Here is a 57,671-nt window from a genome sequence, read left to right on the forward strand (position 1 = left end):
AGTACCCCGGCATAATTTTTATCGATATATTGACGATTTACCCCATGATGCACACGATGATGGGATGGCGTATTAAAGACCCATTCCAAAGGCCCGAGAGAACGAATCGATTGAGTATGAACAAAGAACTGCAGCCCAAGGTTGAGTAACACCACAAACACAACCCATTTAGGATCAAAACCAATAACGACCAAAGGTAGCCAGAATAACCACATTCCAGCCAATGGGTACATCAAGCTTTGACGGAATGCAGTACTGAAGTTCATGCGCTCTGAACTATGGTGCACCACATGAGCAGCCCACATCCAACGAATGCGATGACTTGCGCGGTGGAACCAGTAATAGAAAAAGTCCTGTAAAACCATCAGCAACAAGAAAGTAGAGACGGTCATCTCAATGTCAAACAGACGCCAGCCAAACCACCATAAATACAGCTTAGCGATCAGCAGTCCTGTTAAAATATCTGTAGCTTGATGAAGCCCCGCTAGAACGAAATTACACACCACCTCGGGTAAATAATATCGCGCATTCTCTGGTAATCTCCCGCCGCGCTGTCCAAACCAATATTCCGCCGCAATACAGAGAAAGAATATTGGCGCGAGCAGCATCAGCAATAAATCAGGATGTTCTGTAATCTGTGACCATTCCATAGTCCGTTCCTACCATTTCGCGTAGTGATCTTCGGTGAGTCCCATCACCTCATCGAGTTCGTGCTTAATGCCATTGCCATCAATCAAATAGCCAGAGAAGTAACCGACAAATTGACGAAAATTGCTTTTCAAAAACCAGAAGTTCTTCTTCTCCGAACGTTGATTTTTAGGCGTAAACACCAGGTTAATGCGATTGTCTTGCGAAGTGATCCGCCATGATGCTTCTTGATGCATGCGGGAAAAATCAAACTGTACGGGTGGCATCAGATGACGTTCACCATCAATCCAAATGACGTTTTCACAATACCCCGTTTCGTTCACCCCAGCCGCTAGGTTAAGCCCAATACGTTTATCTTCATCTTGATGATTGATACTCGCCCATCGCCAACTGGTTTCTCTTCGCATATACCCAGCCGAGAAATCATACCCAGCAACCGCATTCACCAAGTCTTGTTGCTGCCCTTTCACACTCATTTCACCTTGTACGGTGAGTGCATTATGTTTTTGGGTATAGGTCCATCCTGAGTATGCTGTGGGTGTGCAAAGCATCAAGGGTAAGCTTTCTTGCTCAGTTTGAGACTTTGAATCAGGTAAGAGCATCAAATCCGCTTGAACAAGATTCGTGGCAAGCTTTATATGCCACTGCCCATTTTCAATATTGAACTGGATTGCATCATTAGCGAGATATGCTTGGCTATTCCAGCTAGAAGGTTGCGTTTGATAACCCATATTAAGCGGCTTTAACCACTGCTGTTCAACTAGCTCATGGTTTTCTGTATCAAACACATAGCAAAAACCAGACGCCAAATAGCGAATATCTGCAATTGCGACACCAATGATGTATTTCGACGTGACAATCGAAACAAACTGGAATTGCTTGTAATCGAACCGCTTACGCCAACTCGACGCGGGCAGATCCATTTCATTGAGATACACGAAAGTATCTAACTGAAGCGATTCCGGTATTGATGCTAAGTGACCAAATTGAGGTATTCCATTAGCTTGAATAAAGGGATTCAAAGGCGTTTGCACATCCATGCTCGTTATTAATCAATGACACACCATTCGATATTAACATTAATTTAACAACAAACTATTTGCGCCACTGCACAACATTGGTTCAGGCTCCGACTTTTAATGACTCAAAGTGTGAAACAAGTCACTCACATTCAAGCCATTAGACGGTTAATTAGAGCTTTAACTTGGGGTTAGATAGCAAGCTGATTACGATTGAATACCAGCCTTATCACCTATAACGTCACTCTCCCTTAATCCACTAACTCTGTAACAACATCCGTCTTCACTGAGTTGGCAATAAAGCAGTTTTCGTGTGCCATGTGGTGCATTTTCGCTAACTGTTCACGTGTCGGTTGCTTATCTCCAGAAAAGACAATGTTTGGTCTAAGCACTACTTTCGAAACCCACTCTTTGCCATTTTCTCCTACTGAAAGTTCTCCAAACGCCTCATCAATATAGCTGTCGATCACGTAGCGACGTTTCGCTGCAATGGAGAGAAACACCAACATATGACAGCTTGAAAGCGCGGCAACAAACGCTTCTTCTGGATCAACGTTTTCTTCGACTGAAAGTGGCAATGGTACAACATGAGGCGATGGTGAAGCGGGTACGGTCACGCCACCATCAAACTGCCATACATGCGCACGACTATATAAATTATCACTGAAAATTTCCTGAGGCTGACGTTGCCAATGAACGGTAGCGGTGTGTCGAGACATATCACTTCCTTGTCAAAGTGGTTAAGAACTTCACCATACTGATAAATTGCTTGAATGTTAAAGGCCATTTACTCATTCCGTGTCTCAAACCATCAACTACATCACTACTGGCTAAGAGTCAGCCACCTAGAAAACTTACTTATCGATACGACAAACAAGACAAATTGGCGGAAGTGGTGAAAACATATACTATCCGCCCCCATTTTTCATTCTGATAAGTTATTGAGTTTAAAGAATTAGTGAAAATTCAAAGCCTTTTATTGATTGCATTATCATCTATTACATTTGCTATTTCTGCCGCTGATCTTTTAAGCAAAGAACAGCAGACTTATCTAAAAAACAACCCATCACTAAAAGTCGGTGTGCTAGAAGGAAACTGGTTACCTTACTGGGGCGATATTCGCTCAAAAGAAGGTATCAATATTGAGTACGCTGAAACAATGACGGAAGAGTTGGGCATAACACCGGAGTATGTCCCATTTTCCAATATACAAGCGCTTTTTACCGCGTTAAAAGCGAACGAGATCGATTTGACAGTTGGCTTTGTTGCGACACAAGCTCGAAGCGCCGACTTTCTTTTCTCACAGCCTATCTTCAATACTCTACGCTTAATTTGGCTTAGAGACAGCTCTCTAAAGTCCAAACCTTTAGACGAACTAGTGTGGGCATGTGTGAGAAATTCGAGCGCATGCGACCTCGCAAAAACGCAGGATTACAATAAGCTTCATATCGTCAATAACAACGAAATGCTGTTTCAGTCTTTAAACACTGGGATTGCCGATGCCGCAATTGTGGGCCTCTCAACCCTTAATAGCTATGGTTTTCAGAACGTTAACGGTGAACTCGTTGGTGAAGTGATATATGACAAGTCGCTATCAAAAGGCGAAGTCTCTATTGCGACTAATAATAGTAACCCTGAGTTGATGTCAATCATCAACAAGTATATTGAGCACACAAAAAACACTCAGAATACTCATGTCGGAATAGAAGCAAATATCAATATATTGCATAACGACATGATGCTAAAAGTACTTGAAAAACAAGAAGGCCGAACAGCAATTCGATACACGATAGAAGATGATTTGTATCCTCTCTCTTATATTGATCCGCAAACAGGAAGACTGCGAGGATACGTTCACGACCTATTGAAACTGCTAGCCCAACGTAGCTTATTGTCATTCGAATATATCGATCCTCAAGGTCATGATGTCGAACAGATGTTAAAGGACGGTGTCGTTGACCTCTTGCCTGCTCGCAATACGAATAATATCGATCGCCGCGATTTTATCGCGACACAACCGTATTCTGAGCTCAAGTTTAGCTACATAAGAGCAACTCAAATCAAAGGAAAGCAAACCACTGCCATCTTGGATCGCAGTGGTAACTTTTACACCCACTTTCATCAAAATGAAAAGTTCAAACAATATCCGGTGTACCGAGATTTCGAGGCGCTGATGAATGCCTTTGCTTCGGGCAAAGCTTCTCATGCCTTCGTCAATAAGAGCATTGTTGATAACCACTACTACAAAGGTTTCGAGAAGCTTTTTGTACCTGTAACTGCGCCAACAGCTTACGACCTAACGTCTCCAATCGGCATGGAGTTACGTAGTGAATCTGCGTTCTTACACAAGATACTAAACACTGTGCTCACCGTTACGTCCAAAGAGGAGATCGAGCAATTAATTGAACGTCATAACAAGGTGATGATCACTTATGGTATCGATAAGAAGTTAGTCGTTATTTGGGCGCTGGTAGGAACTTGTGTTTTCCTAATTGCTCTGATGATTTACTTCATGCACACGGATAGATTGTCTAGAACACTGCGAAGAAGAGAGCTTGAGTCAAAAATCAAACGCACTGAAAACCAATGGCTTTCATCAATCTTAGATAATGTGCCCAACTTGATCGTCATAACGGACAAGAGCAGTCAACAAGTATTAGCTAATCAGCGGTATTTGTCAGTAATGGAGCGCTGCACTAAATATGGCACTGCGTCGGTTGATGAGAAGCAGCTCTTTCTGAAAACGGTAAAATTTGACAAGGCATCCTCATTAGAACATGAGTCTAAACACCTAAAACTTGATGATCACATGTACCGTGTCCACCAGCAGACAATAAAACACCCGTCTGATGGTAACGAATACCAAATGACGGTCTTCGACGATATTTCAGTGCTCAAGAGAAAAGAAGCCGAACTAGAGCAAGCAATTGCGTCACGGAACCACTTCTTAGCTGTAGTGAGCCATGAGCTGAGAACTCCTATCGCCGCCATGTTGGGCTTGATGGAGCTGTTGGAAGAGGATCTTACGAAGCCAGAGAGCAAAGAACTATTAAGAAATGCGATGCTTTCAGCCGATCGTTTGAAGCTGCACGTAAACGATATATTGGATTTCTCAAAGATTGAAGCAAACCAACTTCAGTTAGACGTCTGTAACGGAAATCTGTATAGCGAATTGGGGCCAATTCTTCGCAGCTTTGAAAAGAATGCTGAGCAAAAAGGGCTTAGATTTATTGTCGATTGGCCACCAAACGCATTTGCGGACGTTGACCTTGACTGGCTGCGCATCAATCAAATTTTAAATAATTTGTTGAGTAATGCCGTCAAATTTACCCATGAAGGCAATATTGAAGTTTCTATCGCTTCATCAGAGTCTCAGTTGGTCATGGGTATATCCGATACCGGATGTGGAATGACTCCAGAGCAAGTATCATCCCTTTACTTACCGTTTATCCAAGGGGATGAAACCATTACACGACGCTTTGGCGGCACTGGGCTTGGCATGTCTATTGTAAAAAGTTTGGTGGACTTAATGGCAGGCAGTATTAGTGTGAGTAGCCAACCCAATATTGGTACTTCTGTCATCATCAGCATTCCAATGGTTGGTAGACAGATTCAACTTTTAAATACTGGACCAGTTGCTTGCAACAATAGCCAAACCGAAGCTTGGTTGAATTGCTGGGAAGTACCTGTTGATGAGTTCGGTTTGTATACATCGGCATTAGAGCCAGAATCTGGGAGTTCAAACTTCTACCCAGACACGCTTTATCATGCCCTGCTAAACCGAACATCCAAACAAGATCAAGATAAGCCGCAGCAATCACTATCTGTGTCAGGTCATGTGATGGTAGTTGATGATGATCCGATCAACCGCTTGCTGTTCAAAAAGCAACTCGACAGCATTGGTGTGTCAGCAACGGTTATGTCGAGTGGAGAGTCTGCTTTCAAAACACTGGTCGAATCTATTGAGAAAGAAGAGCTCGCGTACGATTTAATCATCACTGATTGCCATATGCCACACATGGATGGGTATCAATTAACCCAAAAAATAAAGAATCATCCGATGTTGAATGCACTGCCTATTGTCGGCTGTACCGCAGACAACGCTAAGTATGTGTTGGAAAAAGCATCAGCAGCTGGAATGAACGAAGTCATTTTCAAGCCATACTCTATCGAAACACTCAGAGGCATTTTTGAAAGGTACTTACCGCCGAGCTCAGTAAACCAAAACAGATGTTGGCTTGATAGTTACCACGTGGATGAGCAAGTTGAAATTGCAGAGGTGGTACTCATGGCTTTTGCCTCAGACAAAGCACTACTAAACAGTGCTGAAGAACCTCTTAAATCTGTCGCCCATAGAATTAAGGGCTCAGCAGCGGCACTCTCTATTGGTGAACTAGAGCAAGCTGCAAAAACATGTGAACAATGGATAGGCTCAGACAAAGAGCAAGTTAGTAAGGACGCACTGATAAAAATACTTGAAGAGATTTTGTCTAGCACGAAAGCGTGGCTAGATAACAGAGCGTAGTTAAATGAATATATTGATTGTTGAAGACGATATTCTACAAGCGACAAACCTGAAGATTTTACTGAGCCGTTACACTAGCGCCAACATTCAGCTGCTGCATTCCGGCAAAGAGGTCGCTCCATTGTGTGCCAAGCAACAAATCGACCTGATGTTCTGTGATTTAAACTTACCGGGTTTAAATGGCATTGACTTACTATCGTCACTATCTGAAGCTCAGCGCCCTACCGGCGTGGTGATTCTTAGCGCGGCAAACAAAGATGTCGTCGATATTACTTATAGTATGTGCGTGTCCGCTGGCTATTGCTTTGTTCGCTCCCTAGTTAAGCCCATCGCTTTAGGTACCTTAGAAGACATATTGTCTGACTTTAAGGCTATCGCTTCGCCATCAGATTCGGGTAAGCAAATGGTCTCGCTCTCCGTTGAGGATATTAATCAAGGCTTTGACCAAGGCTGGTTTCGTAATTACTACCAGCCCCAATACCAAGTATCTAACAACAAGATCATTGGTGTTGAAGCGCTGATTCGTTGTGAACATCCTACACATGGTGTGTTGGGGCCAAATGCGTTTCTTAGCGCAATGACCAAACACAACATGTTGGACAAATTGTTTTGGGTCTCATTAGAAACCGCACTAAACGATCTATCTCGTTTCGATAACCAATTGCTGCTTTCAATAAACATGAATCAAAAGACGCTGCAAACACCAATGAGCGAACAACTCCTAGAGTTCTGTGAGCGTTCTCAATTTGCGGTGGAACGGCTAACTCTCGAATTAACCGAAGATGAGGTATATAACTCATGCGTTATTTCATTGGCCAATTTAGCCAATTTACGACTGAGAGGAGTTGGGTTAGCGATTGACGATTTCGGGACGGGCTATTCATCTTTGAGCCAATTGGCGACGTTACCATTCACTGAACTAAAAATTGATCAGAAGTTTATTGGTAATGCGGTTCAAAATTACAAAAGCCGCCAGCTAATTGCGGCCTGTGTGCAACTTGCTACGTCACTCGGATTACGCTCCGTTGCAGAGGGCGTTGAAGACCATGCGACTTTGACTTACTTAAACGAAATTGGGGTAGACCTTTTTCAAGGTTACATTGCATCAAAGCCCCTACCTATTTCTCAACTGATTGAATTGCTCTAACGCGCAAGCTTGGAGCGTTTCTATCCACTGCTGTTGTTTTGTTGATATTAAATTTCATGAGTAACAAATCATTTTCTGAACTCAATGTTTTAATCGTAGATGATGCCCCTGTCGTTGTGCTGACTTTACGAAACATGCTGACTAAACTCGGATTTTCAGACAAACGCATTCTTAGTGCTAGGCTTGCCAAAGGGGCGATAACCATCGCTCAACGTGAAACACTAGACGTTGTTATCTGCGACTATAACTTTGGTAAAGGCATGAATGGCAAACAACTGTTCGAAGAGTTGAAGCACCTTAAGCTGATTCGACCAGAAACCTTGTTCATTCTTGTCACAGGGGAAAACTCAGCATCCATCGTGCGCGCTATCATTGAGTTAAAGCCGGATGAATATCTACTGAAACCATTTAACTCCGTGACTTTAAAAGAGCGGATATCTTCCGCGATTCGCCGTAAGGAAGCCCTTAAAGATATCTATAAAGCGGAGCTAGAAAATAACTGGAATGCAGGCTTACTTGCCTGCGATGAATTGTCTCCTTTCCATCCCGAATATTACTTTATCGTGGAGAAGTTTCGCGCAGACTTCTTAACAAAGCTTAAATTGCATGAAGAAGCAAAAGTGGTTTATCAGAAAGTCATCGATCGAAAAGAGGTTAACTGGGCAAAAGTAGGCTTAGCTAACTCTCTAATGATGCTGGGGGAAACAGATGAAGCACAACACATTGTGCAAGAGCTACTTAAAAGCTCACCGAATAACGTTCAGATACGCGAATGCGCGGCAGCTTATGGGATTGTTAAGCGAGAGATTCCAGAGGCCATTAAACACTTAGCACTCGCAAACAAATTAGTGGAAGGTAACTCGGAACGAGAACTGGTTATCGTGAACTTGTGTCTTTCAGAAGGATTATACAAGTTGGCGCTTGATCATTATTACAACTATTTAGAAATCAACAAAGATACCTATCGTAATAATGCTTACAGTAAGATGAATCTCATCCGAATTTTACTGTATTGCCACAGAAAACTCAGCGGCCGTGATGATTTGTTACGCCAGGCAAAAGCACATTTTAAAGCTCTAGTAACCAGTGCTGAAGGGTTCCAATTTCAGGATGAGCTCGACCTCATTGCTGCGCATATTGCCGCTGAAGATGGCAACTATATGAAGGCCTTCAAAGTACTGAGCGATCTCTATCGTCGAAACCCATTTCGTCATTTCTACGCCCAATACCATCTCGCTTGGTTGTTACATGAAATGAACTTTGAGACTGAGTTTGCGACCGCAATTACTTGGTGCTTTGATAACCTGCAGACTGACTCGAGCGATACCATACTATCGAGCAAAATTACCCTAGGACAAACGCTAGAAGCTGAGAACCGTGCACGTCAGGCTTGGATGCAGGAGCAATACACAAAAATAAGGGCGCATGAGGAAGATTATCCAGCACTATTGGATGCATTAATCGAGCTTCAACTTCGATGCCCAATGCTGCGTACCGTTTGCATAAACATTATCAAAATCCTAACTCGGGCATGGCCCTCAGACAAAACGGCTTTGGAAGTTCAAGCTCTTATTCAACGCTGCGATACCATTATCCAACAGTTGGTAAGTGCCGAAGAGCTAGAAAAAACCAACTATCTTAAGTTTTACAATAGAGCACTAGAAATCAGCATTCAGGCTGAATTGAATGAAAAAAAGAAGCAGTATTGATCATAGCGGAGCCAACGGAACTGGCTCCATAGAAGAAACTTACCTTCCTATCAAACGATCAATCCACGTAATATGACCGTATTGAATCAGGTCAAACACGGTAAAGAAAATCGCACAAATTACGGCAAGCTTTAAAAGCCTTTGAACTACAAGCATCACATTTCCTAAAAATTCCCGATGACGAACTCATCATATTCAAATCATCTCGACTATCAACCAACAGTTTCAGTTAACCCCTTGTCGCTGTAGGGGTTTTAAAACACTCCTTTGAATTGTACCTTAAATAGCAAACGATCAATTACTTACAAATGTATCAAAGTGAAATTTTAGGGAGCCTCAAGGAGTAGAGTATCTATGTAATCCAAGGTTTTTACTTCTACAAACCGATGCCAAAGCAAGACATCTTGGATCAGTTTTCATCACTTTAACCCCCTCTAAAAAGCCGAAGCGCTACTAGCAAAAACTAGTGGCGCTTTTTTTGTACATATTCATTTACAGCTTATTACTAACAATTTCCGAGGATTAGCCCTGCAATAACTATACTTTAGTTATTGCACAAGGAGGGCTCTATGAGACATTTATATGCTTGGCTTGCCCTATTTTTTACACTCGTCACAAGTAACGTTAATGCCGCGAGTGAAATCTGGGTAGTTCCGGTCAAAGGCGCTATTGGCCCCGCAATCAGTGATTACCTAGTTCGTGAAATCGAGCTTTCAAACGCAGAAGGTGCTGATCTAGTCATCTTGAAAATGGACACCCCAGGGGGCCTAGATAGCTCAATGAGAGATATCATCAGAGCAATCACTACCTCCACCGTTCCCGTGGCGACTTGGGTTGGGCCTTCTGGTTCTCGCGCAGCTAGTGCTGGTACCTATATTCTTCTGGCAAGTCATATTGCCGCCATGGCTGAAGCGACCAATTTAGGAGCTGCTACGCCTGTCGCCCTTGGCGGTGCACCTCAACAACCTTCTTCAGAAAAAGAAAGCGATGAAAACAAGGAAGAGGCTGCTCCTGAGCAATCGTCCGATAAAGTCACCACAAAAACCACAATGGAAAAGAAAGTCGTCAATGACGCAAAAGCATATATAAAGGGGCTCGCTAAGCTTCACGGTAGGAACGCAGAATGGGCCGAAAAAGCGGTTAGTGAGGCAGCAAGCCTCGATGCACAAGAGGCTCTAGAGCTCGGGGTCATTGATTACATAGCAGCCTCTCCGCAAGAGTTGGTAAAGATAGCTTCGGGCAAAAGCATCAAGTTAAACAGCATGGACGTGACGTTGTCACTAGAAAATCCCGTATTCATTGAACGCGTCCCTGACTGGCGCGCAGAAATGTTGGCCGTTATCACTAACCCAAATGTGGCTTACATATTGATGCTCATTGGTATTTATGGGCTATTACTTGAGTTCTACAATCCTGGTATCGGTTTACCCGGCGTATTGGGAGGCATTTGCTTACTACTAGCAATGTACGCCCTACAAATGATGCCAGTAAACTATGCGGGCTTGGGGCTTATTTTACTCGGTATCACGCTGATGATCGCGGAAGCTTTCAGCCCAAGTTTTGGCGTACTCGGGCTGGGAGGCGTTGTTGCATTTGTGCTGGGTTCCGTTTTCTTGATGGACAGCGAGCTACCTGGTTTTCAAATCGCCCTTCCTCTCATATTCGGAATAGCGATTTTCTCCGGCGCACTGATCATCATTACCGTAGGTTTATTACTGAGAATACGAAACAGGAAAGCCACAACAGGTTTAGAAGCCTACCCAGGAAAACTAGCCATTGTAAGTGATGACTTTATCGATGGCACAGGTCGAGTGCAGTTAGAAGGCGCACTCTGGAAAGCCAAAGCAAGGGAACAACTCAAACAAGGTGACCAAGTCACCATAATAAACGTGGAAGGGCTGACCTTAACTGTGAAGCCTAATGACCGCCCTAAAGGATAGGAGGCGATTATGATGCTCTACACTGTTGCCGTTATACTGGTTTTACTGTTTGCACTGGCAACGCAAATGTTCAAAGTGCTGCGCGAATATGAGCGTGGCGTCGTCTTCTTCTTAGGACGCTTTCAAGAGGTGAAAGGTCCAGGGTTGATAATCCTTATTCCATTTATTCAACAAATGGTTCGTGTTGACCTACGAACCATTGTATTGGATGTTCCGACCCAAGACTTAATTACCCGTGATAACGTCTCTGTGCGTGTCAATGCAGTGGTTTATTTTCGAGTCGTCGATCCGCAAATGGCCATCAATAACATCGAAAGCTACAGCGATGCCACCAGCCAACTTGCACAGACGACGTTGCGCTCAGTGTTAGGTCAGCATGAGTTGGATGAGTTGCTTTCTGAACGAGAGCGCCTCAACAAAGACCTGCAATCCATTCTCGACCAACAAACAGATGACTGGGGAATTAAAATCGCAACGGTAGAGGTGAAACATGTCGACCTTAACGACAGCATGGTGCGTGCCCTTGCCCGCCAAGCCGAAGCCGAGCGTAACCGCCGTGCGAAGATCATCCACGCAACTGGTGAATTGGAAGCATCCAATAAGCTAAAAGAGGCGGCAGAAATGCTCAACGAAGCACCTAACGCGTTGCAGCTTCGATACATGCAGACGCTCACTGAAATCACCACAGACAAGACATCGACCATCATCTTCCCGATGCCGATTAATCTCGTCGAAGCGGTCTCCGATATCGCCAAAGCAGTGAAGAAAAATCAGGGAGAGTCGGAAGAAGGGAAAGAGTAAGCCTAGTAGCCGCTATAGAGGCAAGTAGAAAAAGAAAAAAGGGAGTAGCTGTATTCTACTCTCTTTACCAATTCAACATTGATTGCACTTAAGCGTCGGTGCACTCTTTCTTCATAATTGCCAACCCAGTTTCAAAGCAGTGACGCCACGCGTACTCTACCCTTTCATCAAAGTCAGCATCACATTGGGCGACGGTTTCTAACAGGCTTTCAAACCAGACATCAATGTCTTCAGGGGCGACGCCAATATTGTTGTGTCCATGCTTATTGCCGTATTTCCGCATCATATCTCGAGCATCTACAGAGGTGTCTGCCATCATCACAAACACAATAGATCCTTTAAGCATCCGGATTTGCTTTTTCATGTCCACGCCATCGAACTTTTGTCTGAAGTTCTCACCTTTCGACCAAAAGTTCTCATAGAACAAATCAAAGAAGTCCTCATGGATTACGCAGCGTTCGTAGCTGTCGTTAAATACCTCGATTACGTTCATACCCTAGCCTCCAACCAACTTATCTATTTTCATTATGAATGTAATTTGATAATCCTACCAAGCTCGTTGGTGGTTTCTGCGGTTTCTGAACGTCGGCGTACGGAGAATGCCAACCTGCCTTTTAGGCGTTCAAATTCGATTTTCAATAAAAAATAGAAAGTGATTTAAACGAAACACGTATTATCAATTCGATAAAAGTCGATATTATGGACTCACTTTCGAGGTACGCATGGTTGTCGATGCTAAGCGCATCCTCATTTGTTGAATAATTTTAAGAGGATATCAACGTGTCTCATCAAATCATTACAGACCTAAACAACCGTTACACAGCTAAAAAATACGACGAAGAGAAACGCATCTCTCAAGAAGATATGGCAATCATCAAAGAAGCAATCCGCCTATCTGCGTCTTCTATCAACTCTCAGCCTTGGAAATTCATCGTAATTGAGAGCGACGAAGCGAAACAGCGTTTCCACGATACGTTTGCTAACATGCACCAGTTTAACCAACCGCATGCTAAAGCCGCGTCTCACACTATTCTGCTGGCGTACGATCCAAAATTCACTAAAGAGAAATTCGCGAAGCGCGTTGATGCCGAAGTAACTTCTGGTCACTTACCAGCAGAGATGTACGACATGTTCATGGGTGCTTACGCTTTCGCTGAAGCAAACACAGACGAGAATGGCTACAACGGCGGTTGGACTAAAGCGCAAGTTTACATCGCGCTTGGTAACCTACTGCACACACTAGCGCGTCTAGGTATTGACTCTACTCCAATGGAAGGTGTTGACCCAACATTGATCGGCGAAGAATTCAAAACAGAACTCGACGGTCACGTATGTGAAGTTGCACTTGCAATCGGTTACCACAAAGATGGCGAAGACTACAACCACGGCCTGCCTAAAGCACGCCTTCACATCGATGACGTGGTTACTACTCTGTAAGTCATAAGTCGAGTTGGTTTTCTTAAGGAGAGTCGTTTATACGGCTCTCCTCTCGTTTTACGAATCCACTATTAATCGAAAACTCACCAAATTAAGCTTAATTTTATATAAACCTCAAACTTTGAACACTTGGCAGTCAAGCAAATTGTCTTGAGTGTTTCTCCTCTATATACTGCGCGCTCACTTTAAAGCCTCCCAATCTAAAGCATTGTTTGGCAAATAAAAACTTCGATATAACTCCCACAAAATAAGCAGGATTATAATGATCAGCAGTAAAGCGTCAGTACTTGGCCTAATTTCCCTTTCTATTTTACTTGGTGGTTGTGCTACCACTAAAGAAGAGCAAAACAACCAACAAACTAACGTTGAGCAAACATCTGAAAACAAAGTTAAGGTTGGAGCGACAGCTAAGATCAATAAGTCTGGCCTTGCAACGCCTGCTTTTAAAAACAAGCAGCTTGTTGGTTATAACTTCCAAAAAGGCTTCGCGGTTCCTGCAGAAATTGGCAACTTCTTTGGCTTTAGCTACACGGCAACTCAGTCAGTTTCGATGACACCAGATGCAACCGAAGGAAAAGTTTATAAGAGCCTACCGGTTATCGTTGAAGTGACTCACCCTGAGATCAATGGCTCAACTCAAAGCAGCTGGAACGATACGCTTTACTTTGGTCGTGATAACTTTGCAATGTGGCAGTTTGAATCAGAAGCAGAACTTGCAAACGGTAAATGGACAGTGGCAGTTAAGCTGAATGATGAAATCATCGCAGAGAAAAACTTCTTCGTTCAAGTGCCACCAAAAATGCCAGCGAAAGTGACGCAAGTTTGTGATGCGCAAGTAGAACTTTTCCCTAAACCACTACAAGAAGCTCATACTGCATGTTGTGAAAACAACGACGCACAAGCTTGTTACAACTTTGCATGGCGTGGTCTAGAGCGCATTCGTGATAAAGTAGGCGCGCAACTTTACTACGCAAAAAGCTGTGATTTAGGTGATGTTTCTGGCTGTCGCACGGCAGCAAAACTTGCTGACACTAAAGAACAGAAAATGGAATTCTTCAAAAAAGGTTGTGATTTGGACGACTTCGAAAGCTGTGTTGACGCAAAACTAGAGCTTTAGCAACAACAGACGTTGAATTGAAAAGAGCCGCACTTGATCAGTGCGGCTCTTTTTTATTTTAAGAAGGTAACAAACGTTTGGGATAAGAAATAGCTACGCCACTTGCTTGGACTTAAAGTTACCAAGCAGCGCATCGTACAACTCGTTATCACTCAATACGCCCACTAACTTGTTCTCTTCCACCAGCAAGATAGGTTGATTGCTGCGCTGCTTCAGTTCAATCGCCTCACGCATGCTGATGTCTGGGTTAGCTTGAACGACCGTACTTTCACCGATGTCGTCGAGTGTGGTTAAATCGCTTTCCCAATTCACCAATGACTTATCGGAATCCACCAGCGTTACACCTTTCGGCTCTTGCTCGACCCAAATCTGCTTATCTGCACACACCAATACGCGGTCATTTTGCTGCTTAAGCTCGGTGCAGGCTTGCATCAGTGAACGACCTTTCAACACGTTAAGCGGATTAGTGTGGGCTACAAAATCTGCCACATATTCGTTTTCTGGCGCAAGGATGATTTGCTCAGGCTTGCCGTGTTGGATCAGTTTGCCCGACTCCATAATGGCAATGTTGTTACCGATTTTCAGTGCTTCGTCTAAGTCATGGCTCACAAACAAAATCGTCTTGTTGAGCTTCTCTTGCAGTTGAATTAATTCATCTTGAAGCTGAGCGCGAATCAGAGGATCGAGCGCAGAGAACGGTTCATCCATTAACAAGATGTCAGTATCCATAGCAAAGGCGCGAGCTAAACCAACGCGTTGCTGCATGCCGCCAGAAAGCTCATGCGGGAACTTACTCTCCCACTCTCTTAGCCCAACCATATCTAGTTGTTCGCGCGCTTTTTTACGACGCTCAGCTTTGCCCATGCCTTGCATCTCAAGACCAAACGCCACGTTATCCAATACGGTCAACCACGGCATAAGCGCAAACTTTTGGAACACCATCGATACACGGTGAGTACGCAAGTTACGTAAAGTCTGTTCGTCACAACTGGCAAGCTCCACCATGTCTTCGCCATCTTTGATTTTGAGGGAGCCGCGAGAGATCTCATTCAAACCATTAACGGCACGAAGCAAGCTGGATTTCCCCGAACCTGAAAGCCCCATCAATACGCAGATCTCACCTTGTTTGACGCTCATTGAGACCTTATCAACACCAACCACTTGTCCAGTTTCATCAATGATCTCTTGGCGAGACTTACCTTGGTCTAAAAGCGCCAATGCGCGCTCTTGCTGCTGCCCAAACACAACGTCGAGGTTTTCAATCGTAATTGCATCCATGTTATGCCTCCTTTTGGTTTGGTGCTTTGCATAGGCGATCGAGAATAATCGCGACCAAAACAATCGCTAAACCCGCTTCAAAGCCTTGAGAAATGTTCACGGTGTTCAGTGCTCGTACGACTGGTTTACCCAGACCATCCGCACCGACTAGCGCAGCAATCACCACCATAGAAAGCGACAACATAATGCACTGGGTCACACCCGCCATAATGCTTGGCAGAGCCGCCGGGAGTTCGACTTTGAATAGCAATTTCATGCGGCTTGCACCAAAGGCTTTACCCGCTTCAATCAACTCTTCTGGCACTTTGGTGATACCAAGGTAAGTCAGACGAATTGGCGCGGCGATGGCAAAGATAATGGTGGAAATCAGCCCCGGAACAATGCCCAAACCAAATAGAACCAATGTTGGGATCAGATACACAAACGTTGGTACGGTCTGCATTAAATCGAGTATCGGGCGCAATAAGGTATACAACCACGGGCGATGCGCCGCCATGATGCCTAGCGGCACGCCAATTAATACGGAAATCGTTGTCGCAGCGAAGACGAGAACAAAGGTTTCCAGCATTTCTTGCCAGTAGCCGAGGTTAAGGATAGTCAGCAGCGCCAGCACGATAAACACAACTAGAGGAATGCTGCGGTGTAGGAACCACGCAATCGCTGCGGTCATGATGATTGGTGCTGCCGGTGGCATCCATTTGAAAATATCCACCACGAATAGAATGATGGTTTCGAGAAAAATAGAGATAGCATCAAAGAAACCCGACGCGTTCATGGTTAACCAATCCACGCCTGTTTCCATCCATTCGCCCAACGGAAGTTTGTTGTCCGTAATAAAATTCACAATAAAACCTTTGTGTTAATAGGCGGGCATCGCTGCCCACCTTTTCCTAAAGAGAGGAATGATTAAGCGTTTGTTTTTAGGTAAGAAGTAATCGCTTGTTTTGCATCTTTGCCGTCTAGCGTCTTAACGCCTTCTAGCCACGCTTCAAATTGTTGTGGGTTAGCATTCAACCATTCTTGCGCTGCTTTCGCTGGCTTCTGTTTTTGGTTTAGAATCGCTTCCATCAACTGGTTTTCCATCTCTAAGCTGAACTCTAGATTCTTAAGCAGTTGACCCACGTTTTGACACTCAGATAGGTAGTCTTGGCGCACATTGGTGTAGACATTTGCACCACCGTAGTTAGGACCAAAGAAGTCGTCACCGCCAGATAGGTATTCCATCTCAACATTGCTGTTCATTGGGTGTGGTGCCCAACCTAGGTAAACGATCCATTGGTTACGACGCACAGCACGAGACACCTGAGACACCATGCCTGCTTCGCTTGATTCCACTAGGCTGAAGTCTTTCAAGCCGAATGCATCGCTGTCGATCATATCTTGGATCAAACGGTTGCCATCGTTGCCCGGCTCTATGCCGTAGATGCGGTCTTTAAATTTGTCGGCATGTTTTACCAAGTCAGCAAAGCTTTTCACGCCTGCGTCATACACATACTTTGGCACAGCTAGTGTGTATTTCGCGCCTTCAAGGTTTGCACGAACGGTTTCCACTGTGCCAGCTTCACGGTACTTGGCGATATCGCCTTCCATGGTCGGCATCCAGTTACCTAGGAATACGTCAATGTCGCCGTTTGCCATTGAAGAGTACGTCACAGGTACAGACAGAAGATCGGTCTTGGTTTTGTAGCCCAAGCCTTTTAGTAGCTCAGAGGTAACTGCAGTGGTTGCAGTGATGTCCGTCCAGCCTACATCGGCAAATCGAACGGTTTCACATTGGTTAGCGTAGGCACCTGTCGCTACTGCACTCAGCGCGATAGATGAAAAGATTTTTGTCATCGTAGACATGTTTAAATTCCTTGTAATGATCAGGGTCTGTTGACCTTGCGCGGTTAATTTTTGTTCGAGATAAAATCGTTTTAGGCGAGGCAGGAGTGTGTCGCCTAGTCACTCTAAGCAAATACGCCTTAACAAAGCATAAAACGATTTTAACCGAACCCTTTGGGCAGCGTTTGTTGGTCATTTCTACTGCGTTATCGACTTCTCATGTAGGCTAGCTACATAGCAAAGTCTCTGCCTTGCATAAATACCCAACAATTCGCTGCAAAAATCAGCTCGAAAGGTAAATAGACCCTACTGACTTTATGAGATTGAGCTTAAGTCTCTTTTCGGCGGACGCATTCTTTGCGTCTCTTGCCAGTTCGGAGCAATCCAAACTGGTGTGTTATTCGATTGTTCGAGTACGTTCCCCAAGATCATGTCCGCGGCACGCTCTGCAACCATAATGGTTGGTGCGTTTAAGTTGCCATTCGGAATGGTTGGGAAGATGGATGAATCCACCACACGCAAGCCTTCAATGCCGCGCACTTGGCAGGCTTCATTCAGAACTGCCATTGGATCACTGTCTGCGCCCATTTTGCAGCTACACGATGGGTGGTAAGCACTTTCCACGTTTTGCTTCACCCATTCATCAATCGCTTCGTCGCTGGTGATGTTAAGACCCGGTTGGATCTCTTCACCACGGAACGCATCCATTGCAGGTTGATTCAGGATTTCACGCGTTAGACGAATACAGTCTCGCCAATCCTGCTTATCTTGTTCCGTCGAGATGTAATTGAACTCGATTTTTGGTTTGTCATTTGGGTTAGCAGAAACCACTTCTACGCTACCGCGACTCTCTGGCTTGTTTGGACCAACATGCACTTGGAAGCCGTGACCATCAAATGCCGCGCGTCCGTCATAACGCATTGCTGCTGGTAGGAAGTGATATTGAATATTTGGCGATTTCAATCCTTCACGAGAACGGATGAAAGCGCACGATTCAAAGTGGTTGGTTGCGCCCAGACCTTTGCGCGTCAAAATCCACTCCGTACCAATCAAACCTTTGCTGATCAAACCTAACTTGCTGTTTAGCGTGATCGGCTGTTTGCAGTGATACTGGAAATACACTTCAAGGTGGTCTTGCAAGTTCTTACCCACTCCTTCGAGAGCGTGTTTCACTTCAATACCCGCTTTTTCAAGTACAGTCTTAGGACCAATACCCGAAAGTTGCAGCAGTTGTACCGAGCCGATGGAACCCGCACTCGACACAACCTCTTTGTTAGCAAAGCACTGTTTGATTTTGCCAGATTGCTCAAACTCAATGCCGACCGCTTTCTTGCCTTCAAGCAAAATACGGTGAGCAGTTACGCCTTTCATCAAGGTGAAGTTGCTGCGCTTTTTTGTACGGCTTAAGTAAGCGTTAGAGGTGGAAGCACGCACGCCTTTGTCTACCGTCATGTGCATTGGACCGAAGCCCTCTTGCTGATAGCCGTTGTAATCTTGCGTTTCTGGGTAGCCTGCGTCTTTACCTGCTTCAATAAACGCTTGGTAAAGTGGATTCAGCTTCATGTCGTTGCCGTTGCACGTACCTACCGGACCGCTGTCGCCACGGTATTCGTCTGCGCCACCTGTCCACGTTTCCGCTTTACGGAAGTACGGCAGGCACGCTTGGTAGTTCCAGCCTTTCGCGCCTTCTACTTCCCATTCGTCAAAGTCACAGGCATGACCACGAACATAAACCATGCCGTTGATCGAAGAGCTACCGCCCAGAACTTTGCCGCGTGGACAATGCAGTTGGCGTCCGTCTAATCCCTCTTCCACAACAGTTTCGAACTGCCATGCGTACTTTTCAGTGTTCATTGGGTAAGACAGCGCCGTTGGCATTTGAATGAAGATGCTCTTGTCTGAGCCACCCGCTTCCAACAGCAAGACTTGGTACTGACCGCTTTCACTCAGGCGATCCGCCAAAACACAGCCTGCCGAGCCAGCACCGACGATGATGTAATCGTAGTGTTGTTGCATTACAAATCCTCCAGACTGATTACGCGTAAGGGCTGTCGAAATCACCCAAATGCACTAACACGCTCTTGGTTTGGGTGTAATGCTTAAGGGTCTCGACGCCGTTTTCACGTCCAATGCCAGACAGTTTGTAACCGCCAACGGGCATTTCAGCTGGAGAGTCACCCCAGGTGTTAATCCAACAGATTCCTGCTTGGATTTGGTGAATGACGCGGTGTGCACGAGATAAGTTTTGTGTAAACACACCAGCCGCAAGCCCGTAATCAGTGTTGTTAGCACGAGCAATCACTTCGTCTTCGTCACTGAACTTAAGCACTGACATTACGGGACCAAAGATCTCTTGCTGCACATGCGGCATGTCGTCTTCGCAATCAATGAAAACCGTTGGCACAACAAAATTACCACTCGCCAAGCCGTTTTCTGTGACTTTGTAGCCACCAGTCAGCAACGTTGCTTTGGTTGCTTTCGCTTGTTCAATTGCGGAAAGAACTTTTGATTCGTGTTCTTTGGAAATTAGCGCGCCAATTTGAGTTTGTTCATCGAGTGGATCGCCAACCACCAGCAGCTCAGTACGCTTCTTAAGCTGAGCGACAAATTCATCATAAATACCTTCATGAACGAACACGCGAGTACCGTGTGTACAGACCTCACCTTGGGTGTAGAAGTTTGCGACCATTGCAGCAGAAACCGCATCGTCTAGCTTGGCATCATCAAAAATGAGCATTGGAGACTTACCGCCAAGCTCCATTGTGACTTGCTTCAGCGTCGCGGCGCTATCACCCATCACGACTTTGCCCGTACCCGATTCACCCGTGAAAGAGACTTTAGCGATGTCTGGATGTGCGGTGAGCATCTGCCCTACTCGGTAATCACCTTGAATGACGTTGAACACGCCATCTGGCAATCCCGCTTCACTGTAGATTTCTGCTAGTTTGAGTGCAGTTAACGGGGTTTCTTCTGATGGTTTAAAGATCATCGCATTACCCGCAGCAAGTGCAGGGGCAGATTTCCACATTGCGATTTGAATTGGGTAGTTCCATGCGCCAATACCCGCGCAAATACCCAGAGGCTCGCGGCGAGTGTAGAAAAACTGTGATTCATTCAGCGGTTGTTGTTCGCCATGCATGCTAGGCGCAAGACCTGCGTAGTATTCAATGACATCCGCGCCCGTTGCAATGTCTACGCAATTCGCTTCCTGAATTGGCTTGCCCGTATCCGCGACTTCTAGTGCCGCCAGTTCATCGTTTCTTTCACGAAGTAGCGCCACCGCTTTAAGCAAAATGCGGCTTCGTTCTGTCGCCGTCATTGCAGACCAAATCGCAAAACCACGTTTGGCAGATTCAATTGCTGCTTGCATGTCTTGCTGGTTAGCCTGCTTCACATTTGCAAGCGGTTCACCATTGGCTGGATTGTATGTGGTGAAGTGTTCTTCTGAGCATCCTAGGTGCATGGCACCATCGATGTAGTGTGCTTTCATATCCATTTGAAGGTTTGACTCTTTATTTTAGTTTTGAATAGAACGTGAGTTGTTTGTCGAGATAGTCGTTAATGATGACGCGAGCTTTCTCGGCATCGATGCCTTGCGGGTTGAGCGTTCCGCGCAGCCAAATGCCATCAATCAGTGACGCAATACCATGCGCTACTAGCTCTGCTTGGTCATTATCCAGCAAAGCTTTTAATTCTTTTTTTAGGTGAGAAAGGAGGCGTCGTTCATTCACTCGTTGCAGACGTTTGAGCTGGGCGTCATGCATAGAGTACGACCAGAATGCCAACCAAGTTTTTGCCACTTGGTTCTCGGCTTGGAAACCCACAAAGTTGCCGTCGATGATGGCATTAATACGTTGATGATGCGCATCAGCCGGCAGCTGGCTTAGGTTCTCTTTGATGGTGGCAGAAAGCTGGCGCAGGATTTCACGCATGGTCTCTTCTAACAAGCCGTGCTTTCCACCGAAATAGTGATTAATGATCCCTGTTGATACCCCTGCTTCTTTGCTGATCAACGAGATACTCGCGGCGTGCAAACCTACTCTGTCGATGACCGACATCGTCGCTTTGACTAGCTGCGGTTTTCTGATTTCAGGCATCCCAACCTTGGGCATTTTGCATCCTTGTTATTTTTAATTGAGCGGTTAGTTAAATATAAAATGCCTTAAATTTAGTTCGAACTCAAACTAATTATCTAGAAAAAATGACAGATACAGCCGAATCATTTCGACTACAATCATTACTAAAACTTGAGAAAAGATAGAACTTACGAAGATTTAATACGTAAAAACAGAAAAATAAAAACCTTTAAAATCAATAAATAGAATTTTTATAACGCAAATTATAGATACAAAGACTCATGAAAGCCCCGTTCTTATCAAAAGTACAAACAAAGACAAATACAATGAGCTCAAATATTTTCTACACATTTTATTTTTAAGTTTGTTAATTGACCAAGGAATGGCATACCACTTCATCACATCAAGTTCATTGCACTAGGATGTAAACACCTTGTGGCAGTCAAGATCGTTCAGTTTGATGACATTCTTTGTTTTTGTTGTCCGGTTTGGACAATAAAATGTCCGCTATCAACATGTGAAGTTCACTTTGCTAAAGACATACTGAATTCCATAAACGCAGATACTAATGAGGAGTCAGATATGTCAGCTCAACCACTTTACGACATTGACCAACCAGAAGCGGCGCTTCGTCCAACGTTAGAAACATTGAAAAGTGCTTTCTTAACCATTCCAAATCCAAGCGCTGGCATGCGTATTGAACGTCTTCAAAGACTGCACTCGGCTTTGTTAGCCTATCAAGACCGTCTCATAGACGCGGTAGATCAAGATTTCAATGGGCGCTCAAGTGCTGAAACCTTAATGATCGAGCTTCTGCCCATTCTTGAAGGAATTCATTACAACAAGAAAAACCTGCGTAAGTGGATGAAACCATCTCGTCGCAAAACACCTTTGATGTTATTCGGCGCGAAAACTAAAGTGCATTACCAACCACTCGGTGTTGTTGGGATTGTTGTGCCTTGGAACTTCCCTATTTTCTTAGGTTTATCACCTTTGGCTGGCGCGCTGGCGGCGGGTAATTTGGCTATGATCAAAACTTCTGAATTTGCTCCAAAGACGGGTGAAGTGATGAAGCAAATGATCTCCGAATATTTCACCTCTGACGAGGTTGTCGTGGTCAATGGTGGCGTTGAAGTCGCGACTGAATTCACCAAATTGCCGTTTGATCATATTGTTTTCACTGGCTCAACTCAGGTTGGTAGCATTGTAATGCAGGCGGCAGCACAGAACCTGACTCCTGTGACTCTCGAATTGGGCGGCAAATCTCCTGCCATCATCCACGAAGACTTCCCTATTGAAGAAGCGGCTAAACGCATCGCTTTTGGTAAAGGTATCAACGCTGGGCAAGCTTGCGTTTCACCCGACTACATTTTAGTGCCAAATGGCAAGGTGGATGAGTTTGCAGAAGCATTCAAAAACGCCATCTCCAAGCATTATCCAACCATGCGTGACAACCCAGATTACACCTCCATTATTACAGAGAGGCAGCGCGATAGACTGGCTGAAAACATTGCTGACGCGAATCAAAAAGGCGCAGAAGTGATGGTGATAAACCCAGCAAACGAAGACTTCTCTGGGACTCGTAAACTGCCTATGCATGTGGTTAAGAATGTCACTCACGACATGCGAGTGATGCGTGAAGAGATCTTTGGCCCAATTCTGCCGCTAGTACCTTACGAAACGCTTGATGACGCCATTCAATACGTCCAAAGCAAAGATAGACCGCTTGCCCTGTACTACTTCGACTGGGATCAGGGCCGCATTGAGAAAGTGGTAAACAACACACATTCAGGCGGCGTGTGTATCAATGAAGTGATGACCCATACCATGGTCGATGATATGCCATTCGGCGGTGTAGGACCTTCGGGCATGGGACACTACCACGGTAAAGAAGGCTTCTTGAACTTCTCGAAAGCAAAATCGATTGTGATCAAAGGTCGCTTTGATGCGAGCCAGTACATCTCTGCACCTTGGGGAAATAAGATGTTCAACTTCTTCACCAACTTCCAGTTGAATCGTCTGAAGAAATTCTAGAACCAAACAGCCCTAATGACGCTCAAAGTCATTAGGGCTATTTGTTATCAACACGTTTTCTTAATACTGCCAGGTGAGAAACCGAACTGCTTTACAAAGGCTCGAATAAAGCTCGCTGGCTCGGCATACCCTACTCGCCATGCGACGGTTTCTACGTTCAAACAAGAAGCTTCAAGTAACTGTCGAGCAATGGTCAAACGCGTGTTGGCATACAGTTCTCGATAAGTTGTCCCTTCATCACTCAAACGCCTTCTTAAGGTTCGCTCTGTCATTGAGAGCTTGTCCGCGACCGCACTGAGCGTCTTCTCTTCTGCGATATCTTCGAGAACCACTTCTTTCACGCGCTCGGTCCACTGTTTCTCTTCACCTTCTCCCTGAGCCACAATGGCATCACACTGCTCCAGACAAAACTTCAAGGTAACCGGATCGCTTTTTGGCAGTGGCTGATTGAGCATAGAATGAGGAATCACCAACGCGTGGTGTGATTGCCCGCCTTTAACATGAATACCAAGAACCTGACTAAGTTTGTCGATGTGTTCCGGGTTATCTAGCGTGGTTTTCAGATAAAGGTCTTCCAATGCGGACAAAGGTAATGCTTCACGCATAAAGTTAAGCGTAACGGCGGTATGCCTCTCTAAGATGAAAGGCGTTACTCGCTCAGACAAACCAGACATGCCAAAGCTCAGCTCACCACCTTCTTGCGTCTCTTTGAAAGTCAGTTTGGCAATCACCAAAGAGAGCGCGACATAGTCGATTGCTGTGTTGAACGCCGCACGCATCGTCGGACTGGTTAGTATCGCAAACCCCCAAATGCCGAACACATTCACATGCATTTGCTGACCTATTTCAGCACCGAGCCCCACTTCACTTGGCGCCAGTTTGACGTAGTTTTCTATCACCGCAACTTCTTGCGGCATGGTGAGTTTAAGATCGTCTTTGACAAGATCTTGCTCTGTCAGCCCTGTGCCCGCTAAGCATTCCTCTAAAGGAATACCTCGCTTCTGTGCGGTATCACAAATCAATCGTACGCTGGTTATCGATCTCATAAGTGTCTCTGTAGGTGAACAAGGCTTACGAGTTTGAATTTTAATGCAATCATGCACTTATGCATAAACCATAACTTCCTGATTCAGGTATTTCCTTTTAAGCGAGAGTACTGATAGAAGTATAGAGCGTCAATGCTGAGAAGATAGTCAAAGCACATTGCATTGATGTGAGCCTCAGTTCAGCCGTGAATTCTACTCGTTGTACCAACTCACCACAGGACAATGAAATATAATTTGCTTGTGTATTTATTCTTGCCGCTAAATGGCAATTTTTGAAAGTCATTCCCCTTTATCTTACTTATCAACTTGTTTGAATTAGGAAAGAGAAATGAAAGCACGTAATGCCCTTTTGATTTTACTTACAAGCACTATTGGTTTTAACGCTAATGCGATTACCGACGCCAGCAAGGTTGGCGCAAATGCAGGAGCGATGAGTTACTGCTACGATCGCGTCGCCTCTGGCAAAGACAAATCGAAATACCGTTTATTGAAGCTCAAAACACTGGAAGAGTATCAAGACCTAGACAGCGGTGATCGAGCGAGAGCCCTAGTGATGAAGAAAGCCGCTGAAGATGGAGAATATCTTGGCGATCCACTGGATAAATCACGATGCAATAGCTTAAGAAAGATGTTGTTTGTAAAATACTAATCGAACCAAAATCCTTAAAGCCATCACTGTTTAGTGGTGGCTTTTTTGTAGAGATTTGCCCTCAAGCGTTTCAAGTAACCATTTCTATCACAACAGTGCATGCACTAAACCGAAGCCTTACTAAATAAGGTACCCAGACTCCCTTACACGAGTTTCGAGCCTACTCTCTACCTCAAGTGAGCTTAGGTCTGTCAGCTACAAAAACGGACTTTCACATGCCCAGGAATGAAAGGGTTAACTTACTTCCATACATGAATCGTTAAAACAAAAACCGCACTTAACAAAGTGCGGTTTTTAAAAGGCAGGGTTCTAAAATAGAAACTACATCAGTGCAAGTTCTGCCTTATAGGCTTGAATGATCTTTTCTGCTGATTGATCAATATCTTGTTCTGAGGTGTGATAGTTGAGCACCGAGAACAACATGGTTTTTAGACCTTTATAACCTGATGTTGATGGGTATAAGAATCCCTCTTGCTGCAACCGATGTACGACACGATCAGTAAGTTCATTGCGATATTCATCATCACCAATGCCAAACTGCGCAGAGAATCGGTTAGACACCACATCATTAAGGATGGTAACCCCCTGTACTTGCGCCAACTTATCTGCCATACGCTTTGCTAACGTGACACAATTGTCTAGATGAGCAACAATACCCTCTTTACCCAATGACTTGAATGCAGCATAAACAGGTAAACCTCGTGCACGTCGTGATGCCGCGATGCCAAAGTTGATCGCATTTCGGTCCGGTTTCTCCATGGCATCATTCAAGTAATCCCCCATATTACTACCACCCATCGCACTCGTAATTTTGCTAGGGTCTTTAACAATTACCATGCCGCAATCGTAAGGCATGTTAAACCATTTATGACCATCAGTATCAATAGAGTCCGCTCGCTCAATGCCTTTCAATAGATGTTTCTGGCTGTCGCTCGCTGCAGCCCAAAGGCCAATCGCACCATCAACATGCAACCACGCGTTTTCATGCGCTGCGACCGCATCTGCGATTTCATCAAATGGGTCAAAGGCACCGGAATCGATACAACCAGCCTGAGCACAAACTAGCGCAGGTCCACTGCAATCAGACAGAACTCGGTTCAGCTCTGATGGAATCAATCGAAGATTGCTGTCTGTCGGTGCTTTTTTAATACATTCGACTCCAAGGCCAATCATGGAAAGCGCTCGCTTGATAGTTGAATGGATCTGGTCACTCACCACTACGTTGATGCGTGGTGCACCATACAAACCTTTTGTCGCGACGTCCCAATCAGCTTTTGCGAGTAACGAATTACGTGCAGTGATCAGAGATGTGTAAATTGCCTCTTGCGCTCCTGAGGTAAAGCCAACTGCCGAGCCTTGTGTAAGACCCAGCAAGTCAATCATCCACTCAGCTGCGGTTTCTTCAGCGACTGCCATCGCAGGGCTAGAAACATAGTAAGGGACATTCTGGTCCCAAGCACTGACTAACCAATCAGCCGCTAAAGACGCTGGAAATGTACCGCCAATTGCGTAGCCAAAGAAACGGGGGCCACCTGACGCTACTAGGCCGGCATCCAGTGCATTCACCATATTATCAATGACTTTTTCTGGCTCACTCCCACCACTAGGTAAATCACCTCCAATCAACTCTCTTAGCTGCTGAGATGTGGTTTCTTTATCAACAGGACGCTCACCTAGTGACTCTAGGTAATCGGTCGCATGCTCTAGTGAACGTTCTAGTAAAGGGCGGTAGTCTTTGAAATGATGAGACATAATGTTTCTCTCTGTTGTCGGAAATTATCTTCAATATACCGCCTGCAGCCGAGATTAATTGCCACATCACGACAAGCACAAATTAAGCTTGCCGGCTTTTTACACATAAAAAATTATCCACCGGCATAGCCGGTGGTTTTTCATATGCGCCTATAGGGCTCTCCTACTGGCAGCGCCCTAGCAGGCGCATAGTGATCTGACATTTGCATATGACTATTTCCTGCGGCCCGTAAACGGGCTACCTGAATACGGGATCGACAATTGCTCCCCCATTTTATCCTGCTCTAGTTGGTGCTTTATGTATCTTTGTATCTTGCCTGTGTTTTTTCCTACCGTATCTACATAATACCCTCGACACCAAAATTCTCGATTCCTGTACTTGAACTTCAAATCTCCAAATCGCTCATAGAGCATCAGGCTACTTTTTCCTTTCAAATGCCCCATAAACGAGGAAACACTCATCTTCAGTGGTATCTCTAAAAGCATATGAATATGATCTGCGCAGCATTCCGCTTCAATAATATTCACGTCCTTCCATTCACATAGTTTTCTAAGTATCTCTCCTACTGCCCTTCGTCTCTCACCATAGAACACCTGTCTTCGGTACTTAGGTGCAAAAACCACATGATATTTACAGTTCCAACGCGTATGCTCTAAGCTATTTTCTTCCCCCATTGGGACCCCTTTCAATTCTTAATTAACTCTTGCAGTTGCCAGATCACAAGACGTTTTTATCAAATTGAAAGGGGTTATATAACTGACTCATAGCTGTAAGCTTTACGGAACCCCCAGCCTAGCTGGGGGTTTTCTCTATACAATAAGCGAAGCTAGGGGGGTGGATGTCAGTTCCGTAGCTACGCTCAAGCAACATCTTGCTTAACTCGATTAAAATCGAGCAATTTTTTGCCTCCACTTTCCTCGTGTTATAGTCGTTTTTTTAGGAGGCGACATGGATAAAACCAATAAAAACCTTTCAATAATCATATTCTTATTTATTACGATATCACTATCTGCAGCAAGCGGTTATCAGTACGTTGGTGACTTTATTGAGAAAGGGCTTAACGCTATCAGTTTCTTTATCGGGTATTTTGTGCTGGTGGCTATGTTTGGCATCTTTAAGGGCGTCACTCTATTTACTCGAAAGCAGCTTTTATTTCTTGCCTACTCTTCTATCGTGTTCGTATTTGCTGTTTACCTATATCCATGCTTCAAGTATTCAGACCAGAACCAAAGCGCCCTAATGTCTACTTTCGTTTTCGACCTAATTCTTAACACCTTTATTTTCACAGTTCTATATAAGGAAGCCAGCAATGAACGCAGCAAAAGTAATCGCTGAAATTAGAAGATTAGCGCCGCTTGTTAGTATCTTAAGGCGTGTTTGATGATTGGGTTGCTAGCATGAAGCATGAGAGCTACCTCTTATTGTCTTTGATTACGGATTCAGCACCTTTAATCAAAGTGGGTAACTCTCTTCTTTTCAAATTGAAGTGTCAGATCTAGTCGGAACTAATACAACTTATTTATAAAGTGTTTTTGTATACAACACCGTCTTTCATGATTAGCTTCTGTGTCTCTGTATTTGCGACACACTCGACGCCGTCAAGGGGGTTACCATCAATGATCAATAAGTCTGCATAAGCACCCTCAACGATTTGTCCCAGTTTTCCTTCTTGGTACGGGTGTTGGTATGTCGACATTTCAAATAGGCGTCCACAGTTTGACGTTGCCATGCGAAGCGCTGTAATGGTATCGAACGTTTTTTCAATCGCACCAAGCTCATTTAATTGCGTTGCATGGACGTTGGTTTCACCTACACAGTCGGTACCAAACGCAAGGTTTTGAATATCGTACTTTTTGATAAGCTCTGCAGATTTAAACATTGCTTTGCCTACTCGTTCAGTTTTGCGATAAGTCTCTTCGTTTGGTAGCGGAATCTTACGCTCGGCAATCAAAGATGAAGTAAAGTAAGATGGAATAACCCAAATGCCTTTCTCTTTAATCGTTTGAGCAATATCATCATCCATGATAGTTGCATGCTCGAAAGACATCACACCCGCCTCTGCCGCTCTTCGCATTGCATCTGCGGTATGAATATGAGCAGCGACATACGTACCGTAATCACTAGCAGCTTCAACAGCGGCTTTCATTTCATCCAGTGTGTATTGCAGCGTGTCTAGTGGATCAAACGTTGAAGATGCACCGCCGCCAGCCATGATTTTGATCTGAGATGCACCCACGAATAACTGTTCACGAACCGCTTTGAGCACCTCCGCTCGGCCATCAGCTACTTTCATCGCCCCTAACTTCATCATTGGCGAATCTTCATGCCCGTTTGCTAAACGTTCTTGAGCTTGATTTTGACGGTAATCTGAATGACCACTAGTTTGAGAAATTGCCGCCATTGATGGCAAAATGCGAGGACCTTTTGCATAGCCATTATCGATGCTTTTCTTCAAACCAAGGGTGTTACCAGCAACATCTCGAATCGTAGTAAAACCACGCATTAACATTTCTTCAGAGATTTTCGCTGAGCGAATCGCCACTTCTTCACGTGTCATGCCATCCAGTTCATTAAAGCCAGCTGAAAGCGTGATGTGTACATGCGCATCAATCAGACCTGGCATCACCGTCTTGCCTTCGGCATCAATGATTTTCTCAGCCTTCGAGTCATCCACTTTCCCGATTTGTGTGATTAGATTATTTTCAATTAGAATGTCTACGTTCTTTTGAAGTTGCTCATCCACACCGTTAAACACGTTTGCATTTTTAATTACGATACTCATGGTTTCTATCTCCAAGTCAGTTGTCTCAATACAGGTGCATCATATCGAGCTGCTCGAAGATATAATTGCCATTTCACGACAGAGTATTACATCGCTAACTAGAGTAAAGTTTGATGATTGAGCGGTTATGATTAACGATAGAAAAAGAGCCGCATAATGCGGCTCTTTATCAGTTATGAATCTGGGTCGTCATCAATAATGACATCGCCAGTTTGCGAGTTATAAAAGATGGATAACTCCGGCAGAGTATTATAGTTGTAACGGCATTGACCAGGGTTAATATAGTTCGCTTGATATTCGGACCGATTTACATCGCTGGATGTCGAAATTGTTGGTGGTTCAACAAAGAGAACATTCCATACTGAAATACAGTCAGCACTATTATTTAACGTTGGAAACTCCTCATAAGGAGGGTATTGCTGAGCAGGAAATCCCCACTGGTTGATATCTAGTTGATCTTCAGGCCCATCACCGTAGATTTGAAGATTATCCGCCGGACCACCACCATTCATAGCCATCGCTTTAGAGTGTGCAAGGCTAATCGCCGTTTTAAAAGATGCACCGCTTCTTTGGACAGATGCGACATGTGCGTCTGTAGTAACACCTAAAAACCTAGGTGCCGCGACCACCGCAAGTATGCCAAGTACTACGATGACGACAACAAGCTCAATTAACGTGAAACCTTTCACTTTCATCGTGTGTTTACCCATTATTGTTTTTTGTTATTCCATTCTTGCATTTTTTAACATGATAGAAATCACATCGCACTAAAAATCAAACCTTGCTCACGACAATTGATAAAAAATACAATAACGAAAATTAACATTTCACTTATAACAAGCACCTTTAAATTTCGACGCCATCAAATAGATTTGATAGTGTAGGTAGCATCTAATTAGATTAGTAATAAATTTAAAGTAAGGTGAAGAATGCACTATCTAAAAAACTATTGGTTAAGTATCACCTTTGTTCTAATTAGTGGCTTATGTGTTCTACTCTACCGTGCTGCTCCGTCATATATAGATGAGAACGGTTTTCTAGTTGAGGCTTTTGGTTTCATACCTCTTTCTTGGTTTTTCCTGTTGCTATCGGCTATCGCCTTTCTCGTAACTTACTGGCGAAATAAAAGATAGTTTAAACCCATAACGAACAAGCGCGTGGCCGCATATGGAGATGGATATTTGAAAAATAACGGATTAGATCATCAAGGCTACATCATCAACCCGTGCTCACAAGATCGTATTCAACCTGAGTTTACTCACCTCATTGAAACAACCCTGCAATCATTGCAATCAAGCCTCAGTGGCACGCTTCATAGCGTTTACTTGTATGGCAGTATCGCAAAAGGCAGTGCTATACCTTTTCTATCAGACTTAGATCTGTCTTTGGTCTTTAATGAACCAATCAACGACGCAGATACCAAGTACCTTGCCCAGCTATCTCTCGATCTTCAGCTGCAATTTCCTATCGTCAGTAAGATTGACTTTGACTCAGGCCATGTTGAAGAAGTTCTTAACCCAAGAGAGAAGTATCGATGGCAGTTTTGGTTGAAGCATTCTTGCTGTTGCATTTGGGGAGAAGATTTGTCCGTAGGCTTTTGCAAACATAAGCCAAATATCAAAATTGCACACGAACTCAATCATGATCTGGCAGCTTTCATCATCGCTATTAAAGATAACCAAAGTTTGACGGAAGCGATCAAAAGTAAATCGATGGCAAAGAAGATATTACGAACCGCTTATTATCTCATCGCACATGAAGACGACAGCTGGTACACGGATCTCGATAAGTGCTCAGAAAGTCTCTTAAAATTCTATCCTGACGATAAACAAGCGATTCATGACGCACTTCATTTAGCTATTGATGAAACCACCGATTCCACCTTAGCCATTAAGGTATATCAAACATTTGGTACTAAGCTCGCACAAAAGCTAAATGGCGTTTCGTTATATTCGAGCCAGTAGCTAAGCAAACATGAAACAAGGAGGTTTCGTGCAACTCTCTCTTTTATTGATCGCGATGGCGTTGTCATCGGATGCCCTTGCAGAAGCGTCTTTCTCTGAGCTCCTTACTGAAGCTGCGAAAGAAAGGACAACCTTTGATGTTCAATATGATGGCTCATACTACGGTATAAACTATCCAAACGGAGACGTTCCTGAAGGGATTGGAGTCTGCACGGACGTGATTATTCGCAGTTATCGCAAACTCGGCATCGATCTTCAAGTTTTAGTACACGAAGATATGCGCGATAACTTTAATAAATACCCCTCAAAACGTATCTGGGGGCTTAGTACCACTGATAGAAACATTGACCATAGAAGAGTCCCCAACCTTCAAACTTTTTTCTCTCGCCACGGCACCTCTCTGCCAGTATCTTCAAATCCATCTTCTTACCAAGCTGGGGATATAGTTACGTGGATGCTACCAGGAAACCTTCCACATATTGGCATTGTGATTGACAAGTACTCAGATGGAGAAAAGCGCCCACTAATTGTGCACAATATAGGCGCAGGAACCGTCATTGAAGATATGCTGTTTGACTATAAAATAACTGGGCATTATCGATTTCAGCCATAGTGTCAGTATGAATGCGTACAGTATTGTGTTTGGTGGCCCTAGGTCAGAAGCTAAGCCAAGTTGGTAAGATAGAGCACCCTATTTCCACTCTGTGCGTAAACACCATAAAATATCATGTGTCGCCAAACATTCTTATGCGATTGCTATACACCTGATTGTACCTTCTTGATTTTTAGCCAAAACGCCTCTTGGCACTTATTCGTAAAGTTCTTTTTATTCGGTTTAATATTTATAGTGTTAGGTTGTTCTATCACCTCATATGAAATCCAGCACTCCTCACAAACGACCTCCGAGAAGTGAGCTGATGATTCGAGTTCAGTTAACTTTCTTATCGTAACACCGTTGATAAACTTTGCGGTTAACTCACTGCTTTCGGTAATAATGCCGTCTTCTTCCAATGTTTGGGCTCTATTTGTCTCCTCTGTGAACGTCAAACAGTCGGAGCCTTCATTCATCGCCAATATATAGGTAAACAAGTTGTTCATTATCGTTCCCAGATTTATATCAAGCATACATAGCGCCTTGTTAAACAGCCAAAGTGGTACCAATTTACACTATTACGCTGATTCATCGTCGTGTCCATCACCTACCTCTGAGCACCATGCGATTCCTGCTAACACTTCTGAACGAAAATATATCTGACTTCATATGCTTTTTGTCCGTGCTTAGCATGACTGACACTGTCGATGACTTGACCACCTTCAAGTTTCGTAAACTGCCGGAAACTATTCGTTAGATCCGGTTCGGTGAAAAAATGTATGTACTTTCCAGCTTTCACCTCAAAAGTAGCTGCTTCTACTTCTGTCCCACACCCAAAGTAATCATCATTTTCTGAAAGCGCGGTAAAGAACATAAAGCCATTCGGTCTTACAAAGCGACTGCATTTATCGATGAATCTGCTGCGTTCTTTCTCTAGAAACAAATGAAGTACATCAAAGCAAAAAATGGCGTCATATTTTTCTTCTGGTAGCTCTACATCAAAAATCGAACCATGAAATAAATTTATTCGTGGGTCATAATTACGGGCTAAGTTACAAGCCGTTGATGATATCTCTACGCCGGTTACATCGAATCCATTAGAAGTAAACAGCTTACTATTTCTACCATACCCCACACCGGGAATTAAGATGCTATGCACTTGGTTTTCTTTGAAATGAGATAAAGCTATATCAGCGGTAATACTTGGTCTATTTCCCCAAATACAAGCACTTTCTTTAAACTGTTCATCCCAGTATGCTTCTTGATTCAAACTCCCTCCTTGTACCGAAACAAACTCACGCATCAATATTTGGATATTGAGAATAAAATGCCGAGCGTTGTGAATCACTCTCAAGTTTATTGCTGTACTAACATTTCATCGTAGGCTTCAATTACTTTAGAAGCTGCACTCATGTCATTTTTGCCATTAAACTCATGCTTAATCACGACAACTTCACAACCGCTTGATTTACCGGCCAAAACCCCAGCAGTCGAGTCTTCAAAAATCAACGTGCTCTCTGGAGAGGCATTTAGCTGTGACAAAGCTAAATTATAAGCTTCAGGATCGGGTTTATGCTTGGTCACATGCTCTTGAGTAATGACAATTTCGAAAGCTTCTGTAAGATTTAACGTCTCGAGGATGTTGTCCACCATCCATGTTGCCGCTGAGCTAACAACACCACATGTTTTCCCTGTCTTGTTTAATTGTTCAATATACTCTTTTGCGCCTGTATTTAACTCTAAGTTATCTGATAAAAGACGCTCGTAGTGAGTGCGAAAATGGGAATTAAACTCTTCTAACATCGGATAAATCGATGCCGCTTCAAAGAAATGTCCTGTCACTACTGACCAGCTTTCACCCATCACATCCTTATAAATGTTAAAATCAACCTCTGAGCCATAATCTGCGCACGCTAACGCCAGCGCCTTCCCTTTTAGCGGCTCCGAATTCACTAACGTCCCATCCATATCAAATAGATACACTTGATAATCTTTCAAAATACTCTCCACGAAAAAATCTATAGTTTTATATACACAGGATACCTAGAGCTGTTTATCGACTACCTGACTATAACGATTGTGTTTGCCAACTTGTCGCCTAGCCTTTGTCTTCTTTTACCAAGAATGAATACTGCATCAAACATGCCGATAAGTGGCGTAAGCACATTGCGGAAAAATGACTGTGGGAAGCTGCAACTTTTCCCTGTAACCGAATCAATGACTGATATACCTAATAGCTTCTTACCGAAACTTTGTCCTTGTGCTAAGCCATCAGAAAGCAGGAAGTATATCGCTGCTCCGAAAAAGGCAATTAAACTTGCGATTTCTTGGGATAAGCCAATTAAATTGGCAGCCCAAAGCGAAAAAATGAACATTGAAATGCTAATTACGCCGTCGATGAGTTGTCCTAAGTAACGTAGACCTGGACTAGCAAGCCTGTGCGACTCAATAATTGAACCTCTATCAATTTCCATTTTGATTCTCTCTTAGTGTTTTAGATGTTGAATATATTGCCTTATTCCTCGTCAAGGGAGGGCGTACGCCACCGTCTAATTTCGAACTAAAGATATCACGCAAACTAAATATCAATTAAACGCTTTTTAACTATTATCTATAACTCGTCAATTTACCCAAAAACATTAAAGCCTGTAACTAAAATATCAACAAAAATCACCACTACAAGCTAAACTTAGCGACGTAAAATTAAGTTGCAATATTGTATTAAAAGACATGGAGAGTGAGTTCTAAGTTTTTACACGTGCTTCTAGAGTTTTGAGAGGAGACTTATCCATAGCTTAACTGAACTTTACTTCTCTCAGTACATACTTATGTGTACTTAATTGAAACTCAACGTCACTAAGCAAGGTGATCTGAATAAATTTTATACAACAAACCATTGCATGCAGGTCAAGAAAATCTGAAATGGGCTACTGGTATTCTACTTCCATTTTTCATACTTAAATTCAATTAAATACATTTCAGTCAGTATCTTAGAATAAAATTGAGATATCAAACATGAATAAGCCTTTCCAAATTGCTAGTGTCGACTTCCTTTCCAATAATATCTAAAGGTTGAATATGAAGTATTTTTTCTTGGCTTTAACACTCTTTTTTTCGCAAACTGCTTTTTCTGGAAGTGGTAAAACAATTATCCCAACTTGGGAAAGTAATCACGCAGCTTTCTTCTATGTCACAAACATCACTAATAACCCCATCAGTGTTAATTTAAAATTGTACGATCGAGATGGAAATGTTATCAACCTCTTAGATTGGGGATACAAAGAAAGTTTTATTGTCGATCCAAAAGCCACAAACAAATTTTCAATTAAGGCTCCAAGATCAAATCGAGCTGAATGGGGATTTGGAACAGTCTCTTGGGAAAACCAATCGGGTGACGATGAAGTAGCGCTAATTATGTATACAAGTAATATTGTTTATGATAATAAGGTCGCTGTAAACGGTGGAAAGCCATTTTAAAAAAGCGGCTAAAGCCGCTTTTATTTTCCTTTCCCTAAAAACCAAAGCCATCTATACCATCTAACTATGTTATGCACTGATTTCACTAGCAATGCTAGTTAAATTATCAGCTACTACAATTTTGACTGATATATTCCAAATAGAACTTGCTCATATCTTGAACTTTATTTTGTTCATCATTGGTAAGCGTTTTAACAAATTTTTCTAGCATTCTGTTATTGTCATGATAGCCATTAGCCCGCGATACAAACATCCATACGTACGCTTGAAGATTATCTTTAGCAACCCACGTCCAAGAAAATACAGTAAACCAACGTTGTATTGGGATTCCAAAATACCTTTTGGGGCTGCTTGCTCATATAAATGAATAGCTTTTCTGTCATTTTTATCCACAGCTTTCCCTGTATGGTACATATTTCCTAGATTATTTTGAGCTTTTGCATGCTCCTGTTTTGCGGATTGTTGATAACAGTACATAGGCTGTTCATCGTCTATCTCCACATCTAAACCTTCATCGTATATCCAACCAAGGTAAAACTGTCCGTCAATATGTCCTTGCTTGGCTGATTTTTCATACCAATAAACGGCTTTGTTGTCGTCTTGACCTATACCATACATCAATCCCATATGAACCTGAGCAACTTCACTTCCCTCCTCTGCTGCACCTTACATTAAAGAAAAAGGCTCCTCTTTCCAGCCCAAGGAACAAACTGACATTGAAGGTGCTGCCATTGTCATAATCATTAATGTTATTTCTATAGACATAAAAATCTCTCACATGAAGAAATCCATTCATTTAATTAAGTTACGCATGTTAAAAACATAAATTTATTATCAACATTCCTGTCAATTAAAAAATTTATATGCATAACCGAACGTGTGTCCAATGAGTTATAAAAAATTTAAAGGGAATCTTTTTAATTACACACCATTAAAATTAAATTTCGCAGATAAGGATTCATTTATCAATATAATCCTTATTATTTGCGATAAAAAAAATAAAGTAATTTCTTATATATTAGATGTAAGCCTTTCATTACTATTGCTTTCAATTAACGTGTAAAAAATTGCTAACGGGCTTTGATGTATCGGGGCTTCCTAAAAACTACTCTGTATCTAAGCATGTTATCCAGTTTCAAACTAATAACTATGCAACAAGCTGTTTACGGAGTGCTACACGCCCTTCTGCTACATACTGAAGAACAAGCTAAGTATAGAGTCACCTTTCAGAAGCAATCATTCATAACCCAATCACTAACCTGTAGTTTGTCGCCACTTTGTCGCCACTTGGCAAATTTTAGACAAAAAAAGAGCCGCTATCAGCGGCTCTCTATAATTCGTATTTTCCGAATAATCTTGAGATTACTCTTTACCGAAAACGTTGTTCTCTTGCTCTTGTACGCGGATGAACGTAGTACGCTTGGTTAGCTCTTTAAGCTTTGCTGCGCCTACGTATGTACATGTTGAGCGAACACCGCCAAGGATGTCTTGGATAGTGCCGTGAACACTGCCGCGGTAAGGTAGAAGTACGGTTTTACCTTCAGCTGCGCGGTAGCCAGCTACGCCGCCAGAGTGCTTGTCCATCGCGCTCTTAGAAGACATGCCGTAGAACTTCATAAACTTCTCACCGTCTTTCTCAATCACTTCGCCGCCTGACTCTTCATGACCAGCGAGCATGCCGCCAAGCATTACGAAATCAGCGCCGCCGCCGAATGCCTTCGCTACATCACCTGCGCATGAACAGCCACCGTCGCCAACGATCATACCGCCAAGGCCGTGAGCTGCATCGCCACACTCGATGATTGCAGAAAGTTGCGGGTAACCAACGCCAGTTTTAACGCGTGTGGTACATACAGAACCAGGGCCGATACCCACTTTAACGATGTCTGCACCTGCTAGAATCAGCTCTTCACACATATCACCAGTTACGACGTTACCAGCAGAGATCACTTTGTCTGGGAACTCTGCACGAACGCGCTCTACATAGTCAACCAGATGTTCTGAGTAACCATTCGCGATATCGATGCAGATGAAAATGAATTCATCTGACAGAGCCATAATGTCTTTGGTTTTTTGGAAGTCTGCGTCCGATGTACCCGTAGACACCATTACATTGTTTAGCGTTGTTTTGTCTGCTGATTTTGCAAACTCTGCCCAGTCTTCCACTGTGTAGTGCTTGTGAACAGCGGTCATTACACCATGCTCTGCTAGTGCCTTAGCCATTGCAAAACTACCAACCGAATCCATGTTAGCTGCAATTACAGGCACACCTGACCATTGACGGCCACTATGCTTGAATGTAAAATCGCGGGTTAAATTTACTTGAGAACGGCTTTTCAGGGTAGAACGTTTCGGGCGAAACAGTACATCTTTAAAACCTAACTTAAGTTCTTGTTCGATACGCATTGTGTAATTCCTTGATTCATATGTATATGTGTCACCTCAGAGTGCGTAGTGAAGTCGTTGGCAGACGAGTTCACTGTTCTTCGGACACAAAAAAACCGGAGCGTTGGCAGACGCTCCGGTTTTCAGCATTATAGGCCGTGATTTATTTCCTACAAGTCTGATATTTGAATTTTTTTTGTGATACCATCTTGGAAATTGCATATCAAAAACACCCACCAAAACCTCCAAATCACAACTTAATCAGCAATATCAAGTAGTTAAAACCAATCTTTAGGTAATCCTTTGCGCAAACCTTTGCTTACTTTCTATTTTTTGATTTTCTAATCGTACAACTTTCGCTCTACCTATCTCACAAAATCGAGCGTTCGGTAACTAAATTCCACCAATGCGCCCTGATTTTTTCTTCAAAAGTTAGATATTTTTCGCTATCAGATTTTCTCATGTGGCAAAACTCGAAAATAAATAGTACAACGTACCATAATTATATATAATCAAACGCAACCCACTCACATCAAAACATTGGCAAAGCGTATGAAAAACAAATCTCTTCTCCTTACTACCGTCATCATTACTTCCCTTTCCAGTGGAAACGCTTTGGCAAAAAGCGGCCATGAAGTATATGGGCATACAGGTATTTCAACTTTCTCTAAAGATGGAAGCAGTGAAAGCGGTCTATATACCCAAGCTGGCTATAATTACTTTTTCACACCATTTGTCGCACTCGATATCAACTACACCCGAGCAAGCTCCTTTAACACTGATGTATCTCAAAATAATACAGACTTTACTTCTGATGCAGATGGCTTTGGCGCAGGTGTTAAATTGATCCACTACTTCGGAAGGCTAAATGTACAAGCGAAAGGTGGTGTGAGTTCTTTAAAAGTGACGCAAGATTATTGGGATAATAACCAACTAAAGTTTGTAGAAACCTCTGATAGGACAACTAGCCCATATTTTGAAGTTGGTGTTGGTATGCTATCTCCTTGGAGCAAAAGATTATCTGTTAATCTGAATTACAATTATCAAATAGCTAATGATGATATCGACATCTCTTCATTTTCACTTAGTGGCAACTACACATTTTGATAATGGCTTTAAAGCTGAGATCGACGTCAAGAGAATAAAGACGCAAATAGAGAGAGTCTCAAAGCCTTGATCACTCCCTTTTGATTTGAACGATTCAAAGGTGGCTGTTAATTGTACCTCTAACGTCAGTAACTATATCTGAGGCAAGCAAACCAACTCGACCAAACTTCCGCACATTTTCATCAGCAGCACAGCTATGAATGACGACGCCGAGCCTTGCCGCGATAGAGATAGATAAGCCTCTGGCCAATAGACCACCAATTATACCGGAAAGAACATCACCAACACCGCCGCAGGCCATACCCTCGTTGCCTGCAAGACAAACGTACATTCTGCTTCCATCGTATATTAAAGTACCTGCGCCTTTTAAAACGATAACGCCACCATATTGCTCATGCAACGCCCTCACGGCTTGAAATCGGTTACTCTCAATCTGTTCTATGTTTGAATTCAACAACCTTGCAGCTTCTCCCGGATGGGGAGTAATGATCCTCAAATCATCACGGTTACTTGGAGTTACCTCACCTACATTACATTTTGCAAGTAAATTCAGGCCGTCGGCATCCAATAACTTTCTTTTTTCTACATCGGAGAGCAGTTGATAAACTCCGTCTGACCAAGAATCCATCCCTAAGCCAGGCCCCAAAACCAAAGCGTCAGCCCAGTCCGCTCGCTTCACTAGTTCGTTATCGGTATCTTTGAGCTGCTCTAGAGTAATACTCTGGCTCATGACTTCTGGTGAGGCAACCTGTAAAGGTATTAAAGAATTCGGATGGGTTATGGCGGCCGTTAAGCCTGCTCCTGTGCGAGTGGCCGCTGATGCACATAATCGGATGGCTCCAGACATACCTTGGTTACCACCCACGCACAGTAACTTACCGTTGTCACCTTTATGGGCCGTTGGATTCGCTTCTGGCCACAACCGACTAATTATTTTTTGATCAATGCCTAGAGCGCTTTCATCAGTGATAGACTGGAACTCTCGCTCAACACCCAATCCAGCAAAATGAAGCTCCCCGACGTTCGAGCGCGCTTGCCCAGTACAGAGTCCTTGTTTAACACCGATAAATGTCACGGTATGGTCGGCTTTAACGGCATGGCCTAATACATTACCTGTATTGGCACAAAGACCTGATGGAATATCAATCGAAATGACGGGGCATCGTATACGGTTGATCTGGTCAATATACTCACTGAGCGGTGTCTTAACGTCCCCACTTAGACCAGTGCCTAGTAAGGCATCAATAATGACATCCGCTTCAAACAGGGCTTCCTCCCAATAATTCCAGTCTGAATGCCTGCCATCATTAAGAGCCCATTCTTGGAAAGCGAGTTTAGCGTCCCCCTTGAGTGCTTCTTCTTTTCCGGCTTGAAAGACTGAAACATCAAGTTGTGCTTGTTGTGCGAGCGTCGCAAAGACATACCCATCACCACCGTTATTGCCTTTTCCGCACAAAACAACCACTTTCTTCGCTCTAGGGTAAAGAGTTTGAAAGCGTTCGTATACCGCCATCCCCGCACGTTGCATCAAGCTATACATAGAGATGCCCGCCAAGCGAGCAGCCTCCACCTCTCCGCTTTTCACTTGCTCTGCGGTGTAGAGTTTCAACGCTAAACTAAAGTCCATATCATCAATCTGCATACCGTGTGCCCTATCTATAAGGGTATACAAAAAAGCCGAGGTTAACCTCGGCTTCTCTGTGTTTATTTTGGTTGAGCGAGTAACGCTTCTGCGGTCGCATCATTAATAGAAAGGAATAATGAGTTTATCTTCCCAGTTGGGGTTCGCATTGGGTTAAGCGTTACATTCTGGTACATAAACTCCGCTTGTTGTGTAACAGGACGAACGTTACGACAACGGAAAAGATATGGACGCTGGCGCCAAGTAATAAAGCTTCGGCAACCTAGATCATAAACCGGCTTCGTTTTTAGCTTGAACCATTCTTGAGGGATCTCTGGAAAAATATCAAAGATCGAGCGGCCAATTGCATCATGAGATTGAAGACCACTATGGTGAGTCATAAAGCCATTCCACACTTGAACATTGTAATCTCGGTCCAAAACCACCAATCCCATGTCGACATTTTGAACCATGTCGACCATCCAGTGGAACTGTTCAAATTCTGCAGGCAGATTCAACATCAGAAATCCTCCATCAAATACGACAGTTTGTTGTCAAGAAGCGGAAGCGACTCATCGACAAACATAAACAAAAGATCACAACGAATTGAAGTGCCATCAATATTGTAACTCACCTCGAAGGTCATAGTTCTACTGAACGCGCCCGTCGTGGATTCGATAATCGAGTCAATTGATATGTGCTGACCCAAAAGAACAGGAGAGCTCTGGAAGAAACGAACTTCCGCTTGTTCCCCTAAACCATTCAAAAATGACCCGACTAAGATATTGGAGATATCCATTAGCAGCTCTAGCTCTTCAAGCTCTTCGCTATCAGCAGGTACCTTCATGAGTTTCTTCAGATCAGAAACACTTGAATCGCTTAAGATAACTAAGGCCTCTCCGGCGATCCCTTCTCCACAAAAGCCTTGGCAAACACCTGAAACATTATCATGTGAAGCCAAATCTCTTAGCGCCATATGAAGCTCGCTGAGCTCAAAAATATTAACGTTTGGCAAAGGCAGATGAACAAATACGTCGAAATGGCGAGCCAAAGCATCCGCTGCACGACCGATCGAGACGTTGGCCACCTCCATGTAGATATCGCGTCTACGCAAAATTGGCAGCTCAACAACGCTAGGCATAACAACTTGCGGAACCTGCGGCGGCTCAACCAACTCTTTTAGTGTTGCTTTTAGCTCATCTTTACCGATGGGCTTTTGAATAAATGCTTTAGCGCCAAGCGCAAAAACGCGCTCTTTTGCTTTAGGCTGAATATCCCCCGATACAACAACAACAGGCGTGGTGTTCCCCAGCCTACGCATCTCTTCAAGTGTTTCAAAACCATCCATCTCAGGCATGGTGAGGTCAAGAAACATGAGCTTAAATTCTTTTTGCGCTAGCTCTTCTAGCGCGTTTTTACCGTGAATGGCAAAAGTGATATCTGCATTCAGTGTTGCAGGCAGTGACCTCGCCATCTGTTTGCGCGCGAGCGCTGAGTCATCACAGATGAGTACAGGAAAAGACATTCAACCACCTTCAAATATTCAACAACCTGATCAGAAGTTTATCAGATTGTTACCGCATATAGTACGAGAAAACTGACAAGTTTATTTTCATTATTATGGCTTCTAGCATACGCAAGATGAATAGTTGAGTGAACACCAATCCAAGTAAACTCTTGGAAAGAGCCCTAAAAAAGAGATGTCACGAACAAAAATGCCCACGCTTAAAGGCGCAGGCATTAGTAATCAAAGGTTTTAAGTGAGAACGAGAAGCTTTGCAGTGTGTAATTGTTTAGTTCAACGGCTCATTCCCTGAGACCTTTTACTTCACCTCACCGTATCGTTCCAGATACAAAACCGTTGCGGCTGTACGCGATGGAACCTGCAGTTTTTTCAAAAGGCTCTTCATATGCACTTTGACCGTAGACTCCGAGATAAACAGTCGGTCTGCAATCTGCTTATTGCGGAAACCCCTCGCAACTTCTTGCAGAATTTGTGTTTCACGATCCGTTAGTGAATCGAAAACATCCGTTTGATCAGAACGCTCACTTAGATAGTTAGCCACGGCTTGGCTATAGGCTTTGTCACCTTGATGTGCACTTTTTAGCAACTCAACAAGCTCATCGGGTTCCGTATCTTTTAGAAGGTAGCCATCTGCACCACTACGAACAATCGCTTCAATATCTGCTGGGCTATCAGAAACCGTCAAAATTACAATACGAGCTTCACAACCATCCGCGCGCAATGCTTTTAGTGTGTCTAAGCCCGACATACCTTTCATGTTTAGATCGAGTAGCACTAAATCCAGTTCATGTTCATGCGCTTGTGCAATCGCATCTGCACCGCTACTTGCCTCACAAACTACATCGAATTCTTGTTCGAAACTCAATAACTGTTGGATACCACGTCGCATCAGTGGGTGATCATCCACCAGCATTACTTTACACACTGTCAATTTATACTTCCTTACTCTGCTGGAATTCTAATGTTACGGTACAGCCCATGTCGCGTTGAGCCTCAACACTCAAATCTGCGTGGAGCCTTGCCGCACGCTCTTGCATGATACTCATACCGTAGTGATTTAACTTTTCATCTTGTCTATCAAACCCAACGCCATCATCTTCGACTCTCACGGTGACAAAACCGTCTGATTCAAGGCATTCAATGTTAATGTTCTCAGCTTGCGCATGCTTAATGGCGTTGATTGTCGCTTCTCTTATCAACTGTAGTAGATGCACTTGCTGGTGCGCATCAAGCTCAGTAGACGAAAGTTGGTTATTCAATGAAATGACCGCTGTGGTTTGCTCGTCCAGTGTTGCCACCATTTCTTGTAGGGCTTGCCCAAAGCTGCCCTCTTTGATCGAGAGACGAAACGTCGTTAAAAGCTCTCGTAATTGAGTATAAGCTGCCGATAACCCAGTATCGAGTTCGGCAATAACTTGCGCAGTTTGCGCAACTGCCACCTCATCCGGTAGTCCTTTTACGCTTCGCTTTAATAGCGAGACTTGGATCTTAAGATAAGAAAGAGCTTGAGCTAATGAATCATGCAACTCACGCGCAATGGTGGCTCGTTCTTCCATCAACAATAACTGTTCGGCTTGCCTTTGTGCGCGGTTGTAATATACCGCACGAGATAAGATCTGCACAAAGTTATCGATAAGTGACTCATTAGGACACGGTAAGCCCGCTTTCCAGTGCAAGTAACCAAGGTGCTCACCATCGAGAGTCAGTGTTTTGCTATGACACTCACTATCGCAATCATGACGACACTCTTCACCTTCCGTCAGTATCCAGTTTGGTTCGCCAATTTGGTCGATTTCAAGCTTTACAGCACGAATACCTTCCAAGCTTACAATATGTTGTAGGATTGCTTGAAAGTTCTCTTGATGAATGCGCGAAGCGGTCAGCTCCTTCGATGAGTCATAAAGCACTTGTAACGACTGGTTAGCATGTTGCAATTTGCGAGTTTTCTCATTAACTGCTTGCTCCAACCCCCGATACAACTGGCCTAGATCGTGCGCCATGTTGTTGAAGGTTCGGGTTAGGATACCCATTTCGTTATCACTTGAAACGTTCAATGACACGTTAAATGAACGATTCTGAATCTGCTCACTAGCAAATACTAATGCACGTAACGGCCTGACCACCTCAAGCCTGACAAAATGCACAACAAACATGCTAACAAACAAAATGCCTCCGAGCCCTAATCCACCAATCCACGCTAAGTTGATCAGTTTCTGCTCAGAATAATGCTGTAGCTTAAAAACGAACGCATCAATCTGCTTCACAAAGCCCGCTACCAACACCAAATATCGGTCTCTATCTTGGCTCTTCAACACCGATTTCAGTTCATGCCAGCGAAGGATCAAACGGTAGTAATCTTTTGTAATGTCGTCAGGTACAGACCAATGTTGCAGTGCCAGCATCGAATGGGAGTATATAGACTGCTCAAATAAGTCAATATGTGAAGAATAGTCTACAGATTCACTCTGAATATCGTGAGCTAATCGATAGCTCTGCATGCGCATTGAACCAGACACATTGACGGCCTCTGCATCATTAAGGCTCGATGCAAGAGTGAAAATAGCAAAGCCAGTCGTCGCCACTGAGAGGAGCAAAATCAACATCATGGCAGATGCTATGGTACGTGTTACTGACTTTTTCACATTATTAAACAACTCTGAACTCCGCTGATACGACAACCGCATTTCTTACTATGTAACACGCATTATCTTTTAACTTTATCAATATGTGATCACCTGCGTTGGAATTTATTGATCCAAAACAACATTGCATCCCAATTACCTCCTAAGAGGTATTTATAGATATATGTCAAAAACTACAATTTCGTGTACTTAAATGACAGTTTATTAATGAAATTGTGGACTATGCTTAGTTTGGGTTTCTAACTTTGAGGTAACTAAGTGGTAGACCTTTCTAGACGAAGACTTTTTGCAAGAAAAACGCAACCGGATAATTCGGTACGTCTTCCTTGGCTGGCAAAACCAACTCAGTTCATCGATGACTGTACTCGCTGCGGTAAATGTATCGAGGCTTGCGAAACCAAGATTATTACCAAAAGTGACGGCGGTTTTCCTGCCGTTGATTTTTCGATTGATGAGTGCACGTTTTGTTATCAATGCGCCGATGCTTGTCCTGAGCCGCTTTTTTTAGCAGAAGAAGAGCAACCATGGCAGGCAAAAGCAACGATCAACGAGAGCTGCTTAGCAACGCAAAATGTCGAATGCCGAAGCTGTGGGGATATGTGCGACCCAATGGCAATTAAGTTCCAATTGGAAATTGGCAAAGTAGCACAACCAAATATAGACCTTGATGAGTGTAACGGCTGCGGCGCCTGTGTATCAGTTTGCCCTACTTCATCCATCAATGTGAGCAATATAACAGCCTAGCCCTTATTTAGCGCTAAAGGCGATAGAAACGAGAGACATACATGTCACTAAACGAAGTGCACATATCGAGTCTGGTAATCCATGTTCTGCCTGAGCACCTGGCTGAAGTAAAGACCCAAATTGAAGCGTACGAAAACGCAGAAATTTATGGGGATAGCCCAGAAGGCAAAATTGTGGTGGTGCTAGAAACCGAAAACCAAGGTTTCATCACCGATACGATCGATGCGATTAATAATTTACCGAATGTCTTAAGCACAGTACTGGTTTATCACCAAATCGAAACTGGGCTAGAAGAAACGGACAAAGAAGACACTGGAACACAACATTCCCAAATTGAGGGTGAAGTATGAAAATGACAAGACGTGCGTTTGTGAAAGCAAACGCGGCTGCATCAGCTGCTGCTGTCGCAGGTATTACACTACCAGCTTCTGCAACCAATCTGATTGCAAGCTCTGATCAAACCAAAATCACATGGGACAAAGCGCCTTGTCGTTTCTGTGGTACAGGCTGTTCTGTTCTTGTTGGTACTCAAAACGGTAAAGTAGTAGCAACGCAGGGTGACCCAGAAGCACCAGTGAACAAGGGCCTAAACTGTATCAAAGGCTACTTCCTATCGAAAATCATGTACGGTCAAGACCGTTTGACTCAACCGCTACTGCGTATGAAAGATGGCAAATACGATAAGAACGGTGAGTTCACGCCTGTATCTTGGGATGTTGCATTTGACACTATGGCTGATAAGTGGAAAGAAGCACTTAAAAAACAAGGCCCTTCTGGTGTTGGTATGTTCGGTTCTGGTCAATGGACAGTAATGGAAGGCTACGCGGCTGCAAAAATGATGAAAGCCGGTTTCCGATCAAATAACATCGACCCTAACGCTCGTCACTGTATGGCTTCTGCTGTAGGTGCCTTCATGCGTACATTTGGTATCGATGAACCAATGGGCTGTTATGATGACTTCGAGAATGCAGACGCTTTCGTGCTTTGGGGTTCAAACATGGCAGAAATGCACCCAGTATTGTGGACTCGTATTACTGACCGTCGCCTAAGTCACCCACATGTTAAAGTTAACGTTTTATCGACTTACTACCATCGCTCATTTGAACTAGCAGACAAAGGTTACATCTTCGAACCTCAATCTGACCTAGCAATCGCAAACTTCATTGCAAACTACATCATCGAAAATGATGCCGTAAACTGGGACTTTGTAAACAAGCATACAAACTTCAAGCAAGCGACAACAGATATCGGTTACGGCCTACGTGATGATGACCCACTTCAAAAAGCTGCCGCTAACCCTAACTCTGGCAAAATGAGCTCTATTTCATTCGAAGAGTACAAAAAGTCCGTTGCACCTTACACAGTAGAGAAAGCTTCTGAGCTATCTGGTGTGGAGCAAGAGAAGTTGATCGAGCTTGCAAAACAATACGCGGATCCAAACACGAAAGTAATGTCACTTTGGACAATGGGTATGAACCAACATACTCGTGGCGTATGGATGAACAGCCTGATTTACAACATTCACTTGCTAACAGGTAAAATTGCGACTCCAGGTAACAGCCCGTTCTCACTTACTGGTCAGCCATCAGCATGTGGTACCGCTCGTGAAGTTGGTACGTTTGCCCACCGCCTACCAGCCGACATGGTTGTTGCTAACCCTAAACACCGTAAGATTGCAGAAGGTATCTGGAATATTCCTGATGGTGTTATTCCACCTAAACCTGGCTTCCACGCGGTTCTTCAAGATCGCATGTTAAAAGACGGCAAGCTAAACGCATACTGGGTAATGTGTAACAACAACATGCAAGCCGGTCCAAACATCAATGGTGAACGTCTTCCTGGTTACCGTAACCCAGAAAACTTCATTGTATGTTCTGACCCATACCCAACAGCAACAGCGCAAGCTGCTGACCTAGTTCTACCTACAGCAATGTGGATCGAAAAAGAAGGCGCTTATGGTAACGCAGAGCGTCGTACTCAAGCTTGGTACCAACAAGTCGGTACTGTAGGCGAAGCTAAGTCTGACTTATGGCAGGTGATGGAGTTCTCTAAACGCTTCAAGATGGAAGAAGTTTGGACCGAAGAGCAACTAGCGAAAGCACCTCAATACCGTGGTAAAACCATGTATGACATGCTATTTGCCAACGGCGTTATTAACAAATACCCAATTGAAGAAGCGCGTGAGCTGAACGACGATGCACACCACTTCGGTTACTACGTACAGAAAGGTCTGTTTGAAGAGTACGCAGCGTTTGGTCGCGGCCATGGTCATGACTTAGCACCTTACGATGTTTACCACCAAGTTCGTGGTCTACGCTGGCCAGTGGTTGACGGAAAAGAAACGCTTTGGCGCTTCAAAGAAGGCTCAGATCCATACGCTAAAGCTGGCAGCGGTTGGGACTTCTACGGTAAGCCAGATGGTAAAGCACTGATTATCTCTGCACCATACGAAGCGCCACCAGAAGTGCCGGACGCTGAATTCGATATGTGGCTGTGTACAGGACGTGTTCTTGAGCACTGGCACACAGGTACTATGACTCGTCGTGTACCTGAGCTTTACAAAGCGGTTCCTGATGCAGTGGTTTACATGCACCCTGCTGATGCGAAGAAACGTAACGTTCGTCGCGGTGAAGAAGTTCTGATTGCAAACAAACGTGGTGAAGTACGCGTTCGTGTTGAAACTCGCGGCCGTAACCGTCCACCTGAAGGCTTGGTATTCGTACCATTCTTTGATGCTCGTATTTTGATTAACAAACTGATCCTAGACGCTACGGATCCTCTGTCTAAGCAGACGGACTTTAAGAAGTGTCCAGTGAAGATCACAAAAATTGCTTAATTAAGAGTGCGATGACTGCTGTGAAAGCAGCAGTCATACCTAAGAATTTAGCCATTAGGCGGAGAATTAATAATGAAAAAATTTCTAATTGCACTGTTATCTGTAGGTGCGCTAGTTAGTGGTGCAGCAGTAGCCGAACTCGATAACCCGGGCGGCACCGGCGGACTTGAGTCTCTACGTGGTACTGCACAACTTGAAGACACACGCCCTGCTGATGACTTCAAAGACTTTCCAAAAGACCAAATCGTTGCAGACAGCTTTGTTTATCAGCCACCACTGATCCCACACAGCATCCGCAATTACGAAGTATCTTTGAATGCAAACAAATGTTTAGCATGTCACAGCTGGAAAAATGCAAAAGACGCAGGCGCTACAAAGATCAGTGTAACGCACTACGTTAACCGTGAAGACGCGGTTCTGGCAGATATGTCACCACGTCGTTACTTCTGTTTGCAATGTCACGTTCCACAAACGGATGGAAAACCTTTAGTGGTAAATGAATTTAAGGCAGTCGATTCGCTTCAGTAATTGAAACGCGAGTACTAAGAGGTTACTTATGAAAATACTTAAAGCGTTTTGGAAGAGACTGTCGAGCCCGAGTAAAGCTGCCGCCGGTGTAGTTTTATTCCTAGGCTTCGCTGGTGGTCTTCTGTTTTGGGGCGCATTCAACACGGGTATGGAAGCGACCAATACAGAAGAATTCTGTTCTGGCTGTCACGCTCCTATCGTTACTGAAATTCAAGAAACGATTCACTACTCGAACCGCTCTGGTGTTCGTGCAATCTGTTCTGATTGTCACGTACCACACGAATGGACCGATAAAATCGTTCGTAAAGTTCAAGCATCTAAAGAGTTGTTTGCACACTTCGTAACGAAGACGATCGATACACCGGAGAAATTCCAAGCTCGTCGTGAACACTTAGCTGAACGTGAGTGGGCGCGTATGAAGAAAAACGACTCGTTGGAATGTCGTAACTGTCACCAGTTTGATTACATGGACTACTCTCAGCAAGGTAAACGTGCCTCCGCTCAACACTCTACCGCGTTGGCGTCAGGCGACAAAACTTGTGTAGATTGTCACAAAGGTATCGCACACAAACTGCCTGACATGCATGGCGTTGAAGGCTGGCAATAAGGAGAAATACAGAATATGAGTAATCTTGAATCCTTTATCTGGCATTTCCTTGGATACAGCGCAATGCCAGTTATTATTCTTTCCGGCTTTGTCGGAGTAGCAGCAATCTCTCTATGGCTACTCTCACTAGGTAAGGATAAAGAGGTCTAAACCGCCTCGAACCAGTCGACATTTTTGCCTATTTTGTTGACGGAAAACGCCAAGCATTTGCTTGGCGTTTTTTCTTTGTGGTTCCGAGAATTCAAGAGCGCTGACAATGCTCTAAGAAGTTTTGCTTTCAACCTCCCACCGACTCAAATTCTCATTACCACGGCTCAGGATTCCGTACTTCACTACTTCATTCCCCACTAAACCTCCTAGGCTCCCTAAGATACGCCAGAAACAAAAAAGGCGACCCGTGTAGGTCGCCAAATGCAACTGCTATAAGGAGCAGTCTAGGACTCTTTGATAGGCAATACTTGTTTAACGTATTGACCGGGGGCTTCATCAATTACAGGATTCTGCTCAGAGCCGACCGGGAATGGTTCGACTTGCTCTTTCGGGTTAAATTGCATCAACCAGTCATGCCAATGCGTCCACCAAGAGCCCTCTTGATGATTCGCATTGTTAAACCACTCGTCTGCCGAGTCATCAAGATTGTCATTTAACCAATAGCCATATTTGTTTTTTGCAGGATGATTGACGATACCAGCAATGTGCCCTGATTCACCCAAAACAAACGTCTTGTTGCCACCAGTATTAAGCGCTCCGCGATAAGTTCCTTGCCACAACGCGATATGGTCTTCTTTGGTCGACACAAAGTAGCTTGGGATCTTAATCTTGTTCAGATCAATCCACACTCCTCCAATCTTGACGCCTTTGTCTTGTACTAGCTTATTCTCTAGATAAAGTTCACGCAGTAAGAAGTTGTGGGACGCAGCACTCACATTTGTACTGTCGCTGTTCCAGTAGAGCAGGTCAAAATCAACCGGGCTATTACCTTTCAAGTAATTATCGACGTAGTAGTTCCAGTACAAACTGTTTTCACGCAGCAGACTGAATGTCACGCTTAACGAGCGCCCATCCATGTAACCCTTGGCGTTATTCTGCGTTTCAATGGCACTAATAATCGTGTCATTAATGTACGCGCCGACTTCTCCTGGTTGAGAGAAATCGAGTAACGTCGTAAAGAAGCTCGCAGATTTGATACGCTTCTTCATGCGCTTAGCTGCGTAATACGCCACGGTGCTCGCCAGTACCGTACCACCGATGCAGTAACCCGCTGCGTTGATCTGCTCTTGACCTGTGATGTCTTCAATTGCAGTAACTGCTTTTGCGACGCCTTCCGTCACGTAGTCACCAAACTCAAACTGAGCTTGCTCTTTACCAGGATTGCGCCACGACATCATAAATACGCTGTGACCTTGCTCTAATAACCAACGAACCATCGAGTTCTTAGCCGTTAGATCGAGGATGTAGTATTTATTGATGAAAGGCGGAACGATCAGAAGAGGTGTCGCATTCACTTTTTCTGTCAAAGGACGGTACTGAATCAACTCAAATAATTCATTTTGGAAAACCACATCGCCCGCAGTCGTTGCAACGTCATCGCCCACACGAAACGCATTGTTGTTGGTCATGCGTACTTTGAGAATATCCGCGCTCGACTCGACATCTTCTTTTAACTTCTCTAGCCCCGTAAGTAGGTTCTCACCATTTTGCTCAAGAGTGAGTTTTAGCAGTTCAGGGTTAGTCGCGATGAAGTTTGAAGGAGAGAGTGCGTTGATAGCTTGACGAGAGAAGAAGGTAATTCGCTCTTTGGTTTTCTCATCTAGCCCTTCGATTGAATCAAGTGTATCTAGGTAGGTTTTGCTAAATAACAAATATGATTGTTTGATGAAGCTGTACATCGCTTCTTGCTGCCAAGCATCATTTGAGAAACGCTTATCGCCCTTCTCTGCTTCGATAATCTGTGTTTGATTGCCTGCTAGAGCCACGTTCTGCCATATTTGAAGCTGTTGCTCCCACCATTCCGCTTGTAACTTTAAAATTGCAGCCGGCTGGTTTGCCGCTTGTTCGAACAGTTTAGCAGTATCCTCAAAGTTCACTTCTTGCATGGCCTTATTCAAAGGAGAATTCACGACTGCCTTGTTAACTTCGAAATCATGCCACCACTGTTGATTGGTTTCCTGAAGCTTTACAAGATAGTCCGAAAAGAAGTGTTGAAACATAGTCTTACTCCTGTATTCGGAAAAAACAACGCCGCCCAAGATCTCGGGCGGCGATAAGCGGACGTATTACGCAGGCGTAACAGTCTTTAGGTTTTCCGAAGTCATTTGCTCAACGTCTTCTTTGAATTCTTTGGCAATAGCTTGCAGCTTGTTGCTGTCGTCCATCATTTGCTGAGAAAGCTTAGTAAGAACGGTAAGTTGCTGGCTGTTGAACGCCGTTAGAGAAGTCACATCTTTGATTTCTGACGCCGCTTTCATTTGGTTTAGGCCAACTTCGCTGTAAGTGCGGATTGCGTTCAATTGAAGCTCAGTAAGAACTTCTACGTTCTTTGTCACTAGCTTATTGAACTTCAAGTATGGTTCTAGATTCTTTTCAGTTTGATCGCTAAAAGTTTTAAAGAAATCAGTGTACATGGTTTATCTCCTAGAGAAAGAATTAAAAATGTCCGTTTAAATAACTACTTAACTGCTTTTACAACCACAGCCGTGCCCATACCGCCGCCCACACAAAGTGAGGCAACCCCGTACTGACCGTCTTGTTTGTGAAGTTCGTGTACTAGCGTAACCAGAATACGGTTACCTGAAGCACCAAGTGGGTGACCCAATGCGATTGCACCACCATTGAAGTTGGCTTTGTCTTGAATTGAGCTCACGGGTACTTGATTGGTTTCTGCCAATTTATGAATTACACCTAACGCTTGTGCCGCAAAGGCTTCATTTAATTCATAAACATCGATATCGCTGGTTTTCAGTTCAGCTTTTTGCAACGCTTTATTGACTGATTCCACTGGGCCAAGGCCCATGATTTGAGGATCTAACCCTGATTGAGCGTAGCTCACTACCTCTGCAATCGGAGTCAAACCGTTTACTTGAACGGCACTTTCTGAAGCCAAGATGATGGCACTTGCACCGTCGTTGATACCTGAAGCGTTACCTGCGGTTACTGTACCTTCACGGTCAAACGCAGGACGTAGCTTGCTCAAACCTTCTAGCGTCGCGTTTGCTTTTGGGTATTCATCTGTGTCAAATACCACAGTTTCGCGACGTTGCTTGACTTCTACTGGGACAATTTCATCTTTGAACTTACCGGCCTCAATAGCCGCCACCGCTTTTTGTTGACTTGCTAATGCATACTCATCTTGCTGTTGGCGAGATAAGCCCACTTCCTTAGCTACGTTTTCTGCTGTCACACCCATGTGGTATTGGTTGTAAACATCCGTTAAGCCATCTGCGATAAGGAGATCTTTCAGTTCCATATGCCCCATCTTGTTGCCGTCACGCACATTGCTCGGCACAATGAATGGGATTTGTGACATCACTTCTACACCAGCGGCCACAACGATTTCTGCATCGCCACTGCGAATATGAGAAACGCCATCCATGACGGTTTTCATACCACTGCCGCAAACCATGTTGACGCCGTATGCAGGGACTGACTCTGGAATGCCAGCAAACAATGCCGCTTGACGCCCAACACCCATGCCTTGCCCTGCAGCAATCACGTTACCAACGATAACCTCATCAACTTTCTCGCCAGATAGTGATGCGGCCTCAAGAGCACCTTTGATTGCCACCGCAGCTAGATCGCCTGCTGATGTGTTTTTTAAGCTTCCGCCAAACGCACCGATAGGTGTGCGTTTCGCTGCAACGATAAATACTTTTTCCATCATCTCACTCCTTAGCTCATGTATAGGCCGCCATTCACTGACAATGTCTCGCCAGTGATGTATGCGCCGGCATCACTTACTAAGAAGCTTACTGATGCTGCAATTTCTTCAGGCGTAGCTAAACGCTTCATTGGAATTTGGTTAGTAATAGACTCAAGCACTTCCGGCTTCATCTGTTCAACCATTGGCGTGCCTGTGTATCCCGGAGCAATAACGTTCACGGTCACGCCAGAACGAGCACCTTCGTATGCCAATGCTTTAGAGAAACCAATCATGCCAGCCTTAGCCGCTGAGTAGTTTGCTTGACCGAACTGACCTTTAAGGCCATTTACAGAAGAGATGTTAATGATGCGACCACCACCCTTTTCGCACATCGTTGCGAATAAAGGCTGTGTGACATTGAATAAGCTGTTGAGGTTGGTGTTGATTACATCGTTCCAAGCTTGTGCAGTCATCTTTCTGAACACGCCATCACGTGTGATACCTGCATTGTTGATCACGACATCAACGGTTCCTTCTTCCTCAAGCAAAAGTGCTAATTTTTCAGCACATTGCGCTGTGTTGGTTACATCCAATTCAAAAAGGCGTACCTGATCTTTCGTAAACCCTTTTTCATTAAACCATTCCAAAGCACATTCATAATTACCGGTATAATAAGTAGCTATTACTCGATAACCATCATTCACTAATTGAGAGGAAATAGCAGAACCAATTCCGCCTTTTGATCCAGTGATCAAAGCGACTTTCTTCATTGAAGACTCCATTCTTAACGGCATTAAAAAAGCGAATTAAGACATTGGCGAAATGTATCGCCAACTGACGTGTTAATTTATTCTTGTGGCAACAAATCCTCTGCTGCCTTTTATTTTAAGTTAACCTAGAAATATTACATTTCAAATAAAAAACTCATTCATTTGCATAAGATTGATTTAGATCTCACTCGCAATGAAATGTTATAAAAACGTTAACTTAACATAAACTCATGTTTTAAAAGAAAAAACCTTAACTATAATGTCATTATTAAATTTAAAAAACACTGATTATTCAGTAAGTTGAACGCATTTTTATGTGCGTTACATTGACTAAGAGTTTAAGGTCATCCTTCTTCAATCAAGTAATAAATTGCGATTAAATCATTGGAGCAATACTTCTAACCGACTTACTAATAAATATGAAATATATCATTTGGTTAGCATTTTATTGAGTATTTAATTTATTAAAACAAACGTCACTTGGTGATAAATTTGTTTATTGGAAAAATATTAAATATCAGGTAAACATTCTTCTAACCTTCATTCCAATCAGCCACGTTTATTTATAAATGTCATTCTTTGGTGCAAAGTCGCACTAATATGTCGCATGCATTTAATTACTATTTAAGTTTTATTAAATAATTGAATGTTAACTCTATACTGGCGTGTTCAAGATTGTTTAGAGGTGGCATCTCTTCTCCTTTTGCACTATCTTTGTGGCCTAGTTGTTTACTTATACAATCATCAATATTCATGAATACAGCCTTGTTAACCATGTTCATCCCCACCTTCTTTTTTGTCTCTATTACGCCAGGGATGTGCATGACGCTTGCTCTAACACTAGGGATGAGTGTCGGATATCGACGAACCTTATGGATGATGGCAGGCGAATTAGTTGGTGTTGCTCTCGTTTCTGTCGCAGCAGTACTCGGTATCGCAGCCATTATGCTTAACTACCCTTGGTTATTTACCGCACTTAAATTGATTGGTGGTGGTTACCTACTCTACTTGGGTATCGAAATGTGGCGCTCAAGAGGCAAACTCGCGATCAATGTTGAGAACGTTGATGTCCCTACCAGCGGCAACTGGGATTTGGTCTTGCAGGGCTTTGTTACCGCTATCGCGAACCCGAAGGGCTGGGCGTTTATGATTTCTCTTCTGCCTCCTTTTATCGATCAGAGTGCTGCTCTTGCACCTCAGCTTGTCATACTGGTTTCTATTATTTTGATGTTCGAGTTCATTTGTATGTCTCTTTACGCAACAGGCGGCAAAGGATTGAAGCGTTTACTGGGGCAATCAAAAAACGTACGCTTAATGAACCGAATCGCTGGCACCTTGATGATGGGTGTGGGTGTATGGCTATTAATGAGTTAGAAAAGCCTAAGTTATGAAGAACATTTTAAACAAGCTCAAGCAATCTATTGGTGAAGTGTTGGATTTTCAGGCCCGAGTGTGGGTTGTCAACGTCTATGCGGGTGAACATAAAGGCGAGTCTTATGTGGTCAATGAAGACAGTTTTTCTGAGCCATTACAATGGATGAAAAAGAAAGGGTATAAAGAGGCGATGCTTACCAAAGTTGAATCAATGAAGCGTTCGCAAATCATTGAGTTTGATTTGGGCTCAGTCAAGCATCGACTGATGCGTGTGAAATAACGCCTCTCGTTTGTCGTTTGTCGTTTGTCGTTTGTCGTTTGTCGTTTGTCGTTTGTCGTTTGTCGTTTGTCCAGATAAAAAAGCGCCACTCTAATTGAGTGGCGCAAGCACTTTTACCTATACCAATCAGGGTAAGTAGATGGTCACATTGCCCAAATACCTTTTCTGGTTGGTATTACACACCAAGCATTATGGTGCAGTGTCGATCTCTACTGGTAGGTAGTGTTTTGGTTCTAGCTTCAACCATTCAGGAAGCACCGTACCAATCGAGATTGATGACCACGTACCAGAAAGTACGCCAATAAACATTGCTGTCGAGAAGCCAGCAAGCGCAGAGCCGCCCATAATCCACAGCGCACCAACGGTTATCAGCGTTGTACCTGATGTCACCATTGTACGAGAGAACGTCGCCAATACCGCTTCATCATTGATCTTCTCGGTCTTCCAACTTTGTTTCGCGACAAGGAGCTCACGAATACGGTCTGCAATGATGATCGAGTCATTCAGCGAATAACCAAGAATCGCCAGAATCGCCGCAAATACCGTTAAGTTAAACTCCATTTGTGTAATAGCAAAGAAGCCAAGTACCAAGATCACATCGTGTGCTAGAGCAAATAACGAACCACTCGCCAAACGCCATTCAAAGCGGAAACACAGGTAGCCAAGAATGGTTAGTACCGAAATCAGCAATGCTAGGCCACCTTGGTCGAACAGATCTTGACCCACTTGAGCACCAACGATGCTGTTGCTCACCACATCAACTTGATGCGAGATTGGCTTAAGAACGTCTGCAACACTTGATAGTGTTTGGCCTTCAGCCGGCGCAGAGTAACGAATGACCCAACGACCGTCTTCACCAGAACGCGTAACCGATGTTGATTCGCCAAGTTTTGGTTGAAGAGCATTAAGTAAATCGTGGTTAGTCAGTTGTTTATCAACCTTAACTTCAGTAACCATACCGCCAGTGAAGTCGAGACCGAGATTAAGCCCTTTCATACCAAGAGCTACCAGAGCAATGATTGTTAGTACCGCTGACACAGCAGTAGTGAAATAACGAATCTTGCGAATATTTTGTTTTAGCATTTCGACCATGATTAAACCCTCACATCACGACGGCCATCGCGGCCCCAAATTAAATTGATCATTGCACGAGAAGCAAATACGCCCGTAAACATACTGGTCATCAGACCCAAGCCTAGTGTTAAGGCAAAGCCCTGAATTGGACCGTTACCGATCGCGTATAGAATCACTGCTGTGATCATGGTGGTGATGTTGGCATCAAGGATTGTCGCAAATGCACTGTCAAAGCCTAAGTCGATCGCTTGTGCGAAACTACGGCCTTCACGCATTTTGTCCTTAATACGTTCAAAAATAATCACGTTGGTATCAACGGCCATACCAACGGTAAGAACTAAACCTGCAATACCTGGTAGTGTCAGTACCGCACCTGGAAGCAACGCGATAAGACCAAGCAAGCAAAGCATATTTGCGCACAATGCTACGTTTGCTACCCAGCCTAAACGACGATACCAAAGCGCCATAAATAGAAGGGTTAAGCCCATACCTAGCGCTAGT

55 protein-coding genes (2 of these 55 running past the window's edge) are annotated in these 57,671 nt (G+C 43.8%); 23 read left to right on the plus strand and 32 right to left on the minus strand.

Annotated features, from left to right (window positions below):
• From J4N37_RS17940 to J4N37_RS17950, 3 genes are all read right to left on the minus strand, one after another.
• Positions 1–650, minus strand: the 5' portion of a protein-coding gene (locus J4N37_RS17940; protein WP_071234297.1) for a sterol desaturase family protein. The gene continues 208 nt to the left of window position 1, outside the view; only the first 650 of its 858 coding nucleotides appear in the window; the start codon lies at positions 648–650; the stop codon falls past the left edge of the window.
• A gap of 9 nt (positions 651–659) precedes the next feature.
• Positions 660–1,688: a DUF2804 domain-containing protein gene (locus J4N37_RS17945; protein ID WP_252043006.1), complete on the minus strand. Its 1,029-nt coding sequence runs from the start codon at positions 1,686–1,688 to the stop codon at positions 660–662.
• A gap of 230 nt (positions 1,689–1,918) precedes the next feature.
• Complete coding sequence (locus tag J4N37_RS17950; protein ID WP_045386745.1) at positions 1,919–2,386, minus strand: OsmC family protein; 468 nt, start codon at positions 2,384–2,386, stop codon at positions 1,919–1,921.
• Positions 2,387–2,625: 239 nt separating this feature from the next.
• Between J4N37_RS17950 and J4N37_RS17955 the strand changes: the two genes are divergently transcribed.
• From J4N37_RS17955 to J4N37_RS17975, 5 genes are all read left to right on the plus strand, one after another.
• Positions 2,626–6,192 carry an ATP-binding protein gene (locus J4N37_RS17955; protein WP_252043007.1) on the plus strand — a complete coding sequence of 1,189 codons (3,567 nt, stop codon included), beginning with the start codon at positions 2,626–2,628 and terminating at the stop codon, positions 6,190–6,192.
• A gap of 4 nt (positions 6,193–6,196) precedes the next feature.
• The gene (locus J4N37_RS17960; protein WP_138943257.1) at positions 6,197–7,339 is read left to right on the plus strand and encodes an EAL domain-containing response regulator; all 1,143 of its coding nucleotides are present in this window, start codon (positions 6,197–6,199) and stop codon (positions 7,337–7,339) included.
• A gap of 56 nt (positions 7,340–7,395) precedes the next feature.
• Positions 7,396–9,048, plus strand: coding sequence for a response regulator (locus J4N37_RS17965; protein WP_252043008.1), 1,653 nt, complete (start codon positions 7,396–7,398; stop codon positions 9,046–9,048).
• Positions 9,049–9,617: 569 nt separating this feature from the next.
• Complete coding sequence (locus J4N37_RS17970; protein WP_252043009.1) at positions 9,618–10,988, plus strand: NfeD family protein; 1,371 nt, start codon at positions 9,618–9,620, stop codon at positions 10,986–10,988.
• A gap of 9 nt (positions 10,989–10,997) precedes the next feature.
• A complete protein-coding gene (locus J4N37_RS17975; protein WP_171358332.1) occupies positions 10,998–11,789 on the plus strand; it encodes a slipin family protein in 792 nt (263 codons plus the stop codon).
• A gap of 88 nt (positions 11,790–11,877) precedes the next feature.
• Here J4N37_RS17975 and J4N37_RS17980 read toward each other — a convergent pair whose 3' ends face one another.
• On the minus strand, positions 11,878–12,282 hold the full coding sequence (locus J4N37_RS17980; RefSeq protein ID WP_252043010.1) for a globin family protein: 405 nt from the start codon (positions 12,280–12,282) through the stop codon (positions 11,878–11,880).
• A gap of 287 nt (positions 12,283–12,569) precedes the next feature.
• Between J4N37_RS17980 and J4N37_RS17985 the strand changes: the two genes are divergently transcribed.
• On the plus strand, positions 12,570–13,226 hold the full coding sequence (locus tag J4N37_RS17985) for an NAD(P)H-dependent oxidoreductase (RefSeq protein ID WP_171358334.1): 657 nt from the start codon (positions 12,570–12,572) through the stop codon (positions 13,224–13,226).
• 262 nt (positions 13,227–13,488) lie between these two features.
• Positions 13,489–14,343, plus strand: a complete 855-nt coding sequence (locus tag J4N37_RS17990; protein WP_171358335.1) for a DUF3859 domain-containing protein — start codon at positions 13,489–13,491, stop codon at positions 14,341–14,343.
• A 93-nt stretch (positions 14,344–14,436) separates the two neighbouring features.
• Here J4N37_RS17990 and choV read toward each other — a convergent pair whose 3' ends face one another.
• From choV to betI, 6 genes are all read right to left on the minus strand, one after another.
• Positions 14,437–15,621, minus strand: a complete 1,185-nt coding sequence (choV, locus tag J4N37_RS17995; RefSeq protein ID WP_252043011.1) for a choline ABC transporter ATP-binding protein — start codon at positions 15,619–15,621, stop codon at positions 14,437–14,439.
• Position 15,622: 1 nt separating this feature from the next.
• Entirely contained in the window at positions 15,623–16,465 is an 843-nt protein-coding gene (gene choW, locus J4N37_RS18000; protein WP_005425967.1) for a choline ABC transporter permease subunit, read from the minus strand.
• A 62-nt stretch (positions 16,466–16,527) separates the two neighbouring features.
• On the minus strand, positions 16,528–17,466 hold the full coding sequence (locus J4N37_RS18005; protein ID WP_045412200.1) for a choline ABC transporter substrate-binding protein: 939 nt from the start codon (positions 17,464–17,466) through the stop codon (positions 16,528–16,530).
• A gap of 294 nt (positions 17,467–17,760) precedes the next feature.
• Positions 17,761–19,461 (minus strand): choline dehydrogenase, encoded by a 1,701-nt coding sequence (gene betA, locus J4N37_RS18010; RefSeq protein ID WP_252043012.1) that lies wholly within the window; start codon positions 19,459–19,461, stop codon positions 17,761–17,763.
• Between the two features lie 19 nt (positions 19,462–19,480).
• Complete coding sequence (betB, locus tag J4N37_RS18015; RefSeq protein ID WP_252043013.1) at positions 19,481–20,941, minus strand: betaine-aldehyde dehydrogenase; 1,461 nt, start codon at positions 20,939–20,941, stop codon at positions 19,481–19,483.
• 16 nt (positions 20,942–20,957) lie between these two features.
• Positions 20,958–21,557: a transcriptional regulator BetI gene (gene betI, locus J4N37_RS18020; RefSeq protein ID WP_005530538.1), complete on the minus strand. Its 600-nt coding sequence runs from the start codon at positions 21,555–21,557 to the stop codon at positions 20,958–20,960.
• Positions 21,558–22,103: 546 nt separating this feature from the next.
• On the opposite strand from betI, the gene J4N37_RS18025 reads away from it, so the two are divergent.
• Entirely contained in the window at positions 22,104–23,555 is a 1,452-nt protein-coding gene (locus J4N37_RS18025; RefSeq protein ID WP_252043014.1) for a coniferyl aldehyde dehydrogenase, read from the plus strand.
• 47 nt (positions 23,556–23,602) lie between these two features.
• Here the strand turns inward: J4N37_RS18025 and J4N37_RS18030 are convergent, their stop codons facing one another.
• Positions 23,603–24,601 (minus strand): AraC family transcriptional regulator, encoded by a 999-nt coding sequence (locus J4N37_RS18030; protein WP_252043015.1) that lies wholly within the window; start codon positions 24,599–24,601, stop codon positions 23,603–23,605.
• A gap of 328 nt (positions 24,602–24,929) precedes the next feature.
• Here J4N37_RS18030 and J4N37_RS18035 point away from each other — a divergent pair, with 328 nt between their 5' ends.
• Positions 24,930–25,250 carry a hypothetical protein gene (locus tag J4N37_RS18035; protein WP_045386708.1) on the plus strand — a complete coding sequence of 107 codons (321 nt, stop codon included), beginning with the start codon at positions 24,930–24,932 and terminating at the stop codon, positions 25,248–25,250.
• 321 nt (positions 25,251–25,571) lie between these two features.
• On the opposite strand, the gene J4N37_RS18040 is transcribed toward J4N37_RS18035, so the two are convergent.
• Both J4N37_RS18040 and tnpA read right to left on the minus strand, forming a co-directional pair.
• Positions 25,572–27,002 carry a pyridoxal phosphate-dependent decarboxylase family protein gene (locus tag J4N37_RS18040; protein WP_252043016.1) on the minus strand — a complete coding sequence of 477 codons (1,431 nt, stop codon included), beginning with the start codon at positions 27,000–27,002 and terminating at the stop codon, positions 25,572–25,574.
• Positions 27,003–27,215: 213 nt separating this feature from the next.
• On the minus strand, positions 27,216–27,677 hold the full coding sequence (gene tnpA / locus J4N37_RS18045; RefSeq protein ID WP_252043017.1) for an IS200/IS605 family transposase: 462 nt from the start codon (positions 27,675–27,677) through the stop codon (positions 27,216–27,218).
• A 274-nt stretch (positions 27,678–27,951) separates the two neighbouring features.
• Between tnpA and J4N37_RS18050 the strand changes: the two genes are divergently transcribed.
• Positions 27,952–28,338, plus strand: a complete 387-nt coding sequence (locus tag J4N37_RS18050) for a hypothetical protein (RefSeq protein WP_252043018.1) — start codon at positions 27,952–27,954, stop codon at positions 28,336–28,338.
• 184 nt (positions 28,339–28,522) lie between these two features.
• On the opposite strand, the gene J4N37_RS18055 is transcribed toward J4N37_RS18050, so the two are convergent.
• Both J4N37_RS18055 and J4N37_RS18060 read right to left on the minus strand, forming a co-directional pair.
• The gene (locus J4N37_RS18055; protein ID WP_252043019.1) at positions 28,523–29,785 is read right to left on the minus strand and encodes a metal-dependent hydrolase family protein; all 1,263 of its coding nucleotides are present in this window, start codon (positions 29,783–29,785) and stop codon (positions 28,523–28,525) included.
• 173 nt (positions 29,786–29,958) lie between these two features.
• Positions 29,959–30,480: a prepilin-type N-terminal cleavage/methylation domain-containing protein gene (locus tag J4N37_RS18060; RefSeq protein ID WP_216604408.1), complete on the minus strand. Its 522-nt coding sequence runs from the start codon at positions 30,478–30,480 to the stop codon at positions 29,959–29,961.
• 234 nt (positions 30,481–30,714) lie between these two features.
• On the opposite strand from J4N37_RS18060, the gene J4N37_RS18065 reads away from it, so the two are divergent.
• Genes J4N37_RS18065 through J4N37_RS18075 form a run of 3 tightly spaced genes read left to right on the plus strand, consistent with a single transcriptional unit; the run spans position 30,715 to position 32,362 of the window.
• The gene (locus tag J4N37_RS18065) at positions 30,715–30,918 is read left to right on the plus strand and encodes a DUF3955 domain-containing protein (protein ID WP_171358345.1); all 204 of its coding nucleotides are present in this window, start codon (positions 30,715–30,717) and stop codon (positions 30,916–30,918) included.
• A 48-nt stretch (positions 30,919–30,966) separates the two neighbouring features.
• On the plus strand, positions 30,967–31,749 hold the full coding sequence (locus J4N37_RS18070) for a nucleotidyltransferase domain-containing protein (protein ID WP_252043020.1): 783 nt from the start codon (positions 30,967–30,969) through the stop codon (positions 31,747–31,749).
• Between the two features lie 28 nt (positions 31,750–31,777).
• Positions 31,778–32,362: a DUF1287 domain-containing protein gene (locus J4N37_RS18075; protein WP_252043021.1), complete on the plus strand. Its 585-nt coding sequence runs from the start codon at positions 31,778–31,780 to the stop codon at positions 32,360–32,362.
• 143 nt (positions 32,363–32,505) lie between these two features.
• Here J4N37_RS18075 and J4N37_RS18080 read toward each other — a convergent pair whose 3' ends face one another.
• The 4 genes from J4N37_RS18080 to J4N37_RS18095 all read right to left on the minus strand — a co-directional run bounded on the left by J4N37_RS18080 (position 32,506) and on the right by J4N37_RS18095 (position 34,815).
• Positions 32,506–32,874, minus strand: coding sequence for a hypothetical protein (locus tag J4N37_RS18080; protein ID WP_252043023.1), 369 nt, complete (start codon positions 32,872–32,874; stop codon positions 32,506–32,508).
• Positions 32,875–32,975: 101 nt separating this feature from the next.
• On the minus strand, positions 32,976–33,611 hold the full coding sequence (locus J4N37_RS18085) for a class I SAM-dependent methyltransferase (RefSeq protein ID WP_052447932.1): 636 nt from the start codon (positions 33,609–33,611) through the stop codon (positions 32,976–32,978).
• A gap of 86 nt (positions 33,612–33,697) precedes the next feature.
• A complete protein-coding gene (locus J4N37_RS18090) occupies positions 33,698–34,351 on the minus strand; it encodes an HAD family hydrolase (RefSeq protein ID WP_252043024.1) in 654 nt (217 codons plus the stop codon).
• A gap of 50 nt (positions 34,352–34,401) precedes the next feature.
• Complete coding sequence (locus J4N37_RS18095) at positions 34,402–34,815, minus strand: RDD family protein (RefSeq protein ID WP_045386693.1); 414 nt, start codon at positions 34,813–34,815, stop codon at positions 34,402–34,404.
• A gap of 604 nt (positions 34,816–35,419) precedes the next feature.
• Between J4N37_RS18095 and J4N37_RS18100 the strand changes: the two genes are divergently transcribed.
• Complete coding sequence (locus J4N37_RS18100; RefSeq protein ID WP_252043025.1) at positions 35,420–35,818, plus strand: hypothetical protein; 399 nt, start codon at positions 35,420–35,422, stop codon at positions 35,816–35,818.
• 204 nt (positions 35,819–36,022) lie between these two features.
• Here the strand turns inward: J4N37_RS18100 and J4N37_RS18105 are convergent, their stop codons facing one another.
• Positions 36,023–36,445: a tetratricopeptide repeat protein gene (locus J4N37_RS18105; RefSeq protein WP_252043026.1), complete on the minus strand. Its 423-nt coding sequence runs from the start codon at positions 36,443–36,445 to the stop codon at positions 36,023–36,025.
• A 735-nt stretch (positions 36,446–37,180) separates the two neighbouring features.
• On the minus strand, positions 37,181–38,224 hold the full coding sequence (locus tag J4N37_RS18110; protein ID WP_010451329.1) for a GMP reductase: 1,044 nt from the start codon (positions 38,222–38,224) through the stop codon (positions 37,181–37,183).
• Between the two features lie 531 nt (positions 38,225–38,755).
• Here J4N37_RS18110 and J4N37_RS18115 point away from each other — a divergent pair.
• Positions 38,756–39,310 (plus strand): outer membrane beta-barrel protein, encoded by a 555-nt coding sequence (locus tag J4N37_RS18115; protein ID WP_138955175.1) that lies wholly within the window; start codon positions 38,756–38,758, stop codon positions 39,308–39,310.
• Positions 39,311–39,404: 94 nt separating this feature from the next.
• Here J4N37_RS18115 and J4N37_RS18120 read toward each other — a convergent pair whose 3' ends face one another.
• The 5 genes from J4N37_RS18120 to narQ form a co-directional block, all read right to left on the minus strand.
• A complete protein-coding gene (locus tag J4N37_RS18120; RefSeq protein ID WP_252043320.1) occupies positions 39,405–40,937 on the minus strand; it encodes an NAD(P)H-hydrate dehydratase in 1,533 nt (510 codons plus the stop codon).
• Between the two features lie 77 nt (positions 40,938–41,014).
• Positions 41,015–41,452 (minus strand): PAS domain-containing protein, encoded by a 438-nt coding sequence (locus J4N37_RS18125; protein ID WP_010451326.1) that lies wholly within the window; start codon positions 41,450–41,452, stop codon positions 41,015–41,017.
• Complete coding sequence (locus J4N37_RS18130; protein ID WP_010451325.1) at positions 41,452–42,456, minus strand: response regulator; 1,005 nt, start codon at positions 42,454–42,456, stop codon at positions 41,452–41,454. Before J4N37_RS18130 ends, J4N37_RS18125 begins: the two co-directional genes overlap by 1 nt.
• A gap of 298 nt (positions 42,457–42,754) precedes the next feature.
• Positions 42,755–43,387 (minus strand): response regulator, encoded by a 633-nt coding sequence (locus J4N37_RS18135; RefSeq protein WP_010451324.1) that lies wholly within the window; start codon positions 43,385–43,387, stop codon positions 42,755–42,757.
• Position 43,388: 1 nt separating this feature from the next.
• Positions 43,389–45,110 (minus strand): nitrate/nitrite two-component system sensor histidine kinase NarQ, encoded by a 1,722-nt coding sequence (gene narQ, locus J4N37_RS18140; protein ID WP_010451323.1) that lies wholly within the window; start codon positions 45,108–45,110, stop codon positions 43,389–43,391.
• Positions 45,111–45,356: 246 nt separating this feature from the next.
• On the opposite strand from narQ, the gene napF reads away from it, so the two are divergent.
• The 6 genes from napF (at position 45,357) to J4N37_RS18170 (ending at position 49,963) form a co-directional block, all read left to right on the plus strand.
• Positions 45,357–45,842, plus strand: a complete 486-nt coding sequence (gene napF / locus J4N37_RS18145; protein WP_045386681.1) for a ferredoxin-type protein NapF — start codon at positions 45,357–45,359, stop codon at positions 45,840–45,842.
• A 41-nt stretch (positions 45,843–45,883) separates the two neighbouring features.
• The gene (locus J4N37_RS18150; RefSeq protein ID WP_010451320.1) at positions 45,884–46,192 is read left to right on the plus strand and encodes a chaperone NapD; all 309 of its coding nucleotides are present in this window, start codon (positions 45,884–45,886) and stop codon (positions 46,190–46,192) included.
• A complete protein-coding gene (napA, locus tag J4N37_RS18155) occupies positions 46,189–48,678 on the plus strand; it encodes a periplasmic nitrate reductase subunit alpha (protein ID WP_010451319.1) in 2,490 nt (829 codons plus the stop codon). Before J4N37_RS18150 ends, napA begins: the two co-directional genes overlap by 4 nt.
• 72 nt (positions 48,679–48,750) lie before the next feature.
• On the plus strand, positions 48,751–49,206 hold the full coding sequence (locus J4N37_RS18160; RefSeq protein WP_010451318.1) for a nitrate reductase cytochrome c-type subunit: 456 nt from the start codon (positions 48,751–48,753) through the stop codon (positions 49,204–49,206).
• A 28-nt stretch (positions 49,207–49,234) separates the two neighbouring features.
• Positions 49,235–49,813, plus strand: coding sequence for a NapC/NirT family cytochrome c (locus tag J4N37_RS18165; RefSeq protein ID WP_051119369.1), 579 nt, complete (start codon positions 49,235–49,237; stop codon positions 49,811–49,813).
• Between the two features lie 15 nt (positions 49,814–49,828).
• Positions 49,829–49,963, plus strand: coding sequence for a TIGR02808 family protein (locus J4N37_RS18170; RefSeq protein ID WP_005433365.1), 135 nt, complete (start codon positions 49,829–49,831; stop codon positions 49,961–49,963).
• 284 nt (positions 49,964–50,247) lie between these two features.
• On the opposite strand, the gene phaC is transcribed toward J4N37_RS18170, so the two are convergent.
• The 4 genes from phaC to J4N37_RS18190 all read right to left on the minus strand — a co-directional run bounded on the left by phaC (position 50,248) and on the right by J4N37_RS18190 (position 54,442).
• Positions 50,248–52,023: a class I poly(R)-hydroxyalkanoic acid synthase gene (gene phaC, locus J4N37_RS18175; protein ID WP_252043027.1), complete on the minus strand. Its 1,776-nt coding sequence runs from the start codon at positions 52,021–52,023 to the stop codon at positions 50,248–50,250.
• Between the two features lie 66 nt (positions 52,024–52,089).
• Positions 52,090–52,437 (minus strand): phasin family protein, encoded by a 348-nt coding sequence (locus J4N37_RS18180; protein WP_005433494.1) that lies wholly within the window; start codon positions 52,435–52,437, stop codon positions 52,090–52,092.
• Positions 52,438–52,481: 44 nt separating this feature from the next.
• Positions 52,482–53,690, minus strand: coding sequence for an acetyl-CoA C-acetyltransferase (locus J4N37_RS18185; protein WP_252043321.1), 1,209 nt, complete (start codon positions 53,688–53,690; stop codon positions 52,482–52,484).
• A gap of 11 nt (positions 53,691–53,701) precedes the next feature.
• A complete protein-coding gene (locus J4N37_RS18190; protein WP_252043029.1) occupies positions 53,702–54,442 on the minus strand; it encodes an SDR family oxidoreductase in 741 nt (246 codons plus the stop codon).
• A gap of 753 nt (positions 54,443–55,195) precedes the next feature.
• On the opposite strand from J4N37_RS18190, the gene J4N37_RS18195 reads away from it, so the two are divergent.
• Both J4N37_RS18195 and J4N37_RS18200 read left to right on the plus strand, forming a co-directional pair.
• A complete protein-coding gene (locus J4N37_RS18195) occupies positions 55,196–55,816 on the plus strand; it encodes a LysE family translocator (RefSeq protein WP_033005057.1) in 621 nt (206 codons plus the stop codon).
• A gap of 13 nt (positions 55,817–55,829) precedes the next feature.
• On the plus strand, positions 55,830–56,096 hold the full coding sequence (locus tag J4N37_RS18200) for a hypothetical protein (RefSeq protein ID WP_252043030.1): 267 nt from the start codon (positions 55,830–55,832) through the stop codon (positions 56,094–56,096).
• Positions 56,097–56,285: 189 nt separating this feature from the next.
• Here the strand turns inward: J4N37_RS18200 and secF are convergent, their stop codons facing one another.
• Complete coding sequence (gene secF / locus J4N37_RS18205; RefSeq protein WP_252043031.1) at positions 56,286–57,188, minus strand: protein translocase subunit SecF; 903 nt, start codon at positions 57,186–57,188, stop codon at positions 56,286–56,288.
• 2 nt (positions 57,189–57,190) lie between these two features.
• On the minus strand, positions 57,191–57,671 hold the end of the coding sequence (gene secD / locus J4N37_RS18210) for a protein translocase subunit SecD (protein ID WP_010451304.1). It continues 1,358 nt past the right edge of the window; only the last 481 of its 1,839 coding nucleotides appear in the window; its start codon lies beyond the right edge, outside the window — the gene reads right to left on this strand; the stop codon is at positions 57,191–57,193.

This window comes from Vibrio sp. SCSIO 43153, assembly GCF_023716625.1.
GTDB lineage: Bacteria > Pseudomonadota > Gammaproteobacteria > Enterobacterales > Vibrionaceae > Vibrio > Vibrio rotiferianus.

Excerpts from the sequence above, each read along its gene's own strand:
- J4N37_RS17945 (WP_252043006.1), bottom strand. The coding sequence starts at position 1,688 with ATGGATGTGCAAACGCCTTTGAATCCCTTTATTCAAGCTAATGGAATA.
- J4N37_RS17950 (WP_045386745.1), bottom strand. The coding sequence starts at position 2,386 with ATGTCTCGACACACCGCTACCGTTCATTGGCAACGTCAGCCTCAGGAA.
- J4N37_RS17960 (WP_138943257.1), top strand. The coding sequence starts at position 6,197 with ATGAATATATTGATTGTTGAAGACGATATTCTACAAGCGACAAACCTG.
- J4N37_RS17965 (WP_252043008.1), top strand. The coding sequence starts at position 7,396 with ATGAGTAACAAATCATTTTCTGAACTCAATGTTTTAATCGTAGATGAT.
- J4N37_RS17970 (WP_252043009.1), top strand. The coding sequence starts at position 9,618 with ATGAGACATTTATATGCTTGGCTTGCCCTATTTTTTACACTCGTCACA.
- J4N37_RS17975 (WP_171358332.1), top strand. The coding sequence starts at position 10,998 with ATGATGCTCTACACTGTTGCCGTTATACTGGTTTTACTGTTTGCACTG.
- J4N37_RS17980 (WP_252043010.1), bottom strand. The coding sequence starts at position 12,282 with ATGAACGTAATCGAGGTATTTAACGACAGCTACGAACGCTGCGTAATC.
- J4N37_RS17990 (WP_171358335.1), top strand. The coding sequence starts at position 13,489 with ATGATCAGCAGTAAAGCGTCAGTACTTGGCCTAATTTCCCTTTCTATT.
- choV (WP_252043011.1), bottom strand. The coding sequence starts at position 15,621 with ATGGATGCAATTACGATTGAAAACCTCGACGTTGTGTTTGGGCAGCAG.
- J4N37_RS18005 (WP_045412200.1), bottom strand. The coding sequence starts at position 17,466 with ATGTCTACGATGACAAAAATCTTTTCATCTATCGCGCTGAGTGCAGTA.
- betA (WP_252043012.1), bottom strand. The coding sequence starts at position 19,461 with ATGCAACAACACTACGATTACATCATCGTCGGTGCTGGCTCGGCAGGC.
- betB (WP_252043013.1), bottom strand. The coding sequence starts at position 20,941 with ATGGATATGAAAGCACACTACATCGATGGTGCCATGCACCTAGGATGC.
- betI (WP_005530538.1), bottom strand. The coding sequence starts at position 21,557 with ATGCCCAAGGTTGGGATGCCTGAAATCAGAAAACCGCAGCTAGTCAAA.
- J4N37_RS18025 (WP_252043014.1), top strand. The coding sequence starts at position 22,104 with ATGTCAGCTCAACCACTTTACGACATTGACCAACCAGAAGCGGCGCTT.
- J4N37_RS18030 (WP_252043015.1), bottom strand. The coding sequence starts at position 24,601 with ATGAGATCGATAACCAGCGTACGATTGATTTGTGATACCGCACAGAAG.
- J4N37_RS18035 (WP_045386708.1), top strand. The coding sequence starts at position 24,930 with ATGAAAGCACGTAATGCCCTTTTGATTTTACTTACAAGCACTATTGGT.
- J4N37_RS18040 (WP_252043016.1), bottom strand. The coding sequence starts at position 27,002 with ATGTCTCATCATTTCAAAGACTACCGCCCTTTACTAGAACGTTCACTA.
- tnpA (WP_252043017.1), bottom strand. The coding sequence starts at position 27,677 with ATGGGGGAAGAAAATAGCTTAGAGCATACGCGTTGGAACTGTAAATAT.
- J4N37_RS18050 (WP_252043018.1), top strand. The coding sequence starts at position 27,952 with ATGGATAAAACCAATAAAAACCTTTCAATAATCATATTCTTATTTATT.
- J4N37_RS18055 (WP_252043019.1), bottom strand. The coding sequence starts at position 29,785 with ATGAGTATCGTAATTAAAAATGCAAACGTGTTTAACGGTGTGGATGAG.
- J4N37_RS18060 (WP_216604408.1), bottom strand. The coding sequence starts at position 30,480 with ATGAAAGTGAAAGGTTTCACGTTAATTGAGCTTGTTGTCGTCATCGTA.
- J4N37_RS18065 (WP_171358345.1), top strand. The coding sequence starts at position 30,715 with ATGCACTATCTAAAAAACTATTGGTTAAGTATCACCTTTGTTCTAATT.
- J4N37_RS18080 (WP_252043023.1), bottom strand. The coding sequence starts at position 32,874 with ATGCTTGATATAAATCTGGGAACGATAATGAACAACTTGTTTACCTAT.
- J4N37_RS18095 (WP_045386693.1), bottom strand. The coding sequence starts at position 34,815 with ATGGAAATTGATAGAGGTTCAATTATTGAGTCGCACAGGCTTGCTAGT.
- J4N37_RS18100 (WP_252043025.1), top strand. The coding sequence starts at position 35,420 with ATGAAGTATTTTTTCTTGGCTTTAACACTCTTTTTTTCGCAAACTGCT.
- J4N37_RS18105 (WP_252043026.1), bottom strand. The coding sequence starts at position 36,445 with ATGGGATTGATGTATGGTATAGGTCAAGACGACAACAAAGCCGTTTAT.
- J4N37_RS18110 (WP_010451329.1), bottom strand. The coding sequence starts at position 38,224 with ATGCGTATCGAACAAGAACTTAAGTTAGGTTTTAAAGATGTACTGTTT.
- J4N37_RS18115 (WP_138955175.1), top strand. The coding sequence starts at position 38,756 with ATGAAAAACAAATCTCTTCTCCTTACTACCGTCATCATTACTTCCCTT.
- J4N37_RS18120 (WP_252043320.1), bottom strand. The coding sequence starts at position 40,937 with ATGGACTTTAGTTTAGCGTTGAAACTCTACACCGCAGAGCAAGTGAAA.
- J4N37_RS18125 (WP_010451326.1), bottom strand. The coding sequence starts at position 41,452 with ATGTTGAATCTGCCTGCAGAATTTGAACAGTTCCACTGGATGGTCGAC.
- J4N37_RS18130 (WP_010451325.1), bottom strand. The coding sequence starts at position 42,456 with ATGTCTTTTCCTGTACTCATCTGTGATGACTCAGCGCTCGCGCGCAAA.
- J4N37_RS18150 (WP_010451320.1), top strand. The coding sequence starts at position 45,884 with ATGTCACTAAACGAAGTGCACATATCGAGTCTGGTAATCCATGTTCTG.
- napA (WP_010451319.1), top strand. The coding sequence starts at position 46,189 with ATGAAAATGACAAGACGTGCGTTTGTGAAAGCAAACGCGGCTGCATCA.
- J4N37_RS18160 (WP_010451318.1), top strand. The coding sequence starts at position 48,751 with ATGAAAAAATTTCTAATTGCACTGTTATCTGTAGGTGCGCTAGTTAGT.
- J4N37_RS18165 (WP_051119369.1), top strand. The coding sequence starts at position 49,235 with ATGAAAATACTTAAAGCGTTTTGGAAGAGACTGTCGAGCCCGAGTAAA.
- J4N37_RS18170 (WP_005433365.1), top strand. The coding sequence starts at position 49,829 with ATGAGTAATCTTGAATCCTTTATCTGGCATTTCCTTGGATACAGCGCA.
- phaC (WP_252043027.1), bottom strand. The coding sequence starts at position 52,023 with ATGTTTCAACACTTCTTTTCGGACTATCTTGTAAAGCTTCAGGAAACC.
- J4N37_RS18180 (WP_005433494.1), bottom strand. The coding sequence starts at position 52,437 with ATGTACACTGATTTCTTTAAAACTTTTAGCGATCAAACTGAAAAGAAT.
- J4N37_RS18185 (WP_252043321.1), bottom strand. The coding sequence starts at position 53,690 with ATGGAAAAAGTATTTATCGTTGCAGCGAAACGCACACCTATCGGTGCG.
- J4N37_RS18190 (WP_252043029.1), bottom strand. The coding sequence starts at position 54,442 with ATGAAGAAAGTCGCTTTGATCACTGGATCAAAAGGCGGAATTGGTTCT.
- J4N37_RS18195 (WP_033005057.1), top strand. The coding sequence starts at position 55,196 with ATGAATACAGCCTTGTTAACCATGTTCATCCCCACCTTCTTTTTTGTC.
- J4N37_RS18200 (WP_252043030.1), top strand. The coding sequence starts at position 55,830 with ATGAAGAACATTTTAAACAAGCTCAAGCAATCTATTGGTGAAGTGTTG.
- secF (WP_252043031.1), bottom strand. The coding sequence starts at position 57,188 with ATGGTCGAAATGCTAAAACAAAATATTCGCAAGATTCGTTATTTCACT.